The sequence below is a fragment of the Streptomyces sp. AM8-1-1 genome, assembly GCF_032229325.1.
GTDB classification, from domain to species: Bacteria; Actinomycetota; Actinomycetes; order Streptomycetales; family Streptomycetaceae; genus Streptomyces; species Streptomyces achmelvichensis.
The window spans coordinates 7,860,131-7,916,486 of sequence record NZ_CP135086.1 but is presented as its reverse complement, the minus strand read 5'-3'; the positions used below and the strand labels follow the sequence as shown (position 1 = coordinate 7,916,486).

The 56,356-nt window shown below is 69.4% G+C and carries 52 protein-coding genes and 1 pseudogene (2 of these 53 cut by a window edge); 27 read left to right on the top strand and 26 right to left on the bottom strand.

Features of this window, described 5'->3' with window-relative positions; translation table 11 throughout:
• Positions 1–361, top strand: the end of a protein-coding gene (locus RPQ07_RS35340; RefSeq protein WP_313948345.1) for a thioesterase II family protein. It extends 380 nt beyond the left edge of the window; 361 of the gene's 741 nt are visible here — the last part of the coding sequence; its start codon lies off the left edge, out of view; it ends in the stop codon at positions 359–361.
• Complete coding sequence (locus RPQ07_RS35335; RefSeq protein ID WP_313948344.1) at positions 358–1,404, top strand: AfsR/SARP family transcriptional regulator; 1,047 nt, start codon at positions 358–360, stop codon at positions 1,402–1,404. The genes RPQ07_RS35340 and RPQ07_RS35335 overlap by 4 nt, the downstream gene beginning before the upstream one ends.
• A gap of 165 nt (positions 1,405–1,569) precedes the next feature.
• Here the strand turns inward: RPQ07_RS35335 and RPQ07_RS35330 are convergent, their stop codons facing one another.
• The gene (locus RPQ07_RS35330) at positions 1,570–2,193 is read right to left on the bottom strand and encodes a hypothetical protein (RefSeq protein ID WP_313948343.1); all 624 of its coding nucleotides are present in this window, start codon (positions 2,191–2,193) and stop codon (positions 1,570–1,572) included.
• A gap of 381 nt (positions 2,194–2,574) precedes the next feature.
• Between RPQ07_RS35330 and RPQ07_RS35325 the strand changes: the two genes are divergently transcribed.
• Positions 2,575–3,423, top strand: coding sequence for a hypothetical protein (locus RPQ07_RS35325; protein WP_313948342.1), 849 nt, complete (start codon positions 2,575–2,577; stop codon positions 3,421–3,423).
• Between the two features lie 419 nt (positions 3,424–3,842).
• On the opposite strand, the gene RPQ07_RS35320 is transcribed toward RPQ07_RS35325, so the two are convergent.
• Positions 3,843–4,673, bottom strand: coding sequence for an AfsR/SARP family transcriptional regulator (locus RPQ07_RS35320; RefSeq protein WP_313948341.1), 831 nt, complete (start codon positions 4,671–4,673; stop codon positions 3,843–3,845).
• A 354-nt stretch (positions 4,674–5,027) separates the two neighbouring features.
• On the opposite strand from RPQ07_RS35320, the gene RPQ07_RS35315 reads away from it, so the two are divergent.
• A complete protein-coding gene (locus RPQ07_RS35315; RefSeq protein ID WP_313948340.1) occupies positions 5,028–5,681 on the top strand; it encodes a ScbR family autoregulator-binding transcription factor in 654 nt (217 codons plus the stop codon).
• A 403-nt stretch (positions 5,682–6,084) separates the two neighbouring features.
• Here the strand turns inward: RPQ07_RS35315 and RPQ07_RS35310 are convergent, their stop codons facing one another.
• The 3 genes from RPQ07_RS35310 to RPQ07_RS35300 form a co-directional block, all read right to left on the bottom strand.
• Positions 6,085–6,726, bottom strand: a complete 642-nt coding sequence (locus tag RPQ07_RS35310) for a ScbR family autoregulator-binding transcription factor (protein ID WP_313948339.1) — start codon at positions 6,724–6,726, stop codon at positions 6,085–6,087.
• A 337-nt stretch (positions 6,727–7,063) separates the two neighbouring features.
• The gene (locus RPQ07_RS35305; protein WP_313948338.1) at positions 7,064–8,299 is read right to left on the bottom strand and encodes a cytochrome P450; all 1,236 of its coding nucleotides are present in this window, start codon (positions 8,297–8,299) and stop codon (positions 7,064–7,066) included.
• Between the two features lie 1,227 nt (positions 8,300–9,526).
• Positions 9,527–10,201 (bottom strand): ScbR family autoregulator-binding transcription factor, encoded by a 675-nt coding sequence (locus tag RPQ07_RS35300; protein WP_313948337.1) that lies wholly within the window; start codon positions 10,199–10,201, stop codon positions 9,527–9,529.
• A 433-nt stretch (positions 10,202–10,634) separates the two neighbouring features.
• Here RPQ07_RS35300 and RPQ07_RS35295 point away from each other — a divergent pair, with 433 nt between their 5' ends.
• On the top strand, positions 10,635–12,992 hold the full coding sequence (locus RPQ07_RS35295) for an acyl-CoA dehydrogenase (protein WP_313948336.1): 2,358 nt from the start codon (positions 10,635–10,637) through the stop codon (positions 12,990–12,992).
• Positions 12,993–13,195: 203 nt separating this feature from the next.
• On the opposite strand, the gene RPQ07_RS35290 is transcribed toward RPQ07_RS35295, so the two are convergent.
• Entirely contained in the window at positions 13,196–13,498 is a 303-nt protein-coding gene (locus RPQ07_RS35290) for a muconolactone Delta-isomerase family protein (protein ID WP_313948335.1), read from the bottom strand.
• A gap of 393 nt (positions 13,499–13,891) precedes the next feature.
• Between RPQ07_RS35290 and RPQ07_RS35285 the strand changes: the two genes are divergently transcribed.
• Positions 13,892–14,605: an SDR family NAD(P)-dependent oxidoreductase gene (locus RPQ07_RS35285; RefSeq protein ID WP_313948334.1), complete on the top strand. Its 714-nt coding sequence runs from the start codon at positions 13,892–13,894 to the stop codon at positions 14,603–14,605.
• 56 nt (positions 14,606–14,661) lie between these two features.
• On the opposite strand, the gene RPQ07_RS35280 is transcribed toward RPQ07_RS35285, so the two are convergent.
• Together RPQ07_RS35280 and RPQ07_RS35275 are read right to left on the bottom strand one after the other, a co-directional pair.
• On the bottom strand, positions 14,662–15,486 hold the full coding sequence (locus tag RPQ07_RS35280; RefSeq protein ID WP_313948333.1) for an enoyl-CoA hydratase/isomerase family protein: 825 nt from the start codon (positions 15,484–15,486) through the stop codon (positions 14,662–14,664).
• A 182-nt stretch (positions 15,487–15,668) separates the two neighbouring features.
• On the bottom strand, positions 15,669–16,289 hold the full coding sequence (locus tag RPQ07_RS35275) for a TetR/AcrR family transcriptional regulator (protein ID WP_313948332.1): 621 nt from the start codon (positions 16,287–16,289) through the stop codon (positions 15,669–15,671).
• Positions 16,290–16,426: 137 nt separating this feature from the next.
• Between RPQ07_RS35275 and RPQ07_RS35270 the strand changes: the two genes are divergently transcribed.
• Positions 16,427–16,792, top strand: a complete 366-nt coding sequence (locus tag RPQ07_RS35270) for an SgcJ/EcaC family oxidoreductase (protein WP_313948331.1) — start codon at positions 16,427–16,429, stop codon at positions 16,790–16,792.
• 65 nt (positions 16,793–16,857) lie between these two features.
• On the opposite strand, the gene RPQ07_RS35265 is transcribed toward RPQ07_RS35270, so the two are convergent.
• On the bottom strand, positions 16,858–17,400 hold the full coding sequence (locus tag RPQ07_RS35265; RefSeq protein ID WP_313948330.1) for an EF-hand domain-containing protein: 543 nt from the start codon (positions 17,398–17,400) through the stop codon (positions 16,858–16,860).
• A gap of 671 nt (positions 17,401–18,071) precedes the next feature.
• Here RPQ07_RS35265 and RPQ07_RS35260 point away from each other — a divergent pair.
• Positions 18,072–18,965, top strand: coding sequence for a terpene synthase family protein (locus RPQ07_RS35260; RefSeq protein WP_313948329.1), 894 nt, complete (start codon positions 18,072–18,074; stop codon positions 18,963–18,965).
• A gap of 215 nt (positions 18,966–19,180) precedes the next feature.
• A complete protein-coding gene (locus RPQ07_RS35255; RefSeq protein WP_313948328.1) occupies positions 19,181–20,092 on the top strand; it encodes a glutaminase in 912 nt (303 codons plus the stop codon).
• A 17-nt stretch (positions 20,093–20,109) separates the two neighbouring features.
• On the opposite strand, the gene RPQ07_RS35250 is transcribed toward RPQ07_RS35255, so the two are convergent.
• The 3 genes from RPQ07_RS35250 to RPQ07_RS35240 form a co-directional block, all read right to left on the bottom strand.
• Positions 20,110–21,114 (bottom strand): HEAT repeat domain-containing protein, encoded by a 1,005-nt coding sequence (locus tag RPQ07_RS35250; protein ID WP_313948327.1) that lies wholly within the window; start codon positions 21,112–21,114, stop codon positions 20,110–20,112.
• A 6-nt stretch (positions 21,115–21,120) separates the two neighbouring features.
• Positions 21,121–21,789, bottom strand: coding sequence for a HEAT repeat domain-containing protein (locus tag RPQ07_RS35245; RefSeq protein WP_313948326.1), 669 nt, complete (start codon positions 21,787–21,789; stop codon positions 21,121–21,123).
• Between the two features lie 283 nt (positions 21,790–22,072).
• Entirely contained in the window at positions 22,073–22,792 is a 720-nt protein-coding gene (locus tag RPQ07_RS35240; protein ID WP_313948325.1) for an alpha/beta hydrolase, read from the bottom strand.
• A 529-nt stretch (positions 22,793–23,321) separates the two neighbouring features.
• Here RPQ07_RS35240 and RPQ07_RS35235 point away from each other — a divergent pair.
• Together RPQ07_RS35235 and RPQ07_RS35230 are read left to right on the top strand one after the other, a co-directional pair.
• Positions 23,322–25,769, top strand: a complete 2,448-nt coding sequence (locus tag RPQ07_RS35235; RefSeq protein WP_313948324.1) for a SpoIIE family protein phosphatase — start codon at positions 23,322–23,324, stop codon at positions 25,767–25,769.
• A gap of 143 nt (positions 25,770–25,912) precedes the next feature.
• Positions 25,913–26,398, top strand: coding sequence for a MarR family winged helix-turn-helix transcriptional regulator (locus RPQ07_RS35230; protein ID WP_313948323.1), 486 nt, complete (start codon positions 25,913–25,915; stop codon positions 26,396–26,398).
• A gap of 79 nt (positions 26,399–26,477) precedes the next feature.
• Here the strand turns inward: RPQ07_RS35230 and RPQ07_RS35225 are convergent, their stop codons facing one another.
• Positions 26,478–27,128: an FMN-dependent NADH-azoreductase gene (locus RPQ07_RS35225; RefSeq protein ID WP_313948322.1), complete on the bottom strand. Its 651-nt coding sequence runs from the start codon at positions 27,126–27,128 to the stop codon at positions 26,478–26,480.
• Between the two features lie 145 nt (positions 27,129–27,273).
• Here RPQ07_RS35225 and RPQ07_RS35220 point away from each other — a divergent pair.
• The 6 genes and pseudogenes from RPQ07_RS35220 to RPQ07_RS35195 form a co-directional block, all read left to right on the top strand.
• Positions 27,274–27,933 (top strand): annotated as a pseudogene (locus RPQ07_RS35220) (nitroreductase); the annotation flags it as partial.
• Positions 27,934–28,293: 360 nt separating this feature from the next.
• Positions 28,294–29,259, top strand: a complete 966-nt coding sequence (locus RPQ07_RS35215; protein WP_313948321.1) for a patatin-like phospholipase family protein — start codon at positions 28,294–28,296, stop codon at positions 29,257–29,259.
• A gap of 26 nt (positions 29,260–29,285) precedes the next feature.
• Positions 29,286–30,473: a macrolide family glycosyltransferase gene (locus tag RPQ07_RS35210; protein WP_413777865.1), complete on the top strand. Its 1,188-nt coding sequence runs from the start codon at positions 29,286–29,288 to the stop codon at positions 30,471–30,473.
• 3 nt (positions 30,474–30,476) lie between these two features.
• A complete protein-coding gene (locus RPQ07_RS35205; RefSeq protein WP_313948319.1) occupies positions 30,477–30,959 on the top strand; it encodes a hypothetical protein in 483 nt (160 codons plus the stop codon).
• Complete coding sequence (locus RPQ07_RS35200; RefSeq protein WP_313948318.1) at positions 30,956–31,894, top strand: hypothetical protein; 939 nt, start codon at positions 30,956–30,958, stop codon at positions 31,892–31,894. Before RPQ07_RS35205 ends, RPQ07_RS35200 begins: the two co-directional genes overlap by 4 nt.
• A complete protein-coding gene (locus RPQ07_RS35195; protein ID WP_313948317.1) occupies positions 31,891–32,526 on the top strand; it encodes a TetR/AcrR family transcriptional regulator in 636 nt (211 codons plus the stop codon). The genes RPQ07_RS35200 and RPQ07_RS35195 overlap by 4 nt, the downstream gene beginning before the upstream one ends.
• A gap of 83 nt (positions 32,527–32,609) precedes the next feature.
• Here RPQ07_RS35195 and RPQ07_RS35190 read toward each other — a convergent pair whose 3' ends face one another.
• Positions 32,610–33,083, bottom strand: coding sequence for a carboxymuconolactone decarboxylase family protein (locus RPQ07_RS35190; RefSeq protein ID WP_313948316.1), 474 nt, complete (start codon positions 33,081–33,083; stop codon positions 32,610–32,612).
• A gap of 278 nt (positions 33,084–33,361) precedes the next feature.
• On the opposite strand from RPQ07_RS35190, the gene RPQ07_RS35185 reads away from it, so the two are divergent.
• The 5 genes from RPQ07_RS35185 to RPQ07_RS35165 all read left to right on the top strand — a co-directional run bounded on the left by RPQ07_RS35185 (position 33,362) and on the right by RPQ07_RS35165 (position 39,331).
• Positions 33,362–34,258, top strand: a complete 897-nt coding sequence (locus RPQ07_RS35185; RefSeq protein ID WP_313948315.1) for an RNA polymerase sigma-70 factor — start codon at positions 33,362–33,364, stop codon at positions 34,256–34,258.
• A gap of 26 nt (positions 34,259–34,284) precedes the next feature.
• Positions 34,285–35,517, top strand: coding sequence for an NAD(P)/FAD-dependent oxidoreductase (locus RPQ07_RS35180; RefSeq protein WP_313948314.1), 1,233 nt, complete (start codon positions 34,285–34,287; stop codon positions 35,515–35,517).
• Between the two features lie 203 nt (positions 35,518–35,720).
• Entirely contained in the window at positions 35,721–36,470 is a 750-nt protein-coding gene (locus RPQ07_RS35175) for an SDR family oxidoreductase (protein ID WP_313948313.1), read from the top strand.
• 181 nt (positions 36,471–36,651) lie between these two features.
• On the top strand, positions 36,652–38,382 hold the full coding sequence (locus tag RPQ07_RS35170) for an L-aspartate oxidase (protein ID WP_313948312.1): 1,731 nt from the start codon (positions 36,652–36,654) through the stop codon (positions 38,380–38,382).
• A 196-nt stretch (positions 38,383–38,578) separates the two neighbouring features.
• Positions 38,579–39,331: an RNA polymerase subunit sigma gene (locus tag RPQ07_RS35165; RefSeq protein WP_313948311.1), complete on the top strand. Its 753-nt coding sequence runs from the start codon at positions 38,579–38,581 to the stop codon at positions 39,329–39,331.
• A gap of 14 nt (positions 39,332–39,345) precedes the next feature.
• Here RPQ07_RS35165 and RPQ07_RS35160 read toward each other — a convergent pair whose 3' ends face one another.
• Together RPQ07_RS35160 and RPQ07_RS35155 are read right to left on the bottom strand one after the other, a co-directional pair.
• Positions 39,346–40,074 carry an SDR family oxidoreductase gene (locus tag RPQ07_RS35160; RefSeq protein ID WP_313948310.1) on the bottom strand — a complete coding sequence of 243 codons (729 nt, stop codon included), beginning with the start codon at positions 40,072–40,074 and terminating at the stop codon, positions 39,346–39,348.
• A 74-nt stretch (positions 40,075–40,148) separates the two neighbouring features.
• Positions 40,149–41,768, bottom strand: coding sequence for a cytochrome bc complex cytochrome b subunit (locus RPQ07_RS35155; protein ID WP_313948309.1), 1,620 nt, complete (start codon positions 41,766–41,768; stop codon positions 40,149–40,151).
• Between the two features lie 288 nt (positions 41,769–42,056).
• On the opposite strand from RPQ07_RS35155, the gene RPQ07_RS35150 reads away from it, so the two are divergent.
• Positions 42,057–43,388, top strand: coding sequence for an NAD(P)/FAD-dependent oxidoreductase (locus RPQ07_RS35150; RefSeq protein ID WP_313948308.1), 1,332 nt, complete (start codon positions 42,057–42,059; stop codon positions 43,386–43,388).
• Positions 43,389–43,487: 99 nt separating this feature from the next.
• Here RPQ07_RS35150 and RPQ07_RS35145 read toward each other — a convergent pair whose 3' ends face one another.
• From RPQ07_RS35145 to RPQ07_RS35135, 3 genes are all read right to left on the bottom strand, one after another.
• Positions 43,488–47,201 (bottom strand): S8 family serine peptidase, encoded by a 3,714-nt coding sequence (locus RPQ07_RS35145; protein WP_313948307.1) that lies wholly within the window; start codon positions 47,199–47,201, stop codon positions 43,488–43,490.
• 632 nt (positions 47,202–47,833) lie between these two features.
• Positions 47,834–48,202, bottom strand: a complete 369-nt coding sequence (locus RPQ07_RS35140) for a low affinity iron permease family protein (RefSeq protein WP_313948306.1) — start codon at positions 48,200–48,202, stop codon at positions 47,834–47,836.
• Positions 48,203–48,328: 126 nt separating this feature from the next.
• Positions 48,329–48,691, bottom strand: coding sequence for a DUF1801 domain-containing protein (locus tag RPQ07_RS35135; RefSeq protein WP_313948305.1), 363 nt, complete (start codon positions 48,689–48,691; stop codon positions 48,329–48,331).
• A 263-nt stretch (positions 48,692–48,954) separates the two neighbouring features.
• Between RPQ07_RS35135 and RPQ07_RS35130 the strand changes: the two genes are divergently transcribed.
• Positions 48,955–49,395 (top strand): hypothetical protein, encoded by a 441-nt coding sequence (locus RPQ07_RS35130; RefSeq protein ID WP_313948304.1) that lies wholly within the window; start codon positions 48,955–48,957, stop codon positions 49,393–49,395.
• A gap of 295 nt (positions 49,396–49,690) precedes the next feature.
• A complete protein-coding gene (locus RPQ07_RS35125; RefSeq protein ID WP_313948303.1) occupies positions 49,691–51,232 on the top strand; it encodes a M1 family metallopeptidase in 1,542 nt (513 codons plus the stop codon).
• Between the two features lie 219 nt (positions 51,233–51,451).
• On the opposite strand, the gene RPQ07_RS35120 is transcribed toward RPQ07_RS35125, so the two are convergent.
• Positions 51,452–52,153: an alpha/beta hydrolase gene (locus tag RPQ07_RS35120; RefSeq protein WP_313948302.1), complete on the bottom strand. Its 702-nt coding sequence runs from the start codon at positions 52,151–52,153 to the stop codon at positions 51,452–51,454.
• A gap of 188 nt (positions 52,154–52,341) precedes the next feature.
• On the opposite strand from RPQ07_RS35120, the gene RPQ07_RS35115 reads away from it, so the two are divergent.
• Entirely contained in the window at positions 52,342–52,944 is a 603-nt protein-coding gene (locus RPQ07_RS35115; RefSeq protein WP_313948301.1) for a TIGR04222 domain-containing membrane protein, read from the top strand.
• A 157-nt stretch (positions 52,945–53,101) separates the two neighbouring features.
• Positions 53,102–53,566 (top strand): pyridoxamine 5'-phosphate oxidase family protein, encoded by a 465-nt coding sequence (locus RPQ07_RS35110; protein ID WP_313948300.1) that lies wholly within the window; start codon positions 53,102–53,104, stop codon positions 53,564–53,566.
• A 37-nt stretch (positions 53,567–53,603) separates the two neighbouring features.
• Here RPQ07_RS35110 and RPQ07_RS35105 read toward each other — a convergent pair whose 3' ends face one another.
• The 6 genes in view from RPQ07_RS35105 to RPQ07_RS35080 are tightly spaced (at most 11 nt apart) and all read right to left on the bottom strand, a layout consistent with a single transcriptional unit that may run on beyond the window.
• Entirely contained in the window at positions 53,604–53,933 is a 330-nt protein-coding gene (locus RPQ07_RS35105; protein WP_313948299.1) for a gas vesicle protein K, read from the bottom strand.
• Positions 53,930–54,190: a gas vesicle protein gene (locus RPQ07_RS35100; protein ID WP_313948298.1), complete on the bottom strand. Its 261-nt coding sequence runs from the start codon at positions 54,188–54,190 to the stop codon at positions 53,930–53,932. The genes RPQ07_RS35105 and RPQ07_RS35100 overlap by 4 nt, the downstream gene beginning before the upstream one ends.
• Positions 54,187–55,134 carry a GvpL/GvpF family gas vesicle protein gene (locus RPQ07_RS35095; protein ID WP_313948297.1) on the bottom strand — a complete coding sequence of 316 codons (948 nt, stop codon included), beginning with the start codon at positions 55,132–55,134 and terminating at the stop codon, positions 54,187–54,189. Before RPQ07_RS35095 ends, RPQ07_RS35100 begins: the two co-directional genes overlap by 4 nt.
• On the bottom strand, positions 55,131–55,481 hold the full coding sequence (locus RPQ07_RS35090; protein WP_313949127.1) for a gas vesicle protein: 351 nt from the start codon (positions 55,479–55,481) through the stop codon (positions 55,131–55,133). Before RPQ07_RS35090 ends, RPQ07_RS35095 begins: the two co-directional genes overlap by 4 nt.
• Before the next feature lie 11 nt (positions 55,482–55,492).
• On the bottom strand, positions 55,493–55,864 hold the full coding sequence (locus RPQ07_RS35085; protein ID WP_313948296.1) for a gas vesicle protein GvpG: 372 nt from the start codon (positions 55,862–55,864) through the stop codon (positions 55,493–55,495).
• A 3-nt stretch (positions 55,865–55,867) separates the two neighbouring features.
• A protein-coding gene (locus RPQ07_RS35080) for a GvpL/GvpF family gas vesicle protein (RefSeq protein ID WP_313948294.1) crosses the window boundary here: on the bottom strand, positions 55,868–56,356 show its 3' portion. 258 nt of this gene lie beyond the right edge of the window; 489 of the gene's 747 nt are visible here — the last part of the coding sequence; the start codon falls outside the window, past its right edge — the gene reads right to left on this strand; the stop codon is at positions 55,868–55,870.

The window sequence follows — 56,356 nt, the reverse complement described above, 5'->3', positions numbered from 1 at the left end:
CGAACTGGCCGCCATGGGCGGCACCCCACCCGCCGTCCTCGACGACGCCGAACTGTGGGCCCTGTTCGCCCCCGCCATCCGCGCCGACCTGCGGGTGGCGGAGACCTGGCGCCCCGACCCGGCCGCCGCACCGCTGCCGGTACCGCTGTCGGTGTACGGCGGCACCCACGACACGACCGCGCCGCCCGACCGGCTCACCGGCTGGGCCGCCCGGTCCCGGCACTTCCTCGGCCTGCACCTGTTCGACGGCGGCCACTTCTACTTCCAGAACGACCCCACCGCACTGACCGCACAGATCACCCGGGACCTGCGCCACGCCCTCAGCCTCCCCGCCCCGCCCGCACCCGGGATCCTGCGATGACCCGCCCAGCCCCCGCTCCCGTCGCGGACACAGGGCCGGGACCGGAGCCGCAGGCCTGGGCGGGAGCGGCGACCCGCGGGGCGGAGACGCCTGCGGGTGTGGTGTTCCGGCTGCTGGGGCCGGTGGACATCCACGACGGGCCCACAGGCACCAGTGTCGTACCCGCGGGCTCCAAACAGCGGGCCCTGCTCGGCGCGTTCGTCTCGCACGCCGGTGAACTGCTGTGCACCGACCGGCTCGTGGAAGAACTGTGGGGCACCGAGCCCCCCGCGAACGCGCCCAACGCCCTGCAGGCCCACGTCGCCCGCCTGCGCCGGCTACTGCCCGAACCCCCCACTCCGGAGCGCGTCCCCGGCGAGGAGGGGCGGGCGAGGATCACGACCCTGCCGGCCGGGTATCTGCTGAGCCTGGGCCGGGCCACCACCGACGTCCAGCACTTCGATCTGCTCTGCGCACAGAGCCGGTCGGTGGCGGCCGGCGACCCGCATCGCGCCGGGGACCTCCTGCACCAGGCACTGTCCCTGTGGCGCGGCCCCGCCCTGCAGGACGGCCGGTACGGGCCGATCGGCAGCATGGAGGCCGACCGGCTGGAGGAGCAACGTCTCACCACCCTGGAAGCCCTGTACGAGCTGCGACTGCGCTGCGCCCGGCACAGCGAGATCACCGGCGAGCTGGAACGGCTCACGGCCGGCCACCCCCTGCGGGAACGCTTCTACGACCTGCTGATGGTCGCCCTCTACCGCAGCGGCCGCCAGGCTGAAGCCCTGGGCGTCTACGAACGCGCACGCCGCAGCCTGGTGAGCAGCCTCGGCATCGAACCCGGACCCGCACTCCACGCCCGGATGCAGGCCATCCTCCGCCAGTCCCCCGGTCTGTCCACCCCCCACGGCACCGGCACCGCTCCGGACGCGGGGCCGCAACAGCCGCACCTGGACAGCGAGATCGCACGCCTCCAGCAGCGCATCGACGAACTCGACCGCCAGCAACGCGCGCTGCTGCACCGCTTCGACACCCTCACCGCTCACCAGCTCCACGCCTCCTGACGTCCGGCCCACACCGTCGCCCGAGAGCGGGGCAGGCAGAGCCCGGCAGGAACCACCACCGCGACCGGTGCCCGTGCTGTGAGCGAGCGCTGCAACCGGCAGGCGAGTGTCGACCGACTACGTGAAGCACCCGGGTCTGCCCGAGCGGTCGATGGCGGCTCTCACTCACGAATCCGGCAGAAGGAGCCAGACTTCGGAGAAGGTGAGGTCGTGCTCGTGGGTCGCATGCCCGCACGAGCAGCCCAGCGTGATCAGGTGCCAGTCGCAGGCCACTGTCCAAGGACCGTCCGCACGCCCGCACCCAGGGCAGTGGAAGGTGTCGGCCGTCCACACGTCGTGGACGGGCCTGCCGTAGTGCCGGAATCGACCCGTGTACTGGACCTCCCACGGCACAGCGGGTGGCGTGAGCGCAGCGGTCCCGGACGAACGCGGGGCGGCCAGGGCGGCGAACAGCGCGGTCAGGTCGGGTAGCAGAGCTTCGCCCGCTTCGGTCGGCGGGAGCAGCGGGCCGTCCGCCCCGTCCTGAGGAACCAGGTAGTGCGGAGCTGCCGCGGCAGGAGGCGGGTTCGGGGTGGCGTACCAAGGCAGGAGGGCGCGAGCGACAGCGGCCAGAAGGGCGGCGGCCGGCGCACTGACGGCACCTGCGTCGAGGTGATGGACCGTGGTGCGCCAGATCCGTTGGAGCCGTCGGTCCCGGTCCGTGGCCCGCGCTCGTACGCTGCCGGCCGCGCGGGCGGGCAGCGGCGCGTTGAGGCGGGCCAGTACGCGGGCCGCCGCTTCGGCATCCATATCGGTGGGACGCCATGCTCCGGCAGCCAGGAGCTGCCGCGCTCGGGCTGACTCTCGGGTCCAGACGCGTGTCAGCACCTGTGGGGTACGGGAGGCCGTCCCGGGAATGTCGTCCTGCCCGTTCGACATGGCGCCCCCTTACCGCTGTCCCGTCCCCGTATCCATCGCATGGTGCCCGCGCGCCCGCCCTGAACGGGCAGGAGACATCACATCACGCGACCGTGCGGAGGCTTGACGACCCGGGGGCGGCTCCCACCCGGCCGATGTCACTCAGCGCATTCCGTCACCTCGTGTGGACGGTCACGCAATTCCCCAGGGCTACGATCATGTGATTCCCCAGGCTGTCATCCCGACGTTCCGGAGGGGTGTCCGGAGGGCGGCGTGCCTGACAGCAGCCCGAACTACCGACCCGAGCAGGGCCACGCGAATTCACATGACAGCTGTGGCCGGCTCCACGGCCATTGGCCGATGACCATGCAACCGGACCTTCTCAGCCTGAGCATCGTGTGCCCACCGCCCGACGAAGACGGCGTGGAGGTCCGCCCGATCGTCAATGGCCAGGATCTTCTGTCTGATGTGCTCCCCGGCGGCGTGGGAGGCTCCCGGTACCTGGGAGTAGGCCCCCGGTATCTGTTGGACCGGGACGGGCCGTTGCATGCCACCACAACACCCCACGAGGTTCGTCTCGCTTGGTCCGGGTGCGGCGCGGAGGAGTGCTGTGGTGCCCTGTACATGACGGTCACGCGTGACGGGGATCATGTTGTCTGGGCGGGCTGGCGCGACCTGGCCAATCAGGACGTCGCCCTGCCGGAGCTTCGGTTCACCGCAGCTCAATACGAGGCCGAAGTCCTGCGAGCCGGAGAGGACCGCAGCTGGGAGTGGCCGGCCGGAGCAGTTGCGCGGCTGCTTGAGGCGGGGCTGAGGGGACGCGGAGACTGGCTCCTCCGGTGGGAGTGCGAGTTGGAAGGCGTCTGGGCCTCCCGCAAGCAACCCGACCGAATCCACGTCATCCTGATGCACCCCCCTGACGGGCCCGATACAGATCTGCCCTGGATCCAGTTCGGGATGACTCTCCCGATCTCCGAGGACGACCCATCAGACCAGGCCGAGCACCTTGAAGCACAGCTGACCGCAGGCGATCCCCGTGCCACCGCCGAGGTCTGGGGAGGTTCGCATGATGCCGAGCAACTGGGCTACCCATGGCCGCCGGTCGACCTGCGGTTCATGTGAACAGCAGGAGAGGCGGGCTCGGTCCCTGCCGTTGGGCATCCACTCGCAACCGCCATTCCGATGGGGAAGCGTGACCGTGCGGGTGGGGAATTGCGTGACGCCGATCAGGTAGATCGTGGGGACATGCGTGACCGTCGACACCTCGGGAACGGCATGTGGTCGGTCCCCCGGATGGGATGCGACAGGCCCGCCGCGAAGGGTCTCTTCGGGGCGGGCCCGGTGCGTGCCGTGGCGGGTGCGCTGGTCGGCCGGTGCAGCCCGTGGGATGGGAGCTGCCGGTGTGGCCCGGTGGTGCAGGGCCCTGGAGGGCGGGCCGGGTTGGGGCCCGGTGGGGGGTGCACGACGTGAGGGCGGGCGCGGCAGGAGTGAGGGGGCCGGCCGGTGCCTGGGCAGGAAGGGACCCGGCCGGCCCTGCGCGGTCAGCCGGTGCGGGTGAGGCGCTGGGCGGCGGGTGCGGGCGCCTCAAGGATGGTGTCGGGGCCGGTCATGAGGATGGAGCGCTGGAGCCGGCGCAGGGCGGTGGAGGGTTCCAGGCCGAGGTCGCGGACCAGGCTGTTGCGCAGCCGCTGGTAGACGTCGAGCGCCTCACCGCGGCGTCCGGAGCGGTGCAGGGCGAGCATGAACTGGCCGTGCAGGTTCTCGTGGGTGCGGTAGCGGCTGACGAGGACGGTGAGTTCACCCACGAGTTCACGGTGCCGGCCGAGCCGCAGGTCCGCCTCGATGCGCTGGTAGAGCGCGCACAGCCGGCTCTCCTCGAGCCGGCGGATCTCCATCTCCAGCTGAGGGCCGGGCTGGATGTCGACCAGCGCGGCACCGCTCCACAGCGTCAGCGCCTCCCGCAGCCGACGCGCCGCACCCGCGAAGTCGTCGGCGTCCATGGCCCGGTAGCCCATCCCGGCCAGCCGCTCGAACTCACGGACATCACTGGCACCACCCGAAGTCTGCAGGAAGTAGCCGCCCGGCAGGGTGCGCAGCACATCCTTTGCCGTCCGTGGCACGCTCCCCTGCGGATCGTGTGCCAGCGCGCCGGCGATCAGCTCTCGCAGCTGCAGGATGTAGGTCTGCAACGTGGTCCGGGCGCTGCGCGGCGGCCGCTCGCCCCACAGTTCCTCGATCAGCATCGCCACCGGCACCACCTGGTCGGCGTGCAGGGCCAGCAGAGCCAGCACCTGACGCGGTTTCGGGGCCGTCGGCGTCACCGGGACCCCGTTCTCCGTGACGGCCAGCCCGCCCAATACCTCGATATCCACGCCGTATCCCCTGTCCGTGTATGTCGCGCATGAGTAGCCACGCCGGTCGTCCGAGGGCTGCGGCAGAGCCTGACTCTCGGCACCACGAGTAAAAAACGGGACGGGCGGTTTGTCAATCCCCGACCGTCCGTGCTGTTTCCATCCACCTCCCGGTCACTCTTGAACACTCCTACAGTCGCCGACCACCTCGACGGAAGGGGAAACCCGGCCTGAACAGCAGGCCAGGGAAGGGAAATGCGCCTTGCCGGAGAACGCATCCGAGGCAGGCGAACGATCGACAGGCAGCGCAGGGCGGCCTGGAAGGAAACCGCGAGGTTGGTTTAATATGGCATCCCGAGTCGTGAGGAGTCAGCGGTGAAGCAACAGGAACGCGCCGTGCGCACCCGCCGGGCACTGGTCCATTCCGCGGCGGAGGCGTTCCAGCGGCACGGGTACGTCCAGGCGCGCCTGGCGCAGATCAGCGCGGATGCCGGGGTCAGCCCCGGCGCGCTGCACTTCCACTTCGAGAACAAGGCAGCACTGGCCCGCGCGGTACAGGCATCGGCGGGGATGCGGCTGCGGCGCGCGGCCGGAGTGGCCACCCGCCGGTCCGGTATGAACGCGCTGCAGCGGCTCACCGACACCTCGCACGCCCTCGCCGAGCAGCTACGCACCGATGTCGTCGCACGCGCCGGCTACCGGCTCAGCTGCGAACAGACGCGCACCATCTCCCACCACGGCGGACAGGACCTGTGCGGCCAGTGGCAGACATATGTCCAGCAGCAGCTCACCGAAGCAGCCCGCCACAACCTGCTCACCGAAGCGGCGATCCCCCACGAGACAGCCGCCTCCATCGTCGCAGCCACCACCGGCCTCGAAACACTCGCCCGACACGACGCCACCTGGCTGTCCCACGAAACACTGACCAACTGGTGGGAACTCGCCTTGCGCTGCCTGGCCACCCCCACCACCCTCCCCGCCCTCCGAGCGGCCGGCACCGGCACTCCACGCCCACCCCACCCACAGTGAACAGATGCCGCTCGCAGGCGGATCGACCCGCCGCAGGCCATCCCGGCCATCCCGGCCATCCCTCGCAGGATGTGCGCGACGCCCAGCGCTACCACCGGCCCATGCCGGCCGCGAGGGGACGCCACCGAAGGATGAGGTCGCGCGGGACGGCGGGGTGCTGACAGGGGCGACAAGGAGCCGAGCAGGGGCAGAGCGACCGGCACGGCGGGGCACGGATCGACATACGGAAGGCGTCCGGTGCGGTCCGCGACGCGACAGCGGGCGTGGCGCCGGGGCCCGGCCCGCCATGGCGGCGTCGCGGTCACAGACCTCCGGGCGACAGGCCGCAGGCAAGACCGCCGGGCGACGGGAGTACGGAAGTACGGGAGTACGGGCCTGAGCCGGCAGGCGGCAGCCGCGCTCACTACGGGGCGGATGCCGTCGCGGTGGCCGTGGGGGCGCAAGTACCGGAAGCCACCAGGGTCTCGAGGCAGGAAGCGGCGGCAAGACGGGGCAGCAGCAGTCCCCAGAACCGGGTGAGAGGAGCCTGCGAGAGCCAGCTCGCATCCTGACGGCCCAGGGTCTCCAGGCCCGCGGTAACAGCCACCACCGCCGTGACGGCATCGCGCACCGACGGACCACTGGCCAGCACACCCTGCCCGTCCGCCCGCACCAGGACGCCCTCCACCCACTCCTGCCACACGCGGCGCAGACCCGCACCTACCTGGTCACGCTCCGCGCGGTCACTCAGACCGAACCCCGCCCGCAGCACCGCATCACGACCCAGGGCCCGCACCAGCGCATGAGTGGCATCGATCAACACCTGCAACCCGCCGTCCCCTCGCTGACAGGTGATCACCTCCAGGCGCTGCGCCGCCTCTTGGCCCACCGCGTCCGCCAACGCCGCTTTGCTGGAGAAATGGAAGTGCAACGCCCCACTGCTCACTCCCGCCCGAGCACTGATCATGGACAACGACGCCACCTCGAAACCGTCCCGGTCGAACAGCTCCGCAGCAGACACGATCAAGGCATTGCGCGTACGCACCGCGCGCTCCTGCACAGCCATCAACGCACCCCGGCAACATGGCAGGAACAAGGGGACGGGCAACGGGCCACGCAAGCGACCAGCGCAGGACCCGGCACCCCGCACTCGCCGCCGAACCGGCAACCAGATCCGACCAGCGACGAGCACACGCCTGGGCACGGGCAGGAACGCGCACCCCACAGACCATTCTCCATGCCCCATACAATAACAAACCGCTAAGGCGGTTTCTAGTGTGGGCAGGCGAGGACCCGACATCCCGCATCCGAAGCAGATCCGTCCCGCATCCGGAATGACGAACTCCGCAAGCCTAGTGCAGGCTTGCGGAGTTCAACGGCGGCGGCCCGGCCGGGCCGGCAGATCAGGCCACAGCAGGCCGCAGCACAACAGGCAACGAACCGTAGCCATTCATCAGGAACGTCTCCATGGGCCGCAGCTCACCCACCGGGACGGCGAGCGCCACGTCGGGGAACCGGGCGAACAGCGCCGCGAAAGCCGTGGTCGCCTCGATGGTCGCCAACGGCACCCCCATGCAGCGGTGCACACCATGCCCGAAGCCCAGCAGGTCACGGCCGGTGCGCAGTACGTCGAACTCCCCCGCCCGCTCACCGTGCCGCCCCGGGTCGCGCCCGCCTGCGGCGAAGTTGACCAGAATGGGATCCCCCTTGGGGATCAGAACACCATCAAGATCAATATCTTCCACCGCGAACCGCATCGGTGAATAGGCGCCGGGGGTGTGCAACCGCATCGTCTCGTCGACCACGTCCTCCCAGCCGGCCCGGCCCTCCCGCACATGAGTGAGCTGGTCCGGGTTGGCCAGCAGCGCACCGACCGCATTGGTGATCAGGGTGCAGGTGGTGTCCTGCCCGCCGGCCAGCATCAGATACAACGTGCCCAGCAGTTCCTGCTCGGACAACCCGCCGCCCTGGTCGTGCACCTCGATCAGCGACGACGTCAGATCGTCGCCCGGCTGCTTCCGCTTCGCCGCGACCAGATCCGACAGCAGACCGAACGACTGCAAGCTGGCCGCTTCCATCTCCTGCGCACTGACCGTGGTGCTGAAGACGGTGTGCATCGCCGCGCACAAGGCGCTCGTCGCCTCACCCTGCTCCACGCCGAACAGCTCGCAGATCACCCGCATCGGCAGCAACTCCGCGAACGACGCCCGGAGATCCACCACCTCACCCGCCGGCACCGCCGCAAGATCGTCCATCAGCTCGGCAGTGATCGCCTCCACCCGCGGCCGCAACGCCTCACTGCGCCGAACCGTGAACGCACCCGCCACCAAGCGCCGCAACCGCGTGTGCTGCTCCCCGTAGGCGAACAGCATGTTCTCGTTCGCCACCCACGGATACAACGGCCACTCCGCCGTGATCCGCCCCTCCCGAAACGCCGGCCAGTGCTGCCGCGCATCCTTCGACACCCGCGGATCGATCAACAACCGTTCCACACAGTCCTGGCGCACCACCGCCCACGCCACGACACCGCCCGGCAGCTCCACCTGGACCGCCGGGCCCTCCTCCCGCAATCGCGCGGCTTCACCGTTCAGATCGCGCCCCGAAACATCCAGCGCATAGGGGCAAGAAATCGCTTCCATCAGAGCTCTCCCTCGTTCGTCAGAATTCGTCAGATACATCCGGACCCACCGAACACACACACCTTCGTGCGCCGTCGCCGGCACGCAGCCCTGTCCACCGGCCCGGCACTCAGAGGCCGCACCCTGCTCGGGCGGCCTCGTGCAGCGCCCGACCACGGTCCCCTGCACCGAGCGCCGTGCCACCCGTCTCTCCGGCGCCTACTCCCCGTTCACGCCCAGGACTTCGGCGCTCGCCCCGCGGAGCCCCACGACACGACTCCGGCCCGACCGGCGCACCCCGCACGACCCCAGAACCGGAACACCTCCGGCCCACCGGTCGACGCCGGAACCCCGCCGCCGCTCGTCACGGCTGCGATCTCGCTCCAAGCCTCCGAAAACCATCCCGGTCCCGTGCCGGTCCCCACGCGACCCGCGGACAGCTCTGCCGCGCCGCCGGGGCCGAGTTCACGGATCCACCAGGACCAAACCCCCGCCCCCCTGCTCCCAACCCCCTGTCGGCCCCGTCCTCGTTTCCGCGCATGGGTCAACCCCCTTGACCAGCAACCGAGTTCACCCGGTGCGCACGCGCGTCCGATCCAGCTTCCCCGCACAAGCCCTGCCCCACAAGCCCCTCACACCCCGCTGCAAACCCTCACGCGAAAGGGAGATGCCACCTTCCGCATACGGCCGGAGGTGGCGGCACGCCGACCAGGCCCACGGCCGTCGGCGCACGGCCGAACTCGGCCCGGCACCCCACGCCGACCCCCCCTCATCCCACAACCTCACAGCACCGCGCAGCAGCCGGGCACCCGCCGCGCCGCAAGTCCACGAGTCGCGTACCCGGCGAAGCACAGCCAGGGATGAACGTGCTGGTCTACTGTCGGCCTGTACGCCCCCACGCATAGGCATCCGGTGAATCAGAGGCGGGCGCTCCCGGCCCTGCTCCCCGGCCGCGCCTCCTGCCCGAAAGGAACCGGTGCGAGGTCAGGAGGATCGGGTCGGCAGCGAAGCGGTAGGAGGCAACGCTCACACGACCTGGTTCATCTCACCAGCCCGAGGCGCCGGTAACCGACCGCGCCGGCCACGATCGCACAAGCCGGCAAGGACCTCATGGGTCGCAGCGTCACAGCGCCACAAGGAAAAGGGGGCGGCCCTGGCGTCGCCCCGCCCGGTGGAACCGGGCAGACACAGACGCCAGGGCCGACAAAGGGTCTGACCACGTGTTGGGTCGGAGAACTACCAGTAGGGTCAGGCCGACGCGGGCCGCGCCCACTGCTGTCGCATCGCCGCCTCGTACACCCGCGCCCCGCGATCCGGTGCGAAGTCCAGCCGCACCAGCACCCCAGGCACGGCGATCGCCGCCATCAGATGCTGCTGCAGGTCCGTGACCCGCTCCGACATGTCCGCATGGCCCGTCATGATCTTCGACAGGATCTGCACGCCGGTGAACGCTCCCACGAACATCCGGGCCGCCGCCGCCACATCCACATGCGGCAGCAACTCTCCGCCCTCCTTCGCCCGCTGGAGCAGCTCCGCATTGTGATCGATCCACCCCTGCATCGGCACCCGCCGGTCCAGACCGTCCTGCGGGGCTCCCTGATCCACCGTCAGGCGCACGCTCCCCCGCACCATGGGATCGCCCTTGCCGAGCATGTACGCCAGCAGCAAGGCCTCGTCCAGCCCTTCCTGCAGCGTCAACTCCTGCCGTGGCACCGGCGGAACCGACGCCAGCTGATTCGTCAGCACCGCCTGCGCCAGTTCGTCCTTCGACGTGAAGTGGAAGTAGAGCGCCCCCTTCGTCACGCCCGACCGCTTCAGAATCTCCGAGATGGTCGCGCCGTCGTACCCCACCTCGTCGAACACCTCAGCCGCGGCGACAAGAATCTTCTCCCGCGTCCGGATCGCCCGCTCCTGCTGCGCCACCACACACCTCCCGTACCCCCTACCAGAAAAGAAACCGTAGGGTTCGTATGGTACCACCCAGTGACGCTCCGTAGGCAAGAGGGCAAACAACCGATGCTCTCTGTACCCAAAAACCGGCGAGCAGACCCCTGAGGGCCACAGAAACCGACGGTTCCGCCTCCACATAAAACCGGGGCATCGGTTTCTTTCAAGACCCAATCAGCTTCCCCGCGCCCCGCGACAGACCCCGCCCTGGACATCAAGACTGCACGTCAGAGCCGTTCCGGCCACCCGCAGCCGCCCTCCACCGGACGATCACACTCCGACTTCAACCGGCCTGGCGGGCCGTCAAGAACCCGTCAACAGGCCTTGAATTAGAAACCGGTTGGTACGTATCTTGTGTGGCCTGAGGCCCACCCTTATAGGGCCATTCACGGGGGAGAAGGTGCTGAGCATGACAGTGCTCACGTTCCACAAGGAAAAGCCCACCACCGACCAAGACGCCAAAACAGCCGGCACCGCCTCATCCGCGGCCGTAGCCGACGCGGATCAGTCCGTACCCGTCAAGCCCGCCACGACGCCCACCCGCGCCGCCGTGCAGGAGCGGGGGGAGCGGGCAGTGCCGGAACTGACCTTCACCGTGCAGGACCGCGCCGTGCAGGACCGTGCGGTCCAGGAGCCCACGCGCAAGGTCCAGGAGCGCGCTCGTGCCTCTCAGGAGCCCACTGCGGCGCAGCAGCCGATCGTCATCGGGAAGAATCCGACAGCCCAGAGCCGCACACAGGAGCCCTGCAGAGCAAAGGCGTTGATCCGGGCGGCGAAGAAGGCCACCGCGCAAGGACCGGGCCAGGTACAGGAGTTGCCCCGCGCCGCGCGAAGCCGTACCGCCCAGGACTCCCCACAGATACGCACTGCGCAGGCGGTGCAGGAGCCGTCGGTGCAGGAGACGGCGCGAGCGGCAAGCCCGACCGACGTACCGGAGCAGGTCTCGGGGGGCGCGGAGGACCCGGCCGGGTCGGTGGCGGCCGCACTGGCCGCCGGTGAACTGGCCCACCTCCTCTTCGACGAGAAGGACGGTGACACCGTCCACGAACCCTGGCGTGCCCTGGTGGACAGTGAGGCTTTCACCTACCGCACCGGCCTCACCCCCCAGGAACGCACCGAACTGTCCTACCAACGACTGCGGTTGGTCAACGAGGTCGCCGGCGACCCCGAGGCCCTTGCCCACGACCCCCGCCGCCTGGCCGCCCTGCACGAGTGGACCGGCTTCACCGACAGCGGCCTGTGCACCATCAGCGGCATCCACTACAACTTGTTCCTGGGCAGCATCCTCGACCACGACGGTCACACCCGCGACCTCACCCCTTACACCTCACTCCAGCACACCGGCACCTTCCTGTGCACCGAGCTCGACCACGGCAACGACGTCACGGCAATCGAGACCACGGCCACCCTCGACCCGGCAACCGGCCGATTCGATCTCCACACCCCGACCCCCGGCGCCCGCAAGTTCATGCCCAACACCAGCACCACCGGCGGCCCCAAGACCGCGCTTGTCGCCGCCCGCCTCGTCACCGGCGACACCGACCATGGCGTCTATCTCTTTCTCGTCCCCCTCAGCGATGCCGCCGGCCACCTCCCCGGCATTACCGTCACCCTCCTTCCCGAACGCCTCGGCAGCCCTGTCGACCACTGCATCACCTCCTTCGACCATGTCCCGCTCCCCCGTACCGCTCTGCTCCAGGCCCCCCACGGCCACCTCACGCCCGACGACACCCTCAGCAGCAATGTCACGAGCCGACGCAAGCGACTCCTCCACTCCATCGCCCGCGTCACCACCGGCAAACTCTGCATGAGCGCCGCCGCCATCGGTGCCGCGCGCACCGCCCTCGACATCGCCGTCCGCCACGCCCACACCCGTCACATCAGCGGCCCGAAGGCCGGCGAACGCATCCCCCTTGCCGCCCACCGCACACACAGCGGCCGCCTCACCGATGCCCTTGCCACCACCTATGCGATGACCTTCCTCCACCGCGAGACACTCACCGCCCACACCCGCACCCCGAACGACCCCGACACCGAACGGCTCGTCGCCCTCACCAAGGCCTGGTCCACCTGGCAGGCCCGCGACATCATCACCGAGGCCCGTGAACGCTGCGGTGCCCAGGGCCTCTTCGCGCACAACCGCCTCGCCGATCTGCACACCAATATCGAAGGCACCATCACCGCCGAAGGCGACAACCTCGTCATCTGGACCAAGGCCGCCGCCGAGACCCTCTTCCACCCCACGCCCCGGACCACCCCCGTCACCCCCGCCATCGACCCCGCTCAGGCGACCGACCCCACCGTCGCCCACCAGCAACTCACCGACCCCGCCTTCCTCCACAACCTTCTCGCCCACGCACAGACTCTCTGGACCCAGCGCGCCCGTACCGCCGCCCGCACGAGCCCCCGCGGCAACCCCCTCGCCCGCTGGAACACCACCAGCACGCCCGCGCTGACGATGATCGAAACCCACACGCAACGCCACGCGGCCGAAGCCCTCCACGCTGCCGCCACCCGCACCACCCACCCGACCACCCACCACCTCCTCACCACCCTCCACCAACTGTTCGCCCTCAACCAACTCCGCCCCCACACCGGCGATCTCCTGGCGCACAACCACCTCACCCCCGAGCACCTCGACCAACTCCCCCACACCCTCAACGCCCTCCACACGGCGCTCACCCCCCACCTCCCCACCCTCACCCAGGCCTTCAACACCCCCCAGCACACCCAGCCCGCCACCCCTCTCACCCACCCCGCCGGCTGACGAGGGCGGTACCGCACCAGCTGCTCACTGATAGGGCCTTGGACGGTCGGTCGACCGTCCAAGGCCCTATCGGCGCCCGCCGCATCCACGACGCCGGCCGACGACGCGTACCGAGAAGGCTCGCCGCTTCAGCGCAATCCGCACCACACAGCGGATGAGGACGGAAGCACCAGGTTCACCTCGGCGCGCAGTGCAGGTGCGTTCTACTGCGCGGGATCCGACGTGCCCGGGTCGTTCGGGTGGGACGTCACCGCAGTGATCACCGGGGTCATCCACGGCCAGAGCGGCAAAGTGCCGAGAACCTTCTCGCGCAACTCGGCCTCGTCCGCCGCTCGCCACAGGCCGATGCTGCGCAGCTCACCCACCGGGCGCCACAGCCGTACCAGGTGGCCCGCGGCGGCAAGCTCCCGGGCACGCCCGGATTCCTCTGCGCGCCGGCGATCCACCTCCGCCGGCTCTGTGCCCTCGGGGATGTGAGTGGTGAGCTCGACCAGGAACTCGTTCATGTCTTCTTCTCCTGCTCTGCGGGAGGCGCCGCGGGATTCCGCGTACACCGGAGAGGGACGGTCGTGACGCGATCGAGCGGTGTGCGGACCTGGCTGCACCACGGCGAGGACGGCCGACGGAGTCGACCGTCGCCGTGAGCGGCATCCCGGTGTTCCGCCGCGCGACTCGTCACTGGGGGCAGTCAGCCGGTGCCGGCCGCTGCACTCGCGGGACGAGCTGAAGGGCCCCGCCGCCATCGGGAATGCACACGCGGCCGATCTGACCGACACCCCCGCCCCAAGACCACCAGCCTACTCTTTGATTTTTGTCGACCGGTCATCTACTGTCATATAGACGACCGGTCGACAATAACTCAGGACCGGCAGACAACCACCACATCGGAGAAACTGATCATGAGTGCACAGTCTCAGAAGGTCGCCGTCATCACCGGCGCATCGCAGGGCATCGGAGCCGGTCTGGTCACCGCGTACCGCAAGCTCGGCCACTCGGTCGTCGCCACCTCACGCAGCATCGCCGAGTCCGACGATCCGGGGGTGCTCACCGTCCGGGGCGACATCTCCGATCGCGCCACAGCCGAGCGCGTCATCGCGGAGGGCGTGGCCCGGTTCGGCCGCATCGACACCCTGGTCAACAATGCCGGCGTCTTCATAGCCAAGCCCTTCACCGACTACACCGAGGAGGACTACGACACGGTGCTCGGGCTGAACCTGGCGGGATTCTTCCGGATCAGCCAACTCGCGATCCCGCACATGCTCGAGCAGGGAGGCGGCCACATCGTGCAGATCACCACCAGCCTCGTCGACCACGCGAACGCGAACGTGCCCTCCGTACTGGCCTCGCTGACCAAGGGCGGCCTGCAGTCCGCGACCAAGTCGCTCGCCATCGAGTACGCCGGCCGCGGCATCCGGTCCAACGCGGTCGCTCTGGGCACCATCAAGACCCCCATGCACCCCGAGAGCACCCACGAGACACTCGCCGCCATGCACCCGGTGGGGCGCATGGGTGAAGTCAGCGACATCGCCGACGCCGTGGTCTACCTGGAGAACGCTCCGTTCGTCACCGGTGAGATCCTGCACGTCGACGGCGGCCAGAGCGCCGGGCACTGAGCCCGGGGCAGCGGACCGGAACGGGGAGGGGGACAGGTGCAGCGCCGCCGACGCACTCAGCCTCGTTCCGCGACCTGCTTGCCCAGGTCGAGTTCCGCGCCTCCCGGCGTCTGCAGGCCACGCCGGAACAGGCTCCGCACATGATCGGCGTTCTCCGGGCGCCCTGACGTGCGGAAGAAGCCGGACAGGCTGGACGCGAACTCGTCGTGCGGAATGTGCGTGGCCGCGTTCACCACGCTCTTGGTCTCGGAAACGGCGACCTTGTCGAACCCTTCGATACGGCGGGCGAACGCGTCGACGAAGCCATCCAGCTCTCCGTCGGGAAGGACTCGGTTGACGTAGCCGTACCGGGCGGCGAGTTCAGCCGGGAAGTCGTCCGCCCCCAGGACGATCTCCATCGCTCTCCCCCGGCCCACCAGCCGGGCGAGGCGCCCCATCGGATTGCCCCCGGGCACAGAGCCCACCCCCACCTCGAACTGCCCCAGGACGGCCCGGGGCCCTGCGAAACGGATGTCCGTGGCCAGGACGAACTCGCTTCCCGCTCCCCGGACACGGCCATTGATCGCGGAGATCGTCACGGCCGGGACGGTGCTGAGGCGGATGAGGTTGTCCGCGTACGGGTGCAGCCCGGTGGACCCGGCCCGCATCGCGCTCACTCGCGCCGTGTCGGCCGTGAAGTCCCAGTGAGCCATGAAGAAGTCGGGGTTGGCGCTCTGGAAGACGACGACGGTCAACTCATCGGCCTGCTCGACACGCGTCACCAGAGCGGCGAGCTGCTCGACGGTGTCCACGTCGATGAGGTTGATGGGGCCGTTCTCGAAGGTCACCTTCCAGTAGGAGGGCGACACTTCGTCCACATGAAACTGCTGCTCATCGCTCATGGCGCCGACCCTAGGGTCGAGGAATACGCCGGTCACCGCGACAGGCCGTGAGCGGCAGGCAGCAGACGCATCTGCGCCACCCACCCCACCGCCTGATGCCCGGCGAGGCAGCTTCCCGTGCGACGCGACCCCCTCGGGGTAACGCTTCGGCTCGACTCCGATCGGCGTCGAGCCCGCAGAGGTTACGCGCGGGCTGCTTCCTCCCGCGGGACCCGAGCACCCAGCAGGGCCAGGCAGTTCGCCCAGAGGACGCTGAGCTGGGAGGTGTTGTTGTAGAGCTTCGCGAACAGCACCTGCCCCTCGAGCTGCGCGACGACGGACCGAGCAGCGTCATGGGTATCGGCGACCGCGACCTCACCCCGCTCAAGAGCCTCGGCGATGACCGACTCGACCATGTCGACCTGGGCGTCGAAGATCTCCTGCAGACGCTTGCGGATGGCCTCGGTCTGGTTGCTCATCTCGAGGGTGAGGTTCCCGAAGAGGCATCCGGAGACAGTGCCGCAGGTCTGCTGACCGGCGAGCTGAGCGGCCTCGGTCTCCTGGAAGAGCCGGCGCAGCCGCTGCAGGGGTTCCGCATCGCTGTTCAGGATGCGGGTCCAGTCGCGCTGCTGAGCGGCCCAGTGCTCGTCGATGACCGTCAGCGCGAGAGCCTCTTTGGACTCGAAGAAGTAGTAGAAGCTGCCCTTGGGTACTCCGGCCGTCTTGCAGATCTCGGCCACGCCCAACGCCGAGTATCCGCGCAGCTCGATGAGTGTCTGCGCGGCACTGATGATCTTCTCTTTGGCGTCGCTCGTGCGTCCCATGCTTGCAAGTATACGACCGCTCGTCTAGTTTTAATAGACCGGTCGACTATATGCGGGGAGAACCCGTGCGGTTGCGGAGAGTCGTCGCTCGGTACCGCATGATCCACCCCGCCCCACGAGAGACAGGAGCCACCACGATGAGCAACCCGATGTACGCGGTGCTGAAGCAGTGGAAGTCCGCCTTCGACGGCCACCGGCCGGACGTCATGGCGGACCTCTTCACCCCCGACGCCCTCTTCCAGGGCTTCGGACCTGAAGTCCTCTCCGGTCGCGAGTCCGTACGGGACTACTACGAGGCCGTCGCCCGCGACCGAAGCGCCGATGTGACGATCCTCCACACCTACGAGATCGGCGATCAGGTGGCCGGAGGGTTTGCGGACGTCACCTTCCGCGGTGACGACGGCTGGCAGGCTCCGGTACACATGTCGCTGACCCTCCAGCGCGACGGCGGGACCTGGCGGATCCGCCAGTACCACGTCTCCCGGGTCATCACCGAGCACTGACCCCGTGCCGCGCGGATGGTGGAACCAACGACGCCGTCGCGGCCGCTCGGTCGCGAGACCGCTGACTACCCGGTCGCGAAGCGGCCGCAGAGCCAGTTGCCCGGCTCCCCCGGGTCGTCGCTCATCCAGTACTGACGCCACAACAGCGCAAACTCCTCGCGGCTGAGGTGGCCGTCGCGGTTCAGGTCGAGCAACTCGAAGACACCGGATGCGTCCAGAGGCCGACCGGTCCAGGTCTCGACGAGCCGGCGATGTTCTTCGGCGCAGATCCGGCCGTCGCCATCGGCGTCCACCGCGTCGAAGACGGTGTCGGCGGTCGCGGTGACGTCCCCGGCCATGGCGGGCAGTTTGTCGACGAGCGACAGCAGGTCGTCCATGTCGACCGCGCCGTCCCCGTTCCTGTCCCCCGTCTCCCGCAGCGCCGCCCACCACCCCATGAGCAGCGTCGTCACCCTTGCCTGCAGGTCCGTCCCGGGGTCTACGCCCGGCAGCCGGCTCCAACGGGCGACGAGCGCCCTGAAGTCCTCCTCGCGCAGAAAGCCGTCGCCGTCCGCGTCGAATGCGGCGAACATCCCCTTGAGCTTGCGCTCCTGAAACGCGCTGGCCATGTGCAGCCCCTTCCCCACGCCGAACCGAACCATGAACTGTCGGCAACCGCCCCAAAAGGTGGCGGACTGCACATCACTGTAGGACGGGTGCAGCCACGCTCCCACGGGCACATATGGGCGAACGGTCACCGCCGCCCCGTGCCGAGGACGGCCTGCGATTCGATGAACGCCGCCCTGTGCGAGGCCGGTTCCTGCAGCGGCCGTGCCCGATGTGCCGTCAGGGTGCTGCCCCTTCCGGCCAACGGCATGGGTTCCCCCGACCGTTGTGCGCGGAGGAGGCGGGGCCCGAAACAGGTCGTGGTCGAGGGCGAACCGTTCTCATCCGATCGAGTTGTTTGTGCGGCGGCGCCCGTCGGTCGGCGTTCCGTCTCCGCGAACCTGCTGTGTGCAGGCGGCCCCCTTCGCGCCACCTGGAGGAGACGGCTCGCGGGTGCACACACCTGCCGACGTGTCCCACGAACGACAGGAGGGCTGCTCTGTGTCCGTGCCCCACAGCCGTGTCCCGGGTCGGCCCAACGGGCTGGGCACCTCCGGTGCACGCGTCGCGTTCGCCATGACCTCCCCGGCCGTGGCGTCCTCCAGCTTCGAAGGGCCACGTGCCGCGCCGGCCACGGGATGGTCCGCACTTCACCATCCCGTGGCCGGCGCGACTGAATCCCGGGGTGGAGGAGATGCGCCGGAACAGTCTCCGGTGGGCGACGGCGCTCGGGATCGTCACCACCGAGGAGGAAGTCCGACGGCTCGACGCACCACGGTTCGACCGGCTCGCCGGATACGCACATCCTGACGCTCGGGGTCTCGGCGCCCAACTGGTCTCGGACTGGATGTTCTGGTTCTTTCCGTTCGACGACTGGTTCGACGGACCCCTCGGCGAGGACCCGGCGGCGGTCAGAGACGTCGTCCGCCCCATGATTCGGTTCGTCCACGGCGAATGGGCGGCGCTACCCGCCTCAGCCCCTCCGCTCCTGCGTGCCTTCGCCGACCTCTGCGGGCGCAGCCGTATGGGCATGTCGGCCACCTGGCAGAACCGGTTCGCCGCGGACACGGCCAAGTACCTGTACTCCTACATCCTCGAGGCCATCATCCGGCGCAGCGGCCAGGAGCCGGACATGGAGCATCTCGTCGAGGTCCGCCGGGACGCGATCGGCATCCGGCCCTCACTCGCTTTCGGCGAGACCGCAGAACAGCATGAGGTGGCCTTTCCCCTGGTTCTCAGCGAGACCGTGCACGAGCTCCGCAAGGTCTGCGCGGACATCGTCGTCGTCCAGAACGACGCGTATTCCCTGTCCAAGGACCTGCGCCAGGGAGAGTCCAGCAATCAGGCCGTCGCGCTGATCCGCCGGCACGGTATGACCGCCCCGGAAGCCATCGCGCACCTCGAACGCAGCCACGACCAGCTCATCGAGACATTCCTGCGCCTCGAAGCCATGTCCACGACCCTGCCCCCGCGCTACGGACTCCCCGAACAAGCACCACACCTCGCTCACCACCTCTCGACCCTCCGGTGCTGGATCAGCGGCAACGACGCCTGGAGCAGGGAGACACAGCGCTACGCCAGGGCATAGGGCCGGCAGGGACGGGTCGCCCCGGTTGCGGCGACCGCCCCCGCGCACACCGGCACAGGCTCTCGTCCCCGCCGGTGGTCAGCGCGCCTTCGCACCCCAGCGGTGCAGAATGTGCGCGTGCCTCTCCTCAGCGATATCGAGCCCCTCCCCCGCACCACCGGTGTGCCCAGAGCGGCGGCGCCCCACCGGGCCGCCAGGCCGCGATAGGGCTCCCCATGGACTACCGAGCCGTCCTGGAACAGATCGTTCAGGACATCGCGCCGCAGGTCGGCGGCGGCCGGCCCGCCGAATACATCCCGGTTCTGGCGAGTGTCGACCCGAGCCAGTTCGGTATGGCCATCGCCGAGGTGGACGGCACCGTCCACGGCATCGGGGACTGGCAGCGGCCCTTCTCCACCCAGTCGATCACCAAGGTCTTCACGCTGGCGCTGGCGCTCGCTCAAGGAGGGGACGGTCTCTGGGCGCGCGTCGGCCGCGAACCCTCGGGCAATGCGTTCAACTCTCTGGTCCAGCTGGAGTACGAGAACGGCATCCCGCGTAATCCGTTCATCAACGCAGGCGCCCTCGTGGTCACCGACCAGTTGCTGACGCTGAACGGGGACGCCGGCAACGAACTCCTCGAGTTCCTGCGGCAGGAGAGCGGCAATCCGGAACTGGGGTTCGACGCACAGGTCGCCCGGTCCGAGTCGGAATTCGGCGACCGCAACGCCGCACTGGCCCACTTCATGGCCAGCTACGGCAACATCGCCAACCCCGTCCCCACCCTCCTCGAACACTACTTCCGGCAGTGCTCGATCGAGATGAGCTGCGGCGATCTGGCGCTCGCCTGCCGTTTCCTCGCCCGGCACGGCCTGCGCGCCGACAACACCCGGCTGCTCACCCGCAGCGGGGCCAAGCAGATCAACGCGGTGATGCTCACGTGCGGTACCTACGACGCCGCCGGCGAGTTCGCGTACCGGGTGGGGCTGCCGGGCAAGAGCGGAGTCGGCGGCGGGATCGTCGCCGTCGTGCCGGGGCACTGCACCATCTGTGTGTGGAGCCCCGGCCTGGACGCGCGCGGCAACTCGGTCGCGGGTGTCGCGGCGCTGGACCGCTTCACGACCCTGACCGGGCTCTCGGTCTTCTGACGCGCGGGCCCCGACCGCTACGGGGCGCTGCGCAGCGTGAGCAGGTAGGTCGCGGTGAGTGCCACGGCACGGTCCTCGTCGCGGGACAGATCGACGAGGGCATCTGACGTCGTGGTCCCCGGGACGTCCGCGAGCGCTTGCGTCAGCCGTCGGCGAGCGGCCGGTTCCAGGGCCCCTGGGGCGAGACGGCCGACGAGCCTGGAAGCGATCTGCTCCGCCGACGCAGGACGACTCGCCAACGCACCGAGTGCATCGGCGGCTTCGACGTCATGTACCCCCGCGATGATCATGTCGATGAGTGTCGGGACGGCCTCGGCCACCCCTCGTGCTCCGAGCGCCAGAGCGGCATACCTGCGGACCACGACGTCGGAGTTCGTGAGGGCGTCCCGCAGAAGCGCGCTCGCGTCCTCGTCCGGAAACTCGGCGATGGACTGCACGGCACGCTTTCGTACGTCGGCGACCGGTGAATCCAGGCCCTCCGCCAGCAGGGCCACAACGCTGTCCCCCGAGTGCGCCAGAGCCCATCGAAGGGCTCCGGCGACGTGCGGATCCGTCTCGCTCAACACCGCATCGACCAGCGCCTCCACCGGAAAGGACACCTCGTCCACCGAGGACAGGGCCGCGCGCTGACGCTTCCCCGCGCTTTCCGACCCCAGGGCCTGGAGCAGCGCGACGATCTGCAGGACGTCCTCCCATTCGGCGGGTTCCGCGGCACCGATCCGACGCAGTCGCGTGAGCAAAGCCGTCTCGCCGGCGATGCGTTCTCGCGTCTGGCGGATGAGGTCGTCGACGAGCTCCGTGGGCCGGAAGCCGGGATCGTCCAGTGCGCTGCGGACTTCGCGCAGCGACAGACCCAACGACCGCAGGCTCTCGATGTGGAAGATCCGCCGGATGTCCTCGCCGGAGTACTCCCGGTAGCCGGACTCGGTGCGCTGCGTGGGCCGCACCAGACCGAGAGAGTCGTAGTGCCTGAGCATGCGGGCGCTGACCCCGGACCGTCGTGCCACATCACCGATCAACACTGCCTGTCACCCGTCCTGGCTGTTCGTTCCCAGAGCTACGATGCGCTTCGCCTCCTCGATCGCGAACTCGAATCCGGCATCCGGGTCGCGCAACAGCCGTTCCGTGGCGATCGCGTGCTGGCGCACGTGGGGGTCGACGTCCATCATCGCTGTGCGCAGGGCCGCCTCGGCCGTCTCACCGAGCGCGATCATCGCCCGGCTGAGGCTCAACTGAGTCTCCCGCGCGCCCCGCCCGAACTGGGTGGCCAGCACCTCGGCCAAGTGCGGTCCTTCACCTTCGGGGACGAGTGCGACCGCTGCCCGCCACGCACTGCGCGCAACCTCGTCGTCGGCGTCGGTCAGCAGCGCCCGTGTGATCGCAGAGTAGGCCCGCCGGTCCCCGACCTTGGACAACGTGTGCAATGCCTGGCTGCGCGCCTGCGCACGCTCCGAGCCGAGAGCGTCGATGAGCTTCGGGACCGTCGTCGGCGACGGGTGGCGGGTCAGCGCCCACGTGAGCATTTCACGCACAGAGAAGTCGGGCTCGACCGCGCACCGTGCGATGAGTACGTCGATGAACTCGTCGTCCGGACTCGTGCCGACCGCCAGTGCTGCCCGCAGCCGTACCGACGAGCTGCTGTTCTCCAGCGCCCGGAGCCCTCGCGTCGTGTTCGTGTCCTGTTGCGGTATGGCCACCGGAACCACCTCCTGGGCCCCAGTGAAGACCTTGTCATCGTGACAAGGTCAAGCACGGCGAGGGCATGGTGCGGGCGTCCGGTGCGTCGCCGTCCGGGGCAGCGTGCGGTTGTCGGAGCTGTCGTTTCGGGGCGGTCGGAGCTCCAGCGGTCGGATCACTTCGTTGCCGACCCGTCCATGCCGCTCGTCCGTTCCCCAGACGTCCGAGGCGGCCGATCGCGTCGGCAATCGGCCGCCCCTACTGCGGGGCCGCGCACGGTGATCGGCCCCGGCCGACCAGCGCTCAGGTGATGGCCTGCGCCGCCTCGTTGATCAGGCGCGCGACGTCCACCGGGCGCGAGACGCTCACCGCATGGGAGGCAGTCACGGAGACCGAGGTCGCGTCGGCGCGCTCGGCCATGAAGGTCTGCGTCTGCGGCGGGATGTTCAGGTCCTCCGTGGCCACGAGAACCCAGGACGGGATCTCCTTCCATGCCGCGGCGAAGGCGGGTTCGGCCAGCGCCGCGTTGGTCACGGGACGCTGGGTGGCGGCCATGATCGCCGCCGTCTCCTTGGGAAGGTCGGCGGCGAACTGGTGGGGAAACCTGCTCTCGTCGATGTAGAGGTCCACGGTCCGGCTGTCGTCGGGAAGCGTGATCGGCACCGGCCGGAGCGCCTCACCCAGGGTGCTTCCGGGGAACATGCCCGCGATGTCGAGGGCGCTCTCGCCCTTCTCGGGCATGAACGCCGCGACGAACACGAGCGCCTTGACGTTGTCGAGGCCGTCCGCCGCATTGCTGATGACGGCGCCGCCGTAGGAGTGGCCGACGAGGACGACGGGGCCTTCGATGGAGGCGACGAGCTGCCTGACGTACTCGGCGTCGCCGGTCAGTCCGCGCAGGGGGTTGGCGGCGGCCACCACCGAGTAGTCGTGCGACTGGAGCCTCTCCACGACGCCGTTCCAGCTGGAGGAGTCTGCGAACGCTCCGTGCACGAGGACGACAGTCGGCGTCTGTTCATTCATGGTTGATCCTTTTCCTTGGGTGCATGAGTACGCGCCCTGTTCGGGCGCACCGATGGATTCCCGCGGAACTCCGTGTCGCTTCTGAGGTCTCGCGACGAGAAGCGACAGGAATACTCCCGGCGGCGTACTCCTGCGGACTGCGGTGGTTCGGCACAAAAGGCCGATTCATCCTTACGACCGAGCCGGCTGCCGGGGTGTGACACGACGGGGCCCCTGTGGGCGGCGCCGCCGGGCTCCGGCAGCAGAATTCCGGCGGCGGACAGCTGCTCGTCCTCGGGAAATGGCCGCGTCGTCCTGCCGGTCAGGAAGCGGTGTCACAGGTCAGAGCGGCGTCCGGTCATGTGGCATGACGCTGCGCAGAGCAGCAGCCCGACTGCCGCGGCTGCGTTGCGTCGGGTTCGAGAACATCAGCGATGAGGGTTCGCACCGGTCGTCCACCCCCACGGTGGTTCCTGGTGGCCGAGGCCGTCTGCGCGTGGCCTCTCGGCACCCGTACGGTCTCCCCCATCTTTGTAAGGACAACAGCTCCATGACCATGACTGACGAGGTGACATACGGTCGCCCAGAGCCGAAGGCGCGCGAGACCTCCGAGTCGGCGATCGCGATGGTCGACGAGCGGGGGACGGTGGTCGCGTGGACGCAGGTCGCCGAGCGGCTTCTCGGGTACGCCGCCAGGGACGTGGTGGGTGGATCTGCCGCACTCGTCGTGCCGGGCTCCGAGGAGGCGCCGACGACATCGGCGTTCGTCGAGCAGTGCCGGGCCCGGAACGGCTGGCCGGGCACCACGGCGGTACGTCACCGAAACGGCCACACGCTCGACATCAACCTGCGGTTCTCGCAGGTGAGCGGGTACAGCGGAGCAGTCCGGTGGCTCCTGTCCGTGAGCGACGCCGGCCCGCTCGCGGGCCGAGAGGTGAACGGATCCGCACGGGAGTCGCTTCTCGTCCGCGCTCCGATCGGCATCTCCGTTCGTGACATGGAGCTGCGCTGCACCTGGGTGAACGACACGGTGGAAAGCCACGACGGCGTTTCCCGTGACCGACGGCTCGGGCGTCGCTTCGTGGACGCGCTGCCCGGTGCCAAGTCCGAAGCGGTCGAGGCCGTGATGCGGCAGGTGATCGAGAGTGGCACCACCAGGGTCCACGAGTACCGGACGTGGCTGGCGTCGGGTCCGGCTCAGGACCACACCTTCGCCGCTTCGTTCTTCTGCCTCCAGGGCGCGGACGGCCAAGCGCTCGGGGTGTGCACCATCACCGTCGATGTCACCGAGGCCCGGCGGGTGCGCGAGCGCCTCGCCGTTCTCGGCCAGGCCGGTACGCGCCTCGGCGGAACACTGGACGTGATGGAGACCAGTCAGGAACTGGCGGACCTGGCCGTGACGCTGTTTGCCGACTACGCCTCCGTCGACCTGGATCAGTCGGTCCCGTTCGGTGAAGGGCCCTCGATCAGCATCGGCCCGACGAGCGAGCGCCTTCCCGCATTCCGACGTGCCGGTATGGCGTCGATCCATCTGGGGGTCCCCGAATCCGCTTGGGAGCGCGGTGAGCCGGTCCCCGTTCCGTCCGTCTCACCCATCGCCGACGTCCTGCTCACCGGCACCTCCCACCTGGAGCCGATCGTGGACACCGCTCCGGGTACCTGGATCGACAAGGACCCGGTACGGGCGCGGAAGATCCATGAGAGCGGCATGCACTCCCTGATGGTCGTCCCCATCCGCACGCGACGCGCCCTGCTGGGCGTGGCATTGTTCGTCCGCACCGGAAACCCGGCGCCGTTCCAGGAGGTCGACCTCCTTCTGGCCGAAGAACTCGTCGGCCGCGCCGCGATGGCGTTGGACAACGCACGCCAGTACGCACGTGAACACTCCGTGGCACTCGCCCTCCAGCGCCATCTGCTCCCGCACCGCCTGAGGGGTGGTCTGGCGGTCGAGGCGGCCTCGCGCTACCTGCCCGCCGACATGGACCACGGCGTCGGAGGCGACTGGTTCGACGTGATCCCGCTGTCCGGCGCCAGGGTGGCCCTCGTCGTCGGCGATGTGGTGGGGCACGGCATCAACGCCGCCGCGACCATGGGCAGGCTCCGCACGGCCGTCCACACGCTCGCGGACATGGACCTTCCCCCCGAAGAACTACTGGCCCACCTCGACGACACGGTCCAACGGCTGGCGGAGGAGGACGCGGACGCCTTGGACCAGACCCCCACGGTCGTGGGCGCCACCTGCGTCTATGCCGTCTACGACCCGGTCACCCGGACGTGCACCATGGCAGGGGCCGGGCACCCTCCCCCCGCGATCGTCGACCCGCAGGGCCGCGTCACCTTCCCCGAGCTTCCGACCGGAACCCCACTCGGCATCGGACTCGGTGGCCCTTTCGAGGCCGTGGAGTTCGAACTGCCCGAGGGCAGCCTCATCGCCCTGTACTCCGACGGCCTGATCGAGACCCGTGACGACGACATCGACGTGGGGATGCAGCGCCTGGCCGCCGCCCTGGCCCAACCCGAACGGTCCCTCGAAGACCTCTGCACCGGAGCGATGGACACCCTCCCGGATCAGGGACCGCGCGACGACGCCACCTTGCTCGTCGTACGGACCCGCTCACTCGGTCCGTCCCGCGTCGCCTCCTGGACGCTGCCGAACGACCGGACCGCTGCCGGCGCCGCCCGGCACCTGGCGGCCGGTCAGCTGACCGCCTGGGGTCTGGAGAATCTCGTGGACTCCACGAAGGTCATCGTCAGTGAACTGGTCACCAACGCCGTCCGCCACAGCGGCGGTCCGATTCACGTGCGCCTGATCCGGCACCAGGTCCTGACCTGCGAAGTGTCCGACACCGACCTCTGCTCCCCACGCCTGCGCCGCGCACGCACGGGCGACGAGAACGGGCGCGGCCTCAGCCTGGTCGCGCACCTGTCCCGCAGATGGGGCTGCCGCTCGATACCGAACGGCAAGGTTGTCTGGGCGGAAGAAGACCTGGTTGGCTGAATGTGTACGCCTGTCCGAGGGCACGGTCCCATCGCCGGCGCGGCCAACTCGGGGCCCGGTCGGCACGCGTGGGACCACGGGATTTCCGGGTTCATTTCACCCAATACCGTTTCAAATGAAACGATTGCTGCTAGGATGCCCTCATGACCGCCGACGTCCCTCACGAAACCGCTGCCTCGCGCGCAACCGACCGCCCTGGGGACGCCTCACCCTTCGCCCTCGGCCTGCTGCTGCGCCGCGCGCACTGGCGCGCGGCCGCGGTCATGGCGGAGGCCCTCCGTCCGCTCGGCATCGAGCTGCGCCACTTCGCGGTACTGATCGTGCTGGTGGACCGCGGCGCCACGGTGCAGCGGGATCTGGCGGAGGCGACGGGGACGGACAAGGCGGGCATCATGCGAGTCGTGGACGATCTGGAGCGCAGGGGCCTGGCCGTGCGCAAAGCCGTTCCCGGCGACCGGCGGGCGCGGGCGGTGGAGATCACACCTCAGGGCATCGAGCTTTTCGACGCGGCCCATGAGGCGGCTACGCCGTTGACCGAGCGTCTGGTCGCCGACCTGGGGCCCGGCGAGCCCGAGAAGCTGACGGAACTGCTGACCCGTTTCGCCCATCCCGCCGACAGGGAGGCGTGAGCACGCGCACGCAACATGGCGTCGACGACGCCGTGTGACGCCCTGAGGCAGAACGTCACACGGCGCTCACCGCCCGGGTTCACCCGGCGAGGCGCTCGGCGAGCTCCTTGGCCTTGGTGGTCGCGTCCGCGAAGGCGCGCTCGCGAGAGGCCCGGTAGAGGGGGATCAGTTCCGACATGGCCGGGTTCCGGGGAGCCATGGTGAGTTCCGCGACGATGAATTCCGGCTCCAGGCCGAGGCTTTCCCTGAGGAGCACCCCCAGGTAGTTCTGGACGAACTCGCAGCCCTCGCGGGGGGTGCCCGGCGCATAGGAGCCGCCCCGGCTGGCGACCACGGTGACCGGGGTGCCCTGGGCGGAGGGGTTCTCGCCCGCGGTGCGGCCGGGCAGGATCACGTTGTCCAGCCACGCCTTGAGGGTCGACGGGATCGAGAAGTTGTACATCGGGGCGCCGATCAGGACGGCGTCCGCCTGCTCCAGCTCCTCGATGAGCTTCACGCGCGCGGCGAACGCGGCGGACTGCTCCGGGGTGCGGTCGGACGGGGCGGTGAAGCCGGCGGTGTGGGCGTCGGCCGTGATGTGCGGCACGGGGTCGGCGGCGACGTCACGGTAGATCACCGTGCCCTGCGGGTGCTGCTCCCGCCATGCCGTACGGAAGGCGTCCGCGACGGCACGGGACGCGGACGCCTTGCCGGGGAGCACGGACGAATCGATGTGCAGCAGCGTGGCCATGGGCTTCCTCCAAAGAGCGGCCCCAGGGCGGTGAACCAGGGGCTTGAACAGGCATCGAGAGTGGTTGCACTCGCGATGGTATCGAATGATACCATCGCGACTGCAACGAAGCCGGAGACGTTGAACAGATCGGAGGCGGCCGGGTTTGGACGTCTATGAAGAGGTGACGAGCCGACGCGCGGTACGTGCATTCACCGACCGGCAGGTCCCGAGAGAGGTGCTCGAACGCGTGCTGACGGCCGCGGCATGGGCGCCGTCCGCATCGAACATCCAGCCGTGGCGCGCCTACGTCCTGACCGGCGAGCCGCTGTCCGAGCTGAAGGACCTCGTGGACGAGCGCGTGAAGGGGGGCGACCCCTGGGACGAGCCGGAGTACGAGCAGTACCCGCCGACCCTGAAGTCCCCGTACAGCGAACGCCGATCCGCGTTCGGCGAGCAGCGCTACGGCGCACTCGGCGTCCAGCGCGAGGACCTGGAGACGCGTCAGCGGGCCGCTTCGGCGAACTGGGAGTGTTTCGGCGCGCCTGCCGCCCTCTTCTGCTACATCGATCGCAGCCTCGGCCGCCCCCAGTGGTCCGACGTCGGCATGTTTCTGCAGACCGTCATGGTGCTGCTCCGCGCCGAAGGACTGCACAGTTGTGCGCAGATGGCATGGGCGAAGTACCACGCGACCGTCGCGAAGGTCATCTCACCCCCGGACGACCTGATGCTCTTCTGCGGCATGTCGATCGGATTCGAAGACGCGGCGGTCGACCACCCCCGTACGGGCAGGGCGCCACTCGGCGAGACGGTGACGTTCGTCGACGCCATGGACGCCAGAGGGCCCGTTCACACCCCCGCGAGGACGACGGCGCCCCGCTCGGGCCCGGTGGCTCGCGGCCCGGCGATCGACATCACGGATCCCGCGACGCCGCACCCGCCCCGCGGCCGACCGTTGCCGCGCCTTGCCGCAAGGCTCAAGGGCGGCTTCACCCAGCGCATGGACCGGCTGGTGTCACAGATCGGGTTGCCGCCCGGACCTGGTTGAGAGACCACATCCGATTCCGCGGTGGTGAGAAAGTTGATCATGAAGATTGCTGGTGGCCGGAAGCCGGCCTCATGGGGTCGCTCGGGCTCCGGCGGGGGCGACTCGACGCGTGGTCGTGGCCGCGAGAGGCGTCGAACCATGACGGGCGACAAGGGGGCGGATCCCCCGCCGTCGAGTGAGCCGCCCGACGGCACCATCTCGGCCGGCTTGCGCACTCTTCCCCGTCCCGTGGCCGTGGCAGTAGGCGCGGGTGGGGTCCTCGGGGCGGCGCACGTCGGTATCGGACGCGCGCTGGAGCAGCGCGGGTTCGTTCCGGACATGATCGTCGGCACATCGGTGGGCGCCCTCAACGGCGCCATCGCGGCCGCGCAGCCCGACAGGGCAGCACCGTGGCTCGACCACGTCTGGACCGGGTTGTGCCGCCGTGAGGTGTATCCCCTCGGCAACCCGACCTCACGGGCCAGCCTCTTCACCGATCGGGGCCTGCGCCGACTGATCGCCCGGTCAGGGCTGCCGTCCCGGATCGAGGAGCTCGCGGTCCCGTTCACCGCGGTGGCCATGGACCTGGTCACCGGTGTTCCGGTGCTGCTCGACCACGGAGACCTCGAGTCCGCGTTGCTGGCCAGCGCGGCCATTCCCGGGATCCTGCCCCCGGTCGACCGGGAGGGCAGGACGCTCGTCGACGGAGGAGTGATCGCCTACGTCCCCGTCCTGGCCGCCCTGCAGGCCGGGGCTGCCAGCGTCGTGGTGGTGTCGACCGGACCGGAGAGTTCCCCCTTGAGCCCTGTCGTGCCGCGCCGGCGAGCCGGTGCGATCGCCTCCAGGGCCGGGCTGCTGCTGATGCGCCATCAGGTCGAGCGTGATCTGCACGAAGTCGCCCGGCACATCCCGACCGTCGTGCTGCCGACCGGCATCGAGGTCTGGCCCGCGCCGTGGGACTTCGGCCATTCCCAGCGGCTCATCAGCACTGCTTCCCGTACGGCGGGACGCTTCCTCGACGAGCTGCACGTCACCGGGCCTGGCCTGTATCGAGCCGACGCCCCTGCGGCAACCGCCGACTTGGGCGAGGCATCGACATCCTCACCGTCGGGAGTTGCCCTGTGAGTACCATCGCGTTCCTCAACATCGCCATGCATGGTCGCGTCAACCCGACGCTGCCCGTGGTGGCCGAACTTGTCCGGCGCGGCCACACCGTCACCTATCACACCTCGCCCGCGTTCCGTGAGGAGATCGAGGCCCTCGGCGCGACGGTCTACCTCTACCCCGGGGGCGACCAGCCGCTCCCCGATCCGCCGACACCGATCACGTTGATGGAAGGGCTTGCGGGTACAGCCGCTCACTTGCTGCCCCCGGTGCTCACCGACCTGCGCCGCATTCGGCCCGACCTGATCGTTCACGACAGCGCCTGTCCCTGGGGAGCGGTCGCCGCCCGCGAGCTCAAGGTGCCTGCGGCGTCGTCGTTCACCACCTTCGCGTTCAACCGCCACGTGCCCAGCCCGACCGGCGGCTCGTGGGAGCTGCTGGCCGCGGCGATGAGCCAACCGGGCAGCCTTCGGGGCTACCTGCGTTCGCGCTGGGGGCTGCACCGCCGCTACGACACGAGCGGGCTGCCCCTGCTCGACATGGGGAACATCCGCCAGCCGCTCAACCTGGTCTACACGTCGCGGACGTTCCAGCCCGCTGCCGAGGAATTCGACCACTCCTACCGGTTCGTGGGACCGAGCATCGGCGCCCGCCCGGGCGACCTGTCGTTCCCGGCCGACCGGCTGCGGAATCCGGTGCTGTACGCGTCGCTCGGTACGGTGTTCAACGCCGCCCCGCACCTGCTGCGCAGCTTCGCCACCGGACTCGCCTCACTGGGCGCCAGTGTCATCGTCTCCACCGGACAGACCGATCCCACCGCCCTGGGTCCCTTGCCGGGCAATGTGCTCGCCCGCCGTTTTGTCCCTCAGCCGGAAGTCCTGGCCAACGCGGCGCTGTTCGTCACTCACGGCGGGATGAACAGCGTCAATGAGGCCATGTACGCCGGGGTTCCCATGCTGGTGGTTCCCCAGGGTGCCGACCAGCCGATGGTGGCCCGACGCGTGGAAGAACTCGGCGCCGGCCTGTCCATCCGCAACGAGGACGTCACCGAAGACTCCGTACGGGCCCTCGCCGAACGCCTGCTCCACACCCCCCGGTTCCGGACGGCCGCGGCCATGCTGCGGGGCGCCCAGCACCAGGCGGGTGGCTACCGGCGCGCCGCCGACGAGGTCGAACGGTATATCGCCGACACCGCCGGTCGGCCGGCTCCCGCCCACCCGTCACGGCGAGGCTGAGCCATGACACTCGCCGTTCTGCTGCTGCTCGCCGGGATGTCGGAGGCCGCCGGGCGCATCCTGCCTCTGGCGGTGCGCCGACCGGGGATGTCGCGCACCCGGGTGGCCGGGCTGCTCTGTGCCGGCGGCCTCGTGGAAGGCGCCGTGTTCGCGTTGTGGCCGCTGACCGCATGGACCCTGGCCGGGCTGGTGCTGCCCTCGCCACCGACAGGCGCCGGGTTGGTCTGGACACCGGAGCTCGTCGCCCCGCTGATGCTCGCTGCCGTCCTCGCCTTCCCGTTGCTCGGCCCCCTCCTCCACCTGCTGCTCTTCGTCGGAGTCGGCGCCGGGCTGGTCGGCCCGCTCGCCGCGGCCACCGACGTGGGCTGGTGGGGCGCCGCCGGCTGCGTGGCCCTCGCCGGCACGGGGCTCGGTGTCGCCGTCGAGGCCGTCCGGCGTCTGGTCGTGAGGATCAGCGCCGCCGAGGCACGGGAGCAGGTCGCATGAACGGTTTCCTGCTCTGGGTCTTCGCGATCGGCCCCGCACTCCTCGCCGAAGCACTGCTGGCCCGCTACGAGGTACTGGCCTACGGCGCCGGCTGGCGGGCACCCACCACCCAGCTCCCGGAGGGCATGCCGTACGCCCGCGGCGCGGCCCCCGACAGTCCCCCGCGCGCCTACCTGGTCTACCTGGACGGCATCGGCAAACGACGCGTTCGCGACAGCCGGGACGGCGGCCAACTGGTCAAGGCCCTTCTCACCAGAGCCCCGGAACTGCGGGTTCTGGGACAGGTACAGCCCTACTCGCCACTGGCCGACCCGCTGGCCGACCGACCGGTGTGGGCGTGGCTGCGCCGACGCATCCAGCTGTTGCTGTTCCTGCACAATGTCATGCAGATCTTCGTCGCCGCCGACCAGCGGTACCGCCCCTTGTACAACCGGGCCGTCGGCAGCCAGATCTCCACGCAGCTCACGCTCGCCGGCTACCGGCCAGACAGCGGTGTCCCCGTGGTGCTGCTCAGTTACAGCGGCGGTGCCCAGGTCGCCGGCGGCGCGGTCGACGAACTGCACAGGCGCCTGCGCTCCCCGCTCCTGCTGATCACCCTCGGCGGGTTCCACAACGGCGCCAACGACCTCACCGGTGCCGAGCACCTGCATCAGCTCGGCAGTGCGCACGACCGGATCGCGCGGGTCGGTACCTGGATCTTCCCTCAACGCTGGCGGCTGTTCCGTTGGAGCGCGTGGAACCGGGCCCGCCGCGCCGGGAAGATCACCCTGCACCGGCTCGACCCCGCCACACACGTAGGGCCGCGCAGCTACATCAGCACGACAGCTCGGTTGCCCGACGGCCGCAGCCACCTCGACCGCACGGCCGACACCGTGGTCGCGATCATCCGCGCCCACGACGCTGCGAGCCCCGCCAAGGAGCGCTCGTCGTCGTGAGCGTCTCGGCCGGAGTGCGCGGTGCAGGACGCCCGGGCGGGGGCCGCCGTCCGGGACACAGCAACACCAGGGCTCTGATCCTCACAGCTGCGCTGGAACTCTTCGCCGCCAAGGGCTATGCGGGCGCCACGCTGCGCGGGATCGCCGAACGGGCAGACGTGGACCCGGCGTTGATCCACCACTTCTTCGAAAACAAGGGCGGCCTCTTCCGGCACGCCGTTGCCTCGCGGATCGATCTGTCCACCCTCTTCGGCTCTCTGACGGACAAGGACGCTGCCGGCCCGAAGAACCGGGGCGAGTGGATCGCCCGGACCTTCCTCTCCTACTGGGAGGACGAGTCGACCCGCCCGGCGCTGGTCGCCGTCTTCCGGACCGGCTTGGCGGACGAGCCGGTCGCCAAGGAGTTCCACCACCACATCGAAAGAGCCCTCGCATCGTGTCTTGCCCGACTCGCCCCCGAAAAGACCGCACGGACACCGGAGTTGCCGTCCCTGGTGTCCGCGCATCTCGTCGGCCTCGTCATGCTGCGCTACGTCTGCCCGATGGAGCCACTCGCCTCGCTCGACTTCGAGGAACTGATGACGCTGCTCGCCCGCGCCATCGACATTCTTGTCGACGAGCCCAGGTCATAGACGGGCGGACGCATGCAGCCCGCCTCCCGTCGCGGTCGGCGACGAGGAGACGGGCGGTGGTGGTCCGGCTCGGCCGGATCGCCTCAGCCGAACATGCCGGGCCGGTAGTCCCCGGCAGGCTGCTGGTTGATGACGTTGATGCGGTTGTAGGCGTTGATGATCGCGATCAGCGAGATCAGCGCGGCGAGTTCGTCCTCGTCGAAGTGCTTGGCTGCCTTCTCCCAGACCTCGTCCGGAACACCGCCTGCGGCGTCCGCGATGCGGGTGCCCTGCTCGGCGAGTTCCAGGGCGGCGCGCTCGGCGTCGGTGAACACCTTGGCCTCGCGCCAGGCCGCCACCAGGTTCAGACGCTGCTGCGTCTCACCGGCCTCGACGGCGTCCTTGGTGTGCATGTCCGTGCAGAAACCGCAGCCGTTGATCTGACTGGCCCGGATCTTCACCAGTTCCTGGGTCGTGACCGGCAGGGTCGAGTCGGCCACCACCTTGTTGGCCGAGTTGAGGTGCTTCATGACCTTGCCCGCAAGGGCGTTACCGAAGTAGTTGACGCGCGATTCCATGGGGGGATCCCTTCGATGCAGAGGCAGTTACACCGAACTGACCGGGCTCACCCGCCGACCGTGACACCACAGGGTGTGACGTGCGTCTCCTCGGGTGGCTCTCCAGTGGATCCACGGGGACGCGGGTCGGTGCGCACACCCGACGCAACAGCGTCGACGTGCCCCCGCAGCAGCTATCCGAAAGGGAATAGACCCAGGTCAGAGGCAGTGTGGGCAACCTCGGCCGAGAAGCGTGCCGCCCACAACGGTTGTAGGATTAACGTGCGGAAAGGGGCGCTATGGACCCGGAAGAGGACACCGATTCGCTCGAGAGAGCGACCCGGGATTTCATGGAGGCCCGTCCTCAGTTGTTCGGTGTCGCCTATCGCGTACTCGGAAGTTCGGTGGAGGCCGAAGACATCCTCCAGGAGGCCTGGCTGCGGTGGCAGAACACCGACCGCCGGGACATCGTGGAACCGAAAGCCTTTCTGACGACCGTCACCACCCGGCTCGCGATCAACGTGGCCCAGTCCGCCCGAGTCCGCCGGGAAGCGTACATAGGCCCATGGCTGCCCGAGCCGGTCGACACCAGCCGGGACCCGACGGTGGGCGCGGAACGCGCCGAGGCGGTCGAGATGGCGGTCCTTCTCGTCCTCGAGAAGCTGAACCCGGTGGAGCGGGCCGCCTATGTCCTGCGAGAAGCGTTTGACTACCCCTATGCGCAGATCGCGGACATCCTGGACACCAGTGAGCCCAACACCCGCCAGCTGGTGAGCCGGGCGCGCAAACACCTGGCAACCGAACGCAGAGAGCCGGTCGACCCGGCCGAACACCGGCGCCTGCTCGAGGGATTCCTCGCAGCGGCGCAGACGGGTGATCTGGCCACGCTCGAGCACATCCTCTCCGAGGACGTCGTCAGCTACGCCGACGGTGGCGGCGCGCGAGGCGCGTCGAAGATCCCGGTCGTGGGACGTGAGCACGTGTCCAAGTACCTCAAGGCATTCGCCCCGCGCTTCTGGCCGGGGTCGGACAGCACGTGGGTCGAGGCCAACGGCCGACCCGCCGTGCTGGTCACCTCCGAGGGCAAGGCGGTCGCCCTGCTGTCCATCGACGTATCGGCCCACGGCGTCGAGCGGATCATGTGGGTGATGAGTCCGGCCAAGCTGGCGCCCTACGTCACGTCACTCGCTGCCTGAACCCCGATCGAAAGGCGAGGAACATAGTGTCTCCTGCGACCGGTTGCGTGATCGTCGGCGGCGGTCTGGCCGCGGGAAAGGCGGCGGCCGCCCTGCGCAAGCACGGCCACGACGGCCCCGTCCTCATCATCGCAGCGGAGGGTGAGCGGCCCTACATCCGGCCGCCGCTGTCGAAGGGCTATCTGCTGGGCAAGGAGGAGCGTGAATCGATCTTCGTGCACTCCGCGGACTGGTATCCCGAGCACGACGTCGAACTGCTGCTGAGCACGACCGTGATCTCCCTGGACCTGAAAGCGAAGGAAGTGGTGCTGGACAGCGGCCGCCGGGTGCCGTACGCCAAGCTTCTGCTGGCCACCGGGTCCTCCCCCCGCCGCCTGGAGGTTCCCGGGGCCGACCTGGGAAATGTGCTCTATCTGCGTCGCGTGGGGGACAGCGAGCGCCTCAAGGCCGCCTTCACCGCGGGTGCGAAGATCGTGGTGATCGGCGACGGCTGGATCGGTCTGGAGACCGCCGCCGCCGCACGCATCGCCGGAGCGGAGGTGACCGTACTCGGGCACGGGGAGCTGCCCTTGATCAAGGTGCTCGGGCGAGAGGCGGCACAGGTGTTCGCCGGTCTCCACACCGAACACGGGGTCTTGCTGCTTCCCGGGGTGGAGGTCGAGCGCCTGGTCGGGACCGAGGGCCGGGTCAGCGGTGTGCAGCTCGCCGACGGCCGGCTGCTGCCCGCCGATGCCGTGGTCGTCGGCGTGGGCATCACCCCCAACGTCGAGCTCGCGCAGCAGGCCGATATCGAGGTCGACAACGGCATCATCACCGACCGGCACCTTCGGACGTCGGCACCCGACGTGTGGGCAGCCGGCGACGTGGCCAACGCCTTCCACCCGTGGCTCGAACGCCACATCCGTGTCGAGCACTGGGCCAACGCGCAGAACCAACCGGCCACGGCCGCGCGGAACATGCTCGGCGAGCACGTCGCGTACGAGCGGCTGCCGTACTTCTACACCGATCAGTACGACCTGGGCATGGAGTACACCGGCTATGTCGACCGGGGCCACTACGACCGTGTGGTCTTCCGCGGCGACAAGGAGAACCGGAAGTTCATCGCCTTCTGGATGTCAGGCCGGCGGGTGCTCGCCGGCATGCCGGTCAACGTGTGGGACGTCATCGGCCCGATCCGTGACCTGATCCGGTCCCGGACCGACGTCGATGACGCCGCTCTCGCCGACCCCGACGTGCCCCTGGACAGTCTGCTGCCCTGACAGGACGAACCCGACCCGTGCCCGGTGGGTTGCTGTGCGGTCGTACATGGCGAGCCGGCCACGCCCTCCGGGGACGGGATCAACCGAGGTGCGTCACACACTCGGACGCTGTCCTGTCCTTGTGAGTACAGACACCGTCGATCGGCGCAGCGATCGCGCTCAACCACGCTGCGCCGCCGCGAGACTCCGAGAGGAAACCCATCATGAAGGTTGTCGTCATAGGAGGAACCGGCCTCATCGGTTCGAAGCTGGTGAGCAAGCTCGCCGAACACGGTCACGAGGCGGTACCGGCCTCCCCCGACAGTGGTGTGAACACGCTGACGGGTGAGGGCCTGGCCGAGGTCCTCGAAGACGCCGCCGTCGTGGTGGACGTCTCCAACTCCCCCTCCTTCGCGGACGACGACGTGATGGCGTTCTTCCGCACCTCCACCTCGAACCTCCTCGCGGCCGAGAAGGAGGCCGGTGTCGGCCACCATGTCGCGCTGTCCGTCGTCGGCACGGACCGTCTCCAGGAGAGCGGCTACTTCCGTGCGAAGCAGGCACAGGAGGACCTGATCAAGGAATCCGGAATTCCTTACTCCATCGTCCATGCCACGCAGTTCTTCGAGTTCATGAAGGGCATCACGGCGGCGGCGACCAAGGACGACGACACGGTGCACCTGGCCCCGATCAAGATCCAGCCCATCTGCTCCGACGACGTCGCAGCAGCAGTGGGGCGCTCCGCGGTCGGCAACCCGCTCAACGGTGTCGTCGAGGTGGCCGGCGCCGACACGTTCCAGCTGGACGAGCTGATCCGTACACATCTGGCGGCCATGAACGACCCTCGCACCGTCGTGTCGGACCCCCGGGCCCCGTACTTCGGTGCGCAGCTTGAGGAGACCACACTGCTCCCCGGCGCCGACGCCCGTATCGGCGAGATCCGCTTCGCCGACTGGGTCGCCCAGCAGCAGTAGGCACGGTGGGGCCGTGTGCGCTGTCCGTCACACGATGTCGGCACACCGTGCTGCGTCCCGGACGCGACCACACCACCTGCGCGCCCATCGGCGCACCGAGGCACCGAGGCACCGGGCCCGGTGTCACAAACAGCGGGGTCAACCGGTCGTACTCAGTGACGACCCAAGGATCGGAGCGAATGTGGCTATCACCGAAAAGCGCCTTGCGACCACGGTGTTGGTGATCGGAACGGGCGGAGCGGGACTACGGGCGGCGATCGAGCTGGCCGAAGCGGGCATGGATGTCCTCGCCGTCGGAAAACGCCCCAAGGACGACGCGCACACGGCCCTGGCCGCGGGCGGCATCAATGCGGCCCTCGCCACCATGGACCCCGGGGACAGCTGGCAACAGCATGCGGCCGACACTCTCAAGGAGAGTTATCTGCTCGCCGATCCCCACACCGTCGAGATCGTCACTCAGGGCGCCGCCCTGGGCATCGACGACCTGGAGCGCTACGGCATGGCCTTCGCCAGGGAGGACGACGGCCGTATTTCCCAGCGCTTCTTCGGCGCGCACAAATTCCGGCGTACCGCCTTCGCCGGTGACTACACGGGCCTGGAAATCCAGCGCACGCTCGTCAGGCGCGCCGGCCAGTTGAACATACCCGTGCTCGACAGTGTCTACATCACCCGGATTCTGGTGCACGACGGTGCGGTGTTCGGGGCCTATGGCTTCGATCTCAACGACGGGACGCGCTGTCTCATCCACGCCGACGCCGTCATTCTGGCGGCAGGCGGCCATACCCGTATCTGGCGGCGCACATCATCACGGCGCGACGAGAACACCGGAGACTCCTTCCGGCTGGCAGTGGAGGCCGGCGCCCGTCTGCGCGACCCGGAGCTGGTGCAGTTCCACCCCTCGGGAATCATCGAGCCCGAGAACGCGGCCGGCACCCTGGTCAGCGAGGCGGCCCGCGGCGAGGGCGGCATCCTGCGCAACGCCGTCGGTGAACGGTTCATGTCGCGCTACGACCCCGAGCGCATGGAGCTGTCCACGCGCGACCGCGTCGCCCTCGCCTCCTACACGGAGATCAAGGAAGGCCGCGGCACGCCCAAGGGCGGTGTGTGGCTCGATGTGTCCCATCTGCCGCGACAGACGATCATGAACCGGCTGCCACGGGTCTACCAGACGCTGCTGGATCTCCAGATGCTCGACATCACCCGCGATCCGATCGAGATAGCACCGACCGCGCACTACTCGATGGGCGGGGTGTGGGTCAGGCCCGAGGACCACAGCACCGACGTGCGCGGTCTCTACGCCATCGGCGAGGCCTCCAGCGGACTGCACGGCGCCAACCGCCTCGGTGGCAACAGCCTCATCGAGCTGCTCGTCTTCGGCCGCATCACGGGACAGGCCGCAGCCGCCTACTCCCAGGGCCTGACCGCACAGCCGCGCTCGGCGGCCGCCGTGGCCGAGGCCCGGCGCGAGATCGACGACCTGCTCGCCGCGGACGGCCCGGAGAACGTCCGTGCCCTGCAGCGCGCCATCCGCAACACCATGACCGAACACGCGGGCGTCGTCCGTGACGAGGAGGGACTGCGCGCCGGTCTGGCGGAGCTCGCCGGAATCGAGGAACGCATGAAGAACGTCGGGGTCCACCCCGACATCGCCGGCTTCCAGGACCTGGCGCACGCCTTCGACCTCAAGTCCGCCGCCCTCGCCGCCCGGGCCACGCTCGAAGCGGCGATCGAACGCCGGGAGACCCGCGGCTGCCACAACCGCAGCGACTATCCGGAGATGGATCAGGCCTTGCAGGTCAATCTCGTCTGGTCGCCGACCACGGGAATCACCCACGAGAGCATCGCCCCTGTTCCGGAAGAGATCTCCGCCTACATGGAGGAGGTCTCCACCGAGGGAAAGCTCGTGGAGTAACCCGCCGGCTGCCGCCCCGCACTCTCGGGCCGCCGACCGCGGGCCCGCGCCCGCGGTCGTCAGCGGTGACTGCTGCGAAAGCGCCACTGCCCCGTGTCACAACAACTGCGTCTGTCCGGTCTTCATGAGCAAGGGCGCAGGACGATCGAGACGATCGTCCGTTCTGTGCGGTGCCGTAGAAGTGGGAGGTCGCCGTATGGACAAGGCCAGTGATTCCGTCTCGATCGCGGAGCTGCTCGACGAGCGGCGGCATCTGCTGAATGTCGCCTGTTCGATTCTGGGGACCGGCTCCGAGGCGGAGAGTGCCATCGCCGAGACCTACCGGCAGTGGTACGAGCTGCCCGGTCCGGCGCGGGAACGGATCGCCGCCCCGCGGTCCTGGCTCGCGAAGCTCGTGGCCAGTATCTGCTCGGCCGATCCGTCGGCGGTCGTGCTCGATGACCCGTTCCGGACCGCTCCCGTCGCGGTCGCCGAGGGACAGGCGGATCCGGACCGCACCGAACTCGCCGATCACGCACGCCGCAGTCTGCGAGCACGGCGGTCGCGTCCCGCCACACCGCGACAGCACGAGGCCGTGGTCCGTACCGTCCGACTGGCCTGTGCCATCGGAGACGCACCTCTTCTGGCCTCAGTGCTGGCGGACGACGTCACAGCGGTCTTCGACGGCGGCGGCAAGGTCCGCGCTCTGACCGAGCCCGTCCACGGCAGCCCGGAGGTCGCCCACAGCCTGCTGACCCTGCTCACCCCACGCCCGGGCACCACGCTCCACACCCACTCCGTCAACGGCAGCACCGGGATCGTCGCGCGCTACGACCACCGGGTCGCCGCCGTGATCAGTCTCGACATCGCAGGCCCGCACGTCGTGGAAGCATGGGTCACCCTCAACCCGGACAAGCTCCGCTCCTGGAACCCGCCCGCAGCGGAGCCGGGCTGCCCAGGGCGTTCGTGACGCTGCGTCCCCGGTCAGGCCAGCCAGTCGGTGTAGTGGGTGGGCGCGAGGCGCGCGCTGCGATCGGTGAGGACATCCCCCGGGATGGCGACGAACATGCCCGCACCGTCGTCGGTGACGACGGTGCGCGTGTCGCCCTTGGTGGTGAGGGTGAGCCGGCCCAGCTCGTCGAGCGCGTAGACGTCAGGTCCTGCGATCTTGAGGACGCCGTTCAGAGGGTCACCGACAGCGACCTCGGTGACGGCCGCGGCGACGTCCGCGGCCGCGATGGGCTGAATGGGCGTGCGGGAGAGGCGGACGGTGTCCCCCTCGGCCGAGGCGGAGATGACCGTGTCCATGAACTCCATGAACTGGGTGGCGCGCACGATGGAGTACGGAACGGGCCCTTCCATCAGCAGGTCTTCCTGAAGCACCTTCGCCCGGTAGTAGTCCATGTCCGGTACCTGGTCGACGCCGATGATGGAGAGGATGACGAAGTGCCGGACGCGCGCCTTGTCGCTCGCCGCGAGGAGGTTGCCCATGGACGTACGGAAGAAGTCGAGCGAGGCGGCGTCGAAGGTGGGGGAGTTCGCCAGGTTCACGACCACATCGGTACCGGCGACGGCCTCGTCCAGGCCCTCGCCGGTGATGATGTCGACTCCCGTCGACGGGGAGCACGGTGTCGCCTCGTGGCCCTGGGCATTCAGGTTCTTCACGACCTGCGACCCGATCAGGCCGGTTCCTCCGATGACGGCGATCTTCATCTCTCCACCTCTCCGTCCACCCCGTGTTCGGGCCCATTTCCAGGAAGCGCTCCCGTGGGCCGGCCTGCAACTCCTCAATGGCTGCGGGTGCTGTCCTCGAACTCCTCGACGGTCACCTTCGGAACCTGGTTGTTCTTGCCGAAATAGCTCTTTCTGAGCTTGGCGCGCAGTCTCTCGGCACGGGTGGGTTCGCGTCCCTCCCGGCCCGTTCCGACGGCCTGGGCGACCTCCCCGGGCTCGTACTGCTCATGCGCGGTGAGCATGTGCAGCTGGCTCTGGGACAGCGGCTCGTGGATCTCGACGAATTCACCGTGGGGCAGCCGGGTGATGACACCTGATTCCCGTCCGTGCAGCACCTTGGCCTTGTCACGCCGTTGCAGCCCCAGGCAGATGCGCTTGGTGACGATGAAGGCGACGACGGGGCCGGCGAACAGCGCGAAGCGGACGAACCAGGTGACGTGGTTGATCGACAGATCGAAATGGGTCGCGACGATGTCGTTGCCCCCGCCGATGAGCATCACGATGTAGCCGACGGACCAGGCGACCCCGAGGGCCGTGCGGGTCGGTACATTGCGCGGTCGGTCGAGGATGTGGTGCTCGCGATCGTCGCCGGTGATCCAGGATTCGATGAACGGATATACCGCGATCACGGCGAGGTACAGACCGAACACCACCAGCGGAATGAGGACCCCCAGCGCCAGGGTGTGACCCCAGAAGTCGATCTCCCAGCCGGGCATCGCCCGGACGAGACCCTCGGCGAAGCCCATGTACCAGTCGGGCTGAGCACCCGCCCCCGCCTGATCCGGCCGGTACGGACCGATGGTCCAGATCGGGTTGATGGTCGCGATGGCGGCCAGAATCGCGATGACACCGAAGACCAGGAAGAAGAAGCCTCCCGCTTTGGCGAGGTAGATCGGGAAGAACGGCATGCCCACGATGTTCTGGTTCTTCCGGCCGGCGCCCGCGTACTGCGTGTGCTTGTGGAAGAAGAGCAGGATCAGGTGGCCCACCAGCAGGCCCACCATGATGCCGGGCAGCAGCAGGATGTGAATGGAGTAGAACCTCGACACGATGTCGGTCCCGGGGTACTCACCGCCGAACAGGAACATCGACAGGTACGTGCCGACCAGCGGTACCGCCAGGATCAGACCCTGGGTGAGGCGCACGCCGGTGCCCGAGAGCAGGTCGTCCGGCAGCGAGTAGCCGGTGAAGCCGGTGAACATCCCGAGGACGAGCAGCAGGAAACCGAGCAGCCAGTTGATCTCGCGGGGTTTGCGGAACGCGCCGTTGAAGAAGACGCGCATCATGTGCACGAACATGCCGGCGATGAAGATGACCGCGGCCCAGTGGTGGATCTGACGGATGAGCAGACCGCCGCGTACGTCGAAACTGATGGCCAGCGTGGAGGCGTACGCCTCGCTCATCAGGATGCCCTGCATGGGGATGTAGCTGCCGTGGTACTCCACCTCGTTCATCGACGGATGGAAGAACATCGTCAGGTAGATCCCGGTCAGGATGATGACGACGAAGCTGTAGAGGCAGATCTCCCCCAGCATGAAGGACCAGTGGTCGGGAAAGATCTTGCGCATGTTGGCCTTCGCCAGGCCGAAAACACCCACGCGCCCGTCGGCCCAGTCGGCGAGCTTCTCTCCGCGATGTGCACGCCCCCGGCTCGATGGCGCCCCAGTGTCCATATTCCGTCTTCATCCATCCGGTAGGCGTCGCTGCACAAATGCGACATATGCGATCTTCTGGAAACGGAGTATGCCAATCACCGCGGGCGTCCGCCGGGTGACGCACAGGCATTCGCGCACCAATTTCCGCGGACGGCAGCGCCGAGGACGTGGGCGAAGGTGGTCCTGTACGGCCGGTGGGGCCCGCACGACCGCGGCGGCGCGGGCGCACTCCTCACATCGTGCGGGGACGTGCTCGCGGGGTGACCATGAAAGGGCGTCTCCTCATGTACGGACAGGAGGTCCGCCATGCCCCTTCCGCGCGTCCTGGTGGTCGGAGGCGGGTTCGCGGGCGTGGAATGCCTGCACCGTCTGGAGAAGGCCCTGCGCCCCGGAGAAGCGGAACTGGTCCTGGTCTCACCGGATGACTACCAGCTCTATCTGCCGCTTCTGCCGCAGGTGGCCTCGGGGCTGCTGACGCCGCAGTCCGTCGCGGTGTCGCTGCGCCGGCGACTCCGTCGGAGCCGGTACGTCCCCGGTATCGCCGTCGGAGTGGACCCCGCGCAACGGCGCGTGAGCGTCCTGACCGCCGAGGGGCCGCAGCGCGATATGCGCTACGACATCCTGTTGCTCGCCGCAGGCAGCACGACCCGGCTCCTCGGTATCCCCGGCGTGAGCGAGTACGCCCACGGGATGAAGACCCTGGCCCAGGCGGCCTACCTGCGCGACCACGTCATCGGGCAGCTGGACGCCGCGGCGATCGCCACCGACCCCGAGGAGCGGGCCGAACGACTGCGCTTCGTCGTCGTCGGGGGCGGCTATGCCGGCACCGAGACGGCCGCCGCCCTGCAATTGCTCACCCACGCGGCGGTGCAGAGGTTCCCGCGGCTCGATCCCTCGCAGCTCAGCTGGCACCTGGTGGACATCGCGCCGCGGCTCCTCCCGGAGATCGGCGAGCACCTCGGCGACAAGGCGATCCACGCGCTGCGCAAGCGTGGCATCGAGATCTCCCTGGAGACCAGTGTCACCCGGCTGACGCCGCGTTCCGTCGAACTCACGGACGGACGCACCCTGCCCACCAGGACCCTGGTGTGGACAGCGGGAGTCGCCGCGAGTCCGCTCGTGAAGACCGTCGACACGGAACTGATCCGAGGCCGGCTCGCCACCACGCCGCAGATGGACGTACTCGGAGCACCGGGCATCTTCGCCGTCGGGGACGCCGCGGCGGTGCCGGACCTGGCCCGGGGTGAGGGTGCCATCGCGCCACCGACCGCCCAGCACTCGCAGCGCCAGGGCAAGGCTGTGGCCCGGAACATCGTGGCCACGTTGCGCGGTCGCCCCATGAAGCCGTACTACCACCGGGACTTGGGCCTGGTGGTCGACCTCGGTGACAACTACGCGGTCTCACGGCCGCTCGGCATCGAGCTGTCCGGACTGCCGGCACAGGCGGTCGCTCGCGGCTACCACCTGTTCGCGCTGCCCACCCTCACTGCCCGGACCCGCGTGGCGGCGAACTGGGCGCTGAACGCCACCACCGGAGACGATTTCGTCTGCACCGGCTTCCAGCGCGGCCGCCCCGCCACCCTCACCAACTTCGAGCACACCGAGCTGTATCAGGGCGAGAAGTCTGTGACCGCATAGGTCCACCGGCCCCGCACGGTTGCGTGCATCCCGGTGGCGGTAGGCGCCGGCGGGCGGGGCCGCCGGGTGCGGTCCCGCCCATGCGCGTGGTCGTGAGGGTCAGCGCAGGCCGAAGGCCCGGGTGATCGTCTGGGACACCGTGTTGTCGGCATTGTCCCGTCCGGAGACCCGCAGGCTCACGAAGCCGGCCTTCTTCGGGGCCTCGAGGCTCGTCCGCCAGCCGTCACCGTCACGGCGCAGTTCGGACCGGTGCCACGTCGCCCCGTCGTCGTACGAGATCTCGACGACGGGCCTGCCGATGGCAGCCGTGGTGCCCGGCAGATGCGATGGGGTCACCGTCAGCCCGGCACGCCGGTCCGCTCGGCCCGTCGTGTCGGTGTCCACGCCGTAGTCGAGCTGGATCAGCGGCAGTGACACGGTCGACTCGGCGCCGGTCGCCGCGGAGGTGAACGTCCACTCGGTCAGCGTGCGTGTCGAGTAGGGGTGTTCCCAGGCACCGCGACTGTTGTCGACCACCAGCCGGTAGGGCCGGCGTTCCGCGGCGAGTGGCGGAGATGTCAGCCGCTCGGCGTTGCCCGAGGCGAGTTCCCGGTCGCCCTGATGGAGCGACACCCGGTTGGCCACGCCGAAGTTCGCGTAGGCGTCTCCGACATGGCCGGCGCCGGAGTCACCCCAGCCCGGCGCGGGCACGTACATCGTGTCGAGGTAGCGAACCGGCTGGAAGGCACCCGGAGCCATCCGGGGTCGCTGGATCGGGCCGAACCAGCTGACCTTGCCCTTCTTCCCGGGGGCGTAGCGCAGAAGGCCGATCGACCGCTGCCCGGTCTCACCGGCGATGCTCGCCGCCTCCACCCAATCGGCGTCGGCGGTGACCCAGTCGGTCCGCTCTCCGCGCGCGGGAACGATGAGCTGGTTGCCTGCGGTCCAGCCCTGCCAGGCGTCGTAGCGGTACTCGTTCGCCTTGCCCGGCCGGTGGTTGCGGAAGGAGACGTCCACCCGGGCCAGTTCGTCCGACCGCACACGCCAGGTCGGCTCCGTCGGCACGGCACCGGACCAGTGGTGCACCACGTCGTAGAGGTACTCGGTGGTGGGGTGCGAGGCGACCTTCAGTACGGCTCCCCCGCGCCGCAGCCGGTCGATCAGGTCTGCGCCCTGGTCGGTGTCGAGCGTCGCGACCGTCAGCGGGGCCGGACTCTCGGGGCTGTAGGCGTGCTCGTCCCAGGGCTGAAGGCGGCCGATCCCGTCGTTGGCGACCAGGAGCAGGCTCGCGCCTGCGGCAGCGGCGGCTTCCGCCTGCTCACGTATCGCGACGGTGTCGCTGCGCCGCACCACGACGGCCAGTCCGCGCACGTCGTGCCGGGCCAGCTGCCCGGCAGAACCCTCGCCGGCGAAGACCGCCTTCAGCGTCCTGGTGCCGGCCGGAAGCGGCTTGGCCGCACGCTTCACCAGCGGGTCGACATAGGTCTGTGCCCCGGTGCCCACGGTGAGCGCAGGCTGCTCGAGGCGGAAGCGGGCACCGAACTCGAACGTGCCCTCCGTGACCTTCTTGCCGGTCGGCAGGGCCCAGATGCTGTCGTAGGACGGGTTGGGCAGCATGGACGACGCGAACAGAGTGCGGGCGAAGGCGCGTTCGACATCCAGGCGGGGTGCGACGGCCGTGGTCTGCTTCGGTGCACGCGCGAGGATCCGACGCGCCTTGCGGCCGTCCAGGGTGACGGTACGGTCCTGGTCGAGCTGCACGTCGTTGAAGCCGAGTACCGCCATGCCCAGCGAGTGGGGCCCGTTGGCCCCCCGCACGTCGGCGTGGATCCATCCGCTGTAGCTGCCGACGGGCAGCCGCACCGTGCCGGTGCCGTTCGCGACGTCCATCGTCGTGACGAGGCGCTCGGAGATGACGTGGACCCGGCCGGTCAGCGGCTTGCCCGCCCGGTCCTTGGCGACAACGGTCAGGGTGCGCCGCAGTCCCTCTCTCGCTCCGCCGATCAGGGTGCGGGCACGCACCTTTCCGGTGCTGTCGGTGGCGGTGACCATGCCGCTGACCGGCTGGTCGGCCGGCAGCCGTTCCAGGTCCGCGGTCACGGAGACCGTGGTGTCGCCGTGGGCGGGAACGGTGACCCGGCTCTCCGAGAGGTGGTACATCCCCGCCGGGGTGGTGCCGGCATCGACTGCCAGGTCGAGGGCGACCGGGGCGTCGCCGACGTTGGTGTACGTCACCTTCCGGACGTCGGTCTCTCCCGGCTTCGGAGGCCAGGTGTGGAAACCGGAGTGTGCACTGACGGTCGCGAAGACGGTGGCGCGCACCGCCGCGGCGGCGTCGAGCCGGCCGGCGCCCGCCTCGTACGGCGTGTAGGAGGGGGTGGCCTTCGCGCTGCTGACCAGTGCCTCCTTGAGCCGCGCGCCGGTCCAGTCCGGGTGCGCGGCGGCCAGCAGCGCGGCGGCACCGGCGACGTGCGGTGTCGCCATCGATGTACCGGTCATCGTGGTGTAGTGGCCCGAGCCGCCGCGCTTGTAGTGGGTGCGGGCGGCGAGGATGTCCACACCGGGAGCGGTGATCTCGGGCTTCACGCCGGCGTCGCCGTCACGCGGCCCCTGGCTGGAGAACTCGGCGAGCCGATCCGCGGAGTCGACGGCGCCCACGGTCAGCGCGGAGTCCGCGGCACCGGGGCTGCTGATGGTCCGCGGGCCGCCGTTGCCCGACGCGACGACGAACAGTGCGCCCGTCTCACGGCTGAGCCGGTCGACGGCCGCGCTCATCGGGTCGGTGTGGTCTCCTGCGCCGCCGAGGCTCATGTTGATGATCCTGGCCTGCTGGTCCCGGGCGGCCCATTCCATCCCCGCGATGATCCAGGACTCCTGGCCACGGCCCTCGTTGTCGAGGACCTTGCCGATCCCCAGCCGGGCGCCGGGTGCGACTCCCCGCTCCTTGCCTTCGGAGGCACTTCCGGTGCCGGCGATGGTCGAGGCGACGTGCGTACCGTGACCGTGGTAGTCGAGGAAGTCCTGTTCGTGCGGGACGAAGTTGGAGCCGGCGTCGATCTGTTCGGCAAGGTCGGGGTGCTCGGGGTCGACGCCGGTGTCGAGGACCGCCACCTTGACGGCCTTGCCGGTGTTGCCCTCCTCCCAGACCTGCTGCGCGCCGATCTGCGCGGTCGATTCGGACAGGTCGGCCTTCACCCTGCCGTCCAGCCACACCTGGGCGATGCCGTTCGCGAACGCCGGCTTCGCCGAACGGGCAGACGCCGAGGCCGCGTTGCCGGTGAGGGCGGTCCAGAAGGCCGTGGCCTTGTCGCGGTTCTGCGCGAGGGAGGCGCCCTGCACGCTGTCCAGTCGGCGTACGACGCTCGAGCCCGCAACCTTGGGCAGGGTCCGGGACTTGGCCGTGGCGTCGGTGTACTTCACGATGAGCGGCAGCCGGTCGGCATGCGCGTCGTCGAAGCCGTCGGCGATCAACTGCGTCACGTTGAACAGCCGCTTGTCGAGTTTGCCGGCGCCGATGTACGGCAGGACCGCCTCGGGATAGACGTACGTCGCACCGTCGATGACGGCGCGGTGGTACCCGGTGGTGGCCGGGCCCGCGCCTTCGAAGGACCGGATGACGGTGCCGTCGGCGGCGGTACCGATCGTGACCTTGTCACCCGTGATCAGAGTGACGGTGTGCGTCCGGTCCTTGCCGGCGGGCCGTTGTGCGGCACCGGGGGACGACGCGGCACCGGCCGGGTGCGCGGATACGGCGGTGGCGGCCGGTATGCCCCCGACCGCCAGGGCGGTGACCACGCCGAGCGCGATCAGCCCAGGTCTGGGGAAGGGAACCATGCGCAAGGCGACTCCTCAGAATCTGCGAGGTGGAAGACCTGATCGTCCGGCCGCCTCCGGCCATGCTCAATGGGCCGGCGCCGACGCACTTGTGACATGGCACAGTTGCGACGCGACCCATCCCCTTGTGGCGTGGTGCCGCCCGTCACTGCCGCTCCGTGCCGCGACAACGGTCGGCCGGGGCCCTGCGTGGACGATCACCCGAACCGGGACCGTCGGAGCGATTGCCCGGGTCGACGGCGGCTACCGGCGGGAGCAGTTGTGTCCGAACCGCGCCCGGCCCCTTGTCTGCGCCGGCCATGATGTCGCGCCGCCGCGCAGGCGTGATGTACGTGGATGGTCCGTGGTGGCTGCGGTCCTGAGCGAAGGGCCGCGCTACGAAGGCCGACAGGTCTGCGGATGTGGCAAGGAGCCCACGTACCGTCCCCGGACGCGCGCCGGCCTGCGAGTACGTCGGATCGTTGCGGCACGGGAGGGGCTTTCCCTGTCCGAAGCACTGGCCCGACCTGATCCCCTCACCCCTGACGCGCGCGCGGCAGACACCGGCACGACCGCTGGAGGCCGCCGCTCGGCCTGATCCCTGGAACCTGCCGGGGCAGCCTCATGGGGACCCGTGCCGGCCACCGCACTCCTCAGGTCTCCTCCTCCATCCGGATGGCCTCCCGCAGGCTCCGGACCGCTTCGCCCGGCTCGCGCTCCTGGATCTCCAGCAGCGCCGCCGCGATGGCATCCAGCTTCCTCTGGATCGCGTGCTCGGCTCGGCGTTCGGAGTTCTTGAGCAGCGCGAGGAGGAGCAGCGTGACGGCGGTCATCGTCTCGCCGGTGAGCATCAGCCATTCGATCGGCAGCTTGATGGCATGGGTGGTGATGACCACGGCCACGAGGACCAGGCAGAAGCCGAAGAACGCCGGGGAACTGGTGAAGTTCGAGGCGTTCTCCGCGAGACGGGAGAACCAGCCCCGGCGGTCGCCGTCCCGGTCGGAGGGGTGCTGGAAGGTCATGCATGCCATCTACCCGGTCACTGGTGAACACACCTGGTCGTCGGCAATCGTTCACCTGGGGAGCGCGGGCCTGCGGCGCCGCCGCACCGCAGGCTTCCCGGTGCGCGGTGCGGAGCCGGGCCCGGGTCAGGCCTCCAGATCGCGCGCCTGGTGAAGCCAGCCGGTGAACAGGTCGGCGTCGATGTCCGCAACCGAGCGGAGCCTGACCTGAGCCATCTGCCGCGATGCCGCCTCCAGCCGGCCGGAAGGGTCCGTCACGGACTGGCCGCGCCACAGGGCGAAGGTCACGTACGAGCCGTACGCCTTGATCAGGGCGACCGGCTGCTGTCCCGGTGCTTCGCCCAGACTCCAGACGGGGTGTCCGTGCCACATGGCGGCATCGACGCCGATGAGGGCCGCATCGATGGTCTTCCGTGCGTGCTCGGCGATGTCGCGCAGCGTCGCGTCGAGGGACTCCACATATGCCTCGACAGTCTCGAACTTCGCCATGGTCTGTGCCTCCGTCAGATGATGATCTCCGGTGTTCGAGAGGCAGACCGACGGCAGTCGCGAAACTCATCGCATGCCGCGGGACGAAGGTGCGCCGCTCATCACGGCGTCCTGGTGCGGTCGGCGCCCGGGGGCACGACGCACAGGCCGCGGCGGCTGACGCCGTAGGCGGGCGTTGCGGACCCGCTCGACCGCTCGTAGTGTTCGGCCTCGTCGAGGGATCACATGGGGGCGGCACGATCGTGCCGTAGGGGGAGGGCGGCATGACCGGCATGGACCTGGGCGAGGACGAGATCCTCGCCCGCCAACTCGCCGCCGTGGCCTCCTCCGTCGGCGCGGCAGGAGGACTGACGGGGCGCGTCGCCCGCCGGATGAAGAAGAACGTCCACGAGATCGACCTGGTCCTGCCCCTGCCGTTCGCGGAAGCCCTGGGACGAGTCGTCCGGGTCCTGGATCAGGCGGGCCCGAGATTCGACCTCACCGTCCCCGGCACGCAGCTCCGCACGGACGCCCGGACGGTACGGGTGGTCACGGGTGGCGGGCTCGGCGGCATGAACCCTGTGGTGGTCACGGCCTTGGTCGAAGCACTGCCGTGGGGCGAGGGCTGCGCGGTGAAGATGCGAGCCGCCGCAAAGGAAGGTCTGATCAAGCAGCGTGCCGGAGAGAAGACGGCGAAGCGTCTCGCGGCACTGCTTGTCGGGTGAGCGTCCTGGGAGGGTCGCACGGGGCGGGCACGCCGGCAGGTGTCGGTGACCGGCGGTGACACGTCCGCCCGTGGGGGATACATGACCGGTCACCAGACCGTCGGCGCCCCGCCCGAGTTGCGCTCCCCCGCCTCGGTGCCGATCATGCTGCCAACCCACCGGCTTCACGGTGGTGTACGGCGCGTCCGGCTCTCGCCGTACCACCGACACCGGTGCCGAGAACCGTGGCGCGACCGACCGCGTCCCCTCTCATGCCCGACACCTCCTGCCCCACGGACCACAACGAAAGAGACGCATGCGAAACCGCACCCGAGTGACGGCCCCGGCGGCCGTGCTTCTCGGCACAGCTGCTGCCTCAACCCTCGCCCCGACCGCGCGAGCGCAGGGCTCCCACGGTGGTGGGACGCCCGGTGGCGACAGCCTGGGCGACCCGGTCTACCCCGTACTCGGCAACACCGGATACCGGGTCTCCGACTACCTGCTCGACTTGACCTATCGCGCGGACACCCAGTTGGTCGATGCGTCGGTGACCATCACGGCCCGCGCCACACAGGATCTCTCGCGCTTCTCGCTGGACCTGCTCGGTCCCGTCGTCCAGGACGTATGGCTGGACCACCGCAAGGCAACGTTCGAGCAGGCGGCCGAGAAGCTGGTCGTCACACCCGCTGCCTGCGTACGCAAGCACAGCAAGTTCCTCATACGCGTCGACTATGTCGCCGACCCGCGCAAGATCAAGCCTCCCTACAACGGCTGGGTGCCGACGCCCGACGGGTTCGCCGTCGCCTGTCAGCCCGATCTGGCGCGCACGGTCTTCCCGTGCAACGACCATCCCAGCGACAAGGCGAACTTCGCCTTCAAGGTGACGGTCCCCGAAGGTCTGAAGGGCGTCGCGACCGGTTCGCTCGTCTCCACCAGAACCGTCGACGGCATGACAACGTTTGCCTACCGCTCCCGCGACCCGATAGCCACCGAAGTCGTGCAGGTCACGGTGGGTGACTACCGAATAGTCGAGCGGCAAGGACCGAGCGGCATGCGGCTGCGGGACGTCGTCCCGACCGCTCGCGCCGCCGCCCTCGAACCGGCTCTCGCTCTCACACCGGGTCAACTGACGTGGGTCGAGCAACGCCTGGGCCGATTCCCCTTCGAGGCGTACGGCATCCTGCCGGCCAACACGGACGCGCCCGACGCGTTCGACTTCACCGGTCTGGAGACCCAGACCCTCACCATCTACAAGCCGAACTACCTCCTCCAGGAGGAGAAGCTGATCGGCTCGCACATGATGCACGAACTGGTCCACTCCTGGTTCGGCAACCTGGTGGCACCCGCCACCTGGTCCGATCTGTGGATCAACGAAGGGCATGCCGACTACTACGGTCTGCTCTACCGGTACGAGCGCGGCTGGCCCGACTCACTGGGACTGACCAGCATGGAAGCCCGGATGAAGGACGTCTACTCCCGCGGTGACCAGTGGCGCAAGGACGCCGGCCCCGTCGCGGCACCGACCGCCGCGAACCTCTTCCACAGTCAGCGGTACACGGGCGGCGTGCTCGTCCTCTACGCCCTGTGGACCCTCGTCGGCGACGACACCTTCCGCCGGATCGAGCACAGCTTCCTCCACAAGTACCGCAACTCCAGCGCCTCCACGGCCGATTACATCGCCGTGGCCTCCCAGGTGTCGGGCCAGGACCTGTCCGGCTTCCTCCATGACTGGCTGTACGGCACGAAGACGCCGCGCATGCCCGGCCATCCGGACTGGACGGTGACACCGCCGACCAACTCGACGGCCTGGAAGGAAGAGATGCGCGCCCCGCACGACCACGCGAGCGCGACTCTCTGAGGCGTCGGGTTTCCGCTCTCCCCCGGCGCGGTGGGCCCGTCGGACAGGACGTCCGACGGGCTCCCCGCGCTGTGGGCGACTGCAATGGTTGCCGGTTGACGCTGCGCCCGGACCTGCAGCACCTGGACGTGACCGGTCGCGTGCGGTCCGGTGCCCGCGTCACGTCTCCCTGCCCGTCGACGGGGCGGCGGGCCCGTCGGGTGTGCCGCCCCCGATGCGTCAGGCCCCTTCGGCCGCTCCGAGCAGGATCTCCGCCAGCTCGTGCGGCTGGGAGAACATCGGCCAGTGGCCGGTGTTCATCTCGACCAGCCGCCACCGCTCACTGGTGAGCAGTTCGACCACGTCGGCGCTCGGCTCGGGACCGTCGAGCAGGCACTTGATGTAGGTCGCCGGAAGCTCACCGAGCGGACGCGTGAGCACCGCGGGCTCGGTCAGCGTGGCGCCGGGGTGCGGTGTGGCGCCGTCCACGAACCGGGCGATCTGTTCGTCCGAGAGCCCTTGGCCTTCGCAGTCGGCCGCGGTCGGCAGGGCCCAGAACCCTCCGTGCTCCGCGATCGATGCCTCGAAAACCGCTTGTCCCTGCCACCAGCTGGAGGCGAAGGATCCGCCGTCGGCCGGGACGTTCGAGTCGACGAAGACCACTCGCCTCAGCCGGTCACCGATGCGCTCGGCCGCCTGACCGACCGGAATCCCCGAGTAACTGTGCCCCACGAGCACCACATCGTGCAGATCCAAACGGTCCACCTCGTCGACGATGTCCTGGACATGGGCTTGCTGCCCCGCCCGCACACCCTGCTTGTCGGCGAGTCCGGAGAGCGTCAGCGGGTGGGCGCCGTGCCCCGCCGTACGCAGCTTCGGCACCACGTCGTCCCACGCCCACGATCCGAGCCATGCGCCCGCTACCAGTACGAAGTCAGCCATGGGGCCAACGTAACGCGAGGGTCTGACAACTGCCCCGGCGTGGGTCCTGCCGCGGACCGGCAGGGCCAGGGCTGCCCAGGCGGAGAGCTCAAGTTTTCCTCTGAACCTGTGCCCTCGAGGGTTGGCCGATGCCTCGCTGGACATCACAGCAGAAACGGGAACTTCCGGGCAGGGCAGGGGGCATTGCCATGCGGACTCTCTTTCGGCGACCCGTCACGACGGCGCCGCAGACACTCGATGTGTACGACATCGCCTACCTGGCCGGCGGGCCGCGGCGGGTGGTCGAGGTCGCGCTCGTGGCACTCAGCGAGCGGGGCGCCGTGACCCTTCGGGCAACGCGGGTGCGTGCCGGCGACGAGCAGGCGGGCGGGCACCGGGTCGAGCGGGCACTGCTTGCTCTCTGCCCCCGTGGCAGGAGCACGGCAGCCGTGTTCGCCGCGCTGAAAGGCGCGCCCGAGGTGGAAGAGATCGGTTCGCGACTCGTTGCGTACGGTCTGCTCGCGCGGTCGGGGCGTCGCCCGACCGCGACGGGACGGCGCAGCCTGGAGGAGGCACGTCATGAGGGAGTGCTCCCCCACCATGTGTTCGAAGGGCCCGCCGCTGTACCGGACAGGCGGGTGCGACGGGCGGTCGTGGAGGCGTCGACCGTGCCGTCCGGGCTCGGCAAGCGGCTGGTCCGGATGGGCAGGGCACTGGACGACGGCGGACCGGACTCGGACCACGACACGGGCGGCAGCGCTGCTTCGGGCGGGCACCACTCGTGCGGAGGCGGTGGTGGCGGCAGCGACTGAACCCTCGGCGCCGCGTTGCTCCCGGGCCCGGTCGAGCGGGCCAACTCGACGCGTGGCACAGTCTGTTGATCCGTAGGACGACCTCGCCTTCGGCCGCTCGTCCCCGAACCGCTTGTGCACCAACGACGTTTGCCGATCAACGAAGGAGTCTGCTCTCATGACCCTCCCGCCGCCGCGCAGCCTCTCCGAGCGCCAGCACGATGTGCGCACACGATTCGCAGCAGATGTCGACGCCTGGGTGTCGACCGCGGACGGGGACGGCAACCCCTATCTGGTGCCCCTGTCGTTCCTCTGGGACGGCGCCGCCTTCGTCATCTCCACCGTCCGCACCTCCCCGACCAGCCGCAACCTGCTGGCGGGTGGCAAGGTGCGGCTCGCGTTGGGTGGCACACGCGATGTGGTGCTCGTCGAAGGCTCCGCCGTACCGATCGAGGTCGGGGAGGAGGCGGGGATGCCGGGTCGTGATCTCGGTGACGCGTTCGCCGTGAAGACCGGGTTCGACCCCAGAGAACTGGCGACGCCCTACCAGTACTTCCGCATCGAGCCTCTCCAGATACAGGCGTGGCGAGAGGTCAACGAACTGCCCGGCCGGGATGTGATGCAGAAGAGCCACTGGCTGTGACCCGGACCGGGCAGACGACGGGGCCGTCCCGGTCGCCCTACGGATGACCCGCGTCGGGCAGCAGGGACCCCAGCGGGCCGAGATCGAGGTTGAGGTCCGATCGCTTGAGGCCATGGCGCGCGCAGAGGTCGTCCATGCGTTCGTCGAGCAGCATCAGCGCGGTGCCCATGCGTTCCTCCTGCTCCGGCGTGAGGCTCTGGTCGTCGAAGCGGCGCACGGCCTGGCGCTCCATGAGCTGGCGCAGGAGTTCGACCACGGTGAGGACGAGCGCGGCCAGGTCGCGCGCCGCATGCTCGGGATCGAGGTCGAGCCGCGGTTCCGGCCCCAGTGCTGCCGTCCGGGCGCCCGACGCCCGCTCCGCCGTCACAGGGGACCGCTGTCGGGCCAGGGCGCCGGCACACGGTCGCTGACCGACGAGAGCAGGGCGTGGAGCGAGATGCGGACCAGCGGCACGTCGGCGAGAGCGAGAACGAGGTCGCCGCTCACGACGACACCGGTGGCCAGTACGCGATCGAGGAGGTCGACCAGGGGGACGCCGATGGGGCTGAGCGTCTCCGGTCCTTCCCAGGGGACGGGGTGCGGCTGGTCGGCGTAGCCGACCGTCGGCAGAACTCGGTCCGTCATCGCGCGTTCCCCTCCGATCGCGGCGCGCCAGCGCGTTCGGCCGGCTCCTTCGCCCCCGCGCCCGGCTGCCCCGGCGCGTAGTCCCCGAGTTCGGCGAAGGAGTAGGGGGCCCACGGGCCTGTCACGTCGATCTCGATGCCCGACAGGGCGGGCGTCCCGCGCAGGTCCGCCACCGTCCGTGCGAAGGCGGGGTAGGCCTCGTCACCGATGAGGTAGGCGGCGTTGAGCACCTGCGCCTTGTTGCTGCCGGTGAGTTCGGCGCTGTGGAGACGGTGACGTACGGCGGCCGTGGCATGGCGCCGAACCGCTTCGTCGACCTGTTCGGCCGCGCGGAACGCGGCCTGGCGCTCCTCGTCCGCCTGCCTCTGGCGTCCGCTGACGCGGCTGAGATAGGCGCGGCCGGCTCCCTGACCCGACGCTCCCTGACGCGTGGAGGTCGGCCGGGCCGTCGGTTCGGCGGCCTCCGGTTCGGCGGCGGGCCGCGCGAGGTGGACCTTCACCGCCCACTCGACGTGCCCGGTGAGACGGTCGAGCAGGGCGCTGAAACGCGGTTCGCCGGCGCGGAGAGCTTCGATCGCCCTGCGGTCGCTGCGGTAGAGCGTCGCGAGGGGGAAGGGAATGACCGGGCCCGACGCGCGGGCCGCCTCGACAGCGGCGTGGTGCTCCCGGGCGCAGCGTTCCAGCTCGGCGCGGTCACCGAGGCGGCGGCGCAGTTCGTCCTCGGAGAAGGCATCCGCGGGCACACTCTGGACGAGGAGCGCGAGGCGCCCGAGCAGCAGGGTCCGCAGCGGGCCGCCCTCGGCGTGACCGCGGGCGGCGGGGACGTCTCCCGCGGCGGGCCGGCACACCGCGAAGACGTAGGTCGCCTGCCCGGTCTCCGCAGCGGGTCCGTCCGCTCGGAGTCGGGGCGCCGCGGTGGTGCCCGGGCCTGACAGGTCGCTCATCGGCCCGTCCTTCGCAACGCGGGACGCTCGTCGGCGTCGTCGTCCGGTTCCAGTTCCCGGAGCCTCGCCCGCAGTTGTTCGTTCTCCTCGGCCAGCGCGCTCTTGGCCGCTTTGGAGGAGAGCGCGGGGTCCGTCTCCCACCAGTCGATGCCGGCCTTCTTCGCGGTGTCGACAGAGGCGACGAAGAGCCGCAGGCGGATCGTCAGGAGTTCGATGTCCAGCAGATCGATCTTGATGTCTCCCGCGATGACGATGCCCTTGTCGAGCACCCTTTCCAGGAGGTCGGCGAGGTTGGTGGTGGTCGTGCCCTGTTGGACGGACCGCGGGCCCGCGTCCCAGGTCTCCATGCCTGTCGCCATCACGCGCCACCTCGGTCGGCGGGCGTCGTCATATGTGCGCTGCTCTCGTTCATCGGCGCTCCCGGGCTGTGCTGGGCGGCGGACGGTGGATGACCGAAAGCGAGGGGGTGCGTCGTCGGGTGGGCGGGCCTCATGGGGCGATCGGCCTGACGTCGCTCCAGAAGGTCGAGGAGACGTTCCTCCTCACGCTCGAATGTCGACTCGTCGATCTCGCCGTCGGTCAGGGCGCGGTTGAGTTCGACGAGTTGCCGGCGAACGGCGTCGGGCGAGTGGAGCTGGCGCTCGGCCTCGTCCGAGACGCACTGCGCCACCCACAGCACCCCGCGTACGGGTGCCAGGGGCAGCAGCAGCACTTCGGTCAGCAGTCCCATCCGTCAGGCCCTCGCCGGGACGGCGGCGTCGGTCACGAAGCTGTAGCAGGGCAGGGGGCCGGTGAGGCTCAGCGCGAGGCGGCCCTGGTGGCGCCGAGCGGCTTCGGTGACCGCCGCGCTGAACTCCGGGACGGCGTCGGCCGGAATCAGGTACGACATGTTGAGGACCGTGTCGCCGGCCAGGTCCGCGCCCGCCGTCCTCTCGGCCAGGGCGCCGAGCCGCACGAGCACGTCCTCGGCCGCCCGCTCCGCCCGCCGCCGCACACCCGCGGCGATGGCCTCACCGAGCTCCACCTTCGTCTGGTAGTCGGGGCTGCGCCGCGCCTTGAGGGCGAGTGCGCGGAGCCGGGTGTCGCTGCGTACGAGATCGTCGAACGAGTCGGGCACCACACTGCCCTTCACGTTCATCTCCGTCCGGCCTTCGAGTGCGGACAGTTGCTCGACGCACTCGTCGTGCCGTGTCATGAGCCCTTCGTGCACGGCGGGTTCGTC

Excerpts from the sequence above, each read along its gene's own strand:
- RPQ07_RS35335 (WP_313948344.1), top strand. The coding sequence starts at position 358 with ATGACCCGCCCAGCCCCCGCTCCCGTCGCGGACACAGGGCCGGGACCG.
- RPQ07_RS35330 (WP_313948343.1), bottom strand. The coding sequence starts at position 2,193 with ATGGATGCCGAAGCGGCGGCCCGCGTACTGGCCCGCCTCAACGCGCCG.
- RPQ07_RS35310 (WP_313948339.1), bottom strand. The coding sequence starts at position 6,726 with ATGGCTGTGCAGGAGCGCGCGGTGCGTACGCGCAATGCCTTGATCGTG.
- RPQ07_RS35305 (WP_313948338.1), bottom strand. The coding sequence starts at position 8,299 with ATGGAAGCGATTTCTTGCCCCTATGCGCTGGATGTTTCGGGGCGCGAT.
- RPQ07_RS35295 (WP_313948336.1), top strand. The coding sequence starts at position 10,635 with ATGACAGTGCTCACGTTCCACAAGGAAAAGCCCACCACCGACCAAGAC.
- RPQ07_RS35290 (WP_313948335.1), bottom strand. The coding sequence starts at position 13,498 with ATGAACGAGTTCCTGGTCGAGCTCACCACTCACATCCCCGAGGGCACA.
- RPQ07_RS35285 (WP_313948334.1), top strand. The coding sequence starts at position 13,892 with ATGAGTGCACAGTCTCAGAAGGTCGCCGTCATCACCGGCGCATCGCAG.
- RPQ07_RS35280 (WP_313948333.1), bottom strand. The coding sequence starts at position 15,486 with ATGAGCGATGAGCAGCAGTTTCATGTGGACGAAGTGTCGCCCTCCTAC.
- RPQ07_RS35275 (WP_313948332.1), bottom strand. The coding sequence starts at position 16,289 with ATGGGACGCACGAGCGACGCCAAAGAGAAGATCATCAGTGCCGCGCAG.
- RPQ07_RS35270 (WP_313948331.1), top strand. The coding sequence starts at position 16,427 with ATGAGCAACCCGATGTACGCGGTGCTGAAGCAGTGGAAGTCCGCCTTC.
- RPQ07_RS35265 (WP_313948330.1), bottom strand. The coding sequence starts at position 17,400 with ATGGCCAGCGCGTTTCAGGAGCGCAAGCTCAAGGGGATGTTCGCCGCA.
- RPQ07_RS35260 (WP_313948329.1), top strand. The coding sequence starts at position 18,072 with ATGCGCCGGAACAGTCTCCGGTGGGCGACGGCGCTCGGGATCGTCACC.
- RPQ07_RS35255 (WP_313948328.1), top strand. The coding sequence starts at position 19,181 with ATGGACTACCGAGCCGTCCTGGAACAGATCGTTCAGGACATCGCGCCG.
- RPQ07_RS35240 (WP_313948325.1), bottom strand. The coding sequence starts at position 22,792 with ATGAATGAACAGACGCCGACTGTCGTCCTCGTGCACGGAGCGTTCGCA.
- RPQ07_RS35235 (WP_313948324.1), top strand. The coding sequence starts at position 23,322 with ATGACCATGACTGACGAGGTGACATACGGTCGCCCAGAGCCGAAGGCG.
- RPQ07_RS35230 (WP_313948323.1), top strand. The coding sequence starts at position 25,913 with ATGACCGCCGACGTCCCTCACGAAACCGCTGCCTCGCGCGCAACCGAC.
- RPQ07_RS35225 (WP_313948322.1), bottom strand. The coding sequence starts at position 27,128 with ATGGCCACGCTGCTGCACATCGATTCGTCCGTGCTCCCCGGCAAGGCG.
- RPQ07_RS35215 (WP_313948321.1), top strand. The coding sequence starts at position 28,294 with ATGACGGGCGACAAGGGGGCGGATCCCCCGCCGTCGAGTGAGCCGCCC.
- RPQ07_RS35210 (WP_413777865.1), top strand. The coding sequence starts at position 29,286 with ATGCATGGTCGCGTCAACCCGACGCTGCCCGTGGTGGCCGAACTTGTC.
- RPQ07_RS35205 (WP_313948319.1), top strand. The coding sequence starts at position 30,477 with ATGACACTCGCCGTTCTGCTGCTGCTCGCCGGGATGTCGGAGGCCGCC.
- RPQ07_RS35200 (WP_313948318.1), top strand. The coding sequence starts at position 30,956 with ATGAACGGTTTCCTGCTCTGGGTCTTCGCGATCGGCCCCGCACTCCTC.
- RPQ07_RS35190 (WP_313948316.1), bottom strand. The coding sequence starts at position 33,083 with ATGGAATCGCGCGTCAACTACTTCGGTAACGCCCTTGCGGGCAAGGTC.
- RPQ07_RS35185 (WP_313948315.1), top strand. The coding sequence starts at position 33,362 with ATGGACCCGGAAGAGGACACCGATTCGCTCGAGAGAGCGACCCGGGAT.
- RPQ07_RS35175 (WP_313948313.1), top strand. The coding sequence starts at position 35,721 with ATGAAGGTTGTCGTCATAGGAGGAACCGGCCTCATCGGTTCGAAGCTG.
- RPQ07_RS35165 (WP_313948311.1), top strand. The coding sequence starts at position 38,579 with ATGGACAAGGCCAGTGATTCCGTCTCGATCGCGGAGCTGCTCGACGAG.
- RPQ07_RS35160 (WP_313948310.1), bottom strand. The coding sequence starts at position 40,074 with ATGAAGATCGCCGTCATCGGAGGAACCGGCCTGATCGGGTCGCAGGTC.
- RPQ07_RS35155 (WP_313948309.1), bottom strand. The coding sequence starts at position 41,768 with ATGGACACTGGGGCGCCATCGAGCCGGGGGCGTGCACATCGCGGAGAG.
- RPQ07_RS35150 (WP_313948308.1), top strand. The coding sequence starts at position 42,057 with ATGCCCCTTCCGCGCGTCCTGGTGGTCGGAGGCGGGTTCGCGGGCGTG.
- RPQ07_RS35145 (WP_313948307.1), bottom strand. The coding sequence starts at position 47,201 with ATGGTTCCCTTCCCCAGACCTGGGCTGATCGCGCTCGGCGTGGTCACC.
- RPQ07_RS35140 (WP_313948306.1), bottom strand. The coding sequence starts at position 48,202 with ATGACCTTCCAGCACCCCTCCGACCGGGACGGCGACCGCCGGGGCTGG.
- RPQ07_RS35135 (WP_313948305.1), bottom strand. The coding sequence starts at position 48,691 with ATGGCGAAGTTCGAGACTGTCGAGGCATATGTGGAGTCCCTCGACGCG.
- RPQ07_RS35130 (WP_313948304.1), top strand. The coding sequence starts at position 48,955 with ATGACCGGCATGGACCTGGGCGAGGACGAGATCCTCGCCCGCCAACTC.
- RPQ07_RS35125 (WP_313948303.1), top strand. The coding sequence starts at position 49,691 with ATGCGAAACCGCACCCGAGTGACGGCCCCGGCGGCCGTGCTTCTCGGC.
- RPQ07_RS35120 (WP_313948302.1), bottom strand. The coding sequence starts at position 52,153 with ATGGCTGACTTCGTACTGGTAGCGGGCGCATGGCTCGGATCGTGGGCG.
- RPQ07_RS35115 (WP_313948301.1), top strand. The coding sequence starts at position 52,342 with ATGCGGACTCTCTTTCGGCGACCCGTCACGACGGCGCCGCAGACACTC.
- RPQ07_RS35110 (WP_313948300.1), top strand. The coding sequence starts at position 53,102 with ATGACCCTCCCGCCGCCGCGCAGCCTCTCCGAGCGCCAGCACGATGTG.
- RPQ07_RS35100 (WP_313948298.1), bottom strand. The coding sequence starts at position 54,190 with ATGACGGACCGAGTTCTGCCGACGGTCGGCTACGCCGACCAGCCGCAC.
- RPQ07_RS35095 (WP_313948297.1), bottom strand. The coding sequence starts at position 55,134 with ATGAGCGACCTGTCAGGCCCGGGCACCACCGCGGCGCCCCGACTCCGA.
- RPQ07_RS35090 (WP_313949127.1), bottom strand. The coding sequence starts at position 55,481 with ATGGAGACCTGGGACGCGGGCCCGCGGTCCGTCCAACAGGGCACGACC.
- RPQ07_RS35085 (WP_313948296.1), bottom strand. The coding sequence starts at position 55,864 with ATGGGACTGCTGACCGAAGTGCTGCTGCTGCCCCTGGCACCCGTACGC.